63 protein-coding genes, 2 tRNA genes and 1 other RNA gene (1 of these 66 running past the window's edge) are annotated in these 54,095 nt (G+C 68.4%); 28 read left to right on the top strand and 38 right to left on the bottom strand.

The window, feature by feature from the left end:
- Both A5680_RS07050 and ffs read right to left on the bottom strand, forming a co-directional pair.
- Positions 1 to 405, bottom strand: partial view of an aminotransferase class I/II-fold pyridoxal phosphate-dependent enzyme gene (locus tag A5680_RS07050; RefSeq protein WP_156675021.1) — the 5' portion only. Its footprint begins 888 nt before the window's first position; only the first 405 of its 1,293 coding nucleotides appear in the window; its start codon is at positions 403 to 405; its stop codon lies beyond the left edge, outside the window.
- A 132-nt stretch (positions 406 to 537) separates the two neighbouring features.
- An RNA gene (ffs, locus tag A5680_RS07045) (signal recognition particle sRNA small type) lies at positions 538 to 632 on the bottom strand.
- A gap of 65 nt (positions 633 to 697) precedes the next feature.
- Here ffs and A5680_RS07040 point away from each other — a divergent pair.
- Positions 698 to 783, top strand: a tRNA-Ser gene (locus A5680_RS07040).
- Positions 784 to 875: 92 nt separating this feature from the next.
- Positions 876 to 1,715, top strand: a complete 840-nt coding sequence (locus A5680_RS07035) for a hypothetical protein (protein ID WP_067817597.1) — start codon at positions 876 to 878, stop codon at positions 1,713 to 1,715.
- Between the two features lie 10 nt (positions 1,716 to 1,725).
- Here the strand turns inward: A5680_RS07035 and A5680_RS07030 are convergent, their stop codons facing one another.
- Together A5680_RS07030 and A5680_RS07025 are read right to left on the bottom strand one after the other, a co-directional pair.
- Complete coding sequence (locus tag A5680_RS07030; RefSeq protein WP_067817627.1) at positions 1,726 to 2,469, bottom strand: enoyl-CoA hydratase/isomerase family protein; 744 nt, start codon at positions 2,467 to 2,469, stop codon at positions 1,726 to 1,728.
- Between the two features lie 14 nt (positions 2,470 to 2,483).
- Positions 2,484 to 2,864, bottom strand: coding sequence for a hypothetical protein (locus A5680_RS07025; protein WP_055403158.1), 381 nt, complete (start codon positions 2,862 to 2,864; stop codon positions 2,484 to 2,486).
- A 143-nt stretch (positions 2,865 to 3,007) separates the two neighbouring features.
- Between A5680_RS07025 and A5680_RS07020 the strand changes: the two genes are divergently transcribed.
- From A5680_RS07020 to A5680_RS07010, 3 genes are all read left to right on the top strand, one after another.
- Positions 3,008 to 3,496 carry a lipoprotein LpqH gene (locus A5680_RS07020; protein WP_067817594.1) on the top strand — a complete coding sequence of 163 codons (489 nt, stop codon included), beginning with the start codon at positions 3,008 to 3,010 and terminating at the stop codon, positions 3,494 to 3,496.
- 94 nt (positions 3,497 to 3,590) lie between these two features.
- On the top strand, positions 3,591 to 5,285 hold the full coding sequence (locus tag A5680_RS07015; RefSeq protein ID WP_067817591.1) for a hypothetical protein: 1,695 nt from the start codon (positions 3,591 to 3,593) through the stop codon (positions 5,283 to 5,285).
- Positions 5,282 to 6,628, top strand: a complete 1,347-nt coding sequence (locus A5680_RS07010; protein ID WP_067817588.1) for a CHAT domain-containing protein — start codon at positions 5,282 to 5,284, stop codon at positions 6,626 to 6,628. The genes A5680_RS07015 and A5680_RS07010 overlap by 4 nt, the downstream gene beginning before the upstream one ends.
- A 3-nt stretch (positions 6,629 to 6,631) precedes the next feature.
- On the opposite strand, the gene A5680_RS07005 is transcribed toward A5680_RS07010, so the two are convergent.
- On the bottom strand, positions 6,632 to 6,970 hold the full coding sequence (locus A5680_RS07005) for a hypothetical protein (RefSeq protein ID WP_055403162.1): 339 nt from the start codon (positions 6,968 to 6,970) through the stop codon (positions 6,632 to 6,634).
- Between the two features lie 43 nt (positions 6,971 to 7,013).
- Between A5680_RS07005 and A5680_RS07000 the strand changes: the two genes are divergently transcribed.
- From A5680_RS07000 to A5680_RS06990, 3 genes are read left to right on the top strand one after another with little or no spacing between them, the layout of a single operon-like run.
- Positions 7,014 to 8,327 (top strand): hypothetical protein, encoded by a 1,314-nt coding sequence (locus tag A5680_RS07000; RefSeq protein WP_067817585.1) that lies wholly within the window; start codon positions 7,014 to 7,016, stop codon positions 8,325 to 8,327.
- The gene (locus tag A5680_RS06995; protein WP_067817582.1) at positions 8,324 to 9,460 is read left to right on the top strand and encodes a hypothetical protein; all 1,137 of its coding nucleotides are present in this window, start codon (positions 8,324 to 8,326) and stop codon (positions 9,458 to 9,460) included. Before A5680_RS07000 ends, A5680_RS06995 begins: the two co-directional genes overlap by 4 nt.
- A gap of 29 nt (positions 9,461 to 9,489) precedes the next feature.
- The gene (locus A5680_RS06990) at positions 9,490 to 10,560 is read left to right on the top strand and encodes a dihydrodipicolinate reductase (RefSeq protein WP_055403164.1); all 1,071 of its coding nucleotides are present in this window, start codon (positions 9,490 to 9,492) and stop codon (positions 10,558 to 10,560) included.
- Here the strand turns inward: A5680_RS06990 and A5680_RS06985 are convergent.
- Positions 10,555 to 11,829 carry a serine hydrolase domain-containing protein gene (locus A5680_RS06985; RefSeq protein ID WP_067817579.1) on the bottom strand — a complete coding sequence of 425 codons (1,275 nt, stop codon included), beginning with the start codon at positions 11,827 to 11,829 and terminating at the stop codon, positions 10,555 to 10,557. The genes A5680_RS06990 and A5680_RS06985 overlap by 6 nt on opposite strands.
- A gap of 79 nt (positions 11,830 to 11,908) precedes the next feature.
- Positions 11,909 to 12,070, bottom strand: a complete 162-nt coding sequence (locus tag A5680_RS25980; protein WP_197499737.1) for a hypothetical protein — start codon at positions 12,068 to 12,070, stop codon at positions 11,909 to 11,911.
- Between the two features lie 51 nt (positions 12,071 to 12,121).
- Between A5680_RS25980 and A5680_RS06980 the strand changes: the two genes are divergently transcribed.
- Genes A5680_RS06980 through A5680_RS06965 form a run of 4 tightly spaced genes read left to right on the top strand, consistent with a single transcriptional unit; the run spans position 12,122 to position 15,206 of the window.
- Entirely contained in the window at positions 12,122 to 12,295 is a 174-nt protein-coding gene (locus tag A5680_RS06980; protein WP_055403166.1) for a CsbD family protein, read from the top strand.
- Entirely contained in the window at positions 12,292 to 12,999 is a 708-nt protein-coding gene (locus A5680_RS06975; protein ID WP_082970288.1) for a cutinase family protein, read from the top strand. The genes A5680_RS06980 and A5680_RS06975 overlap by 4 nt, the downstream gene beginning before the upstream one ends.
- Before the next feature lie 27 nt (positions 13,000 to 13,026).
- Entirely contained in the window at positions 13,027 to 14,013 is a 987-nt protein-coding gene (locus A5680_RS06970; RefSeq protein WP_055403167.1) for an SDR family NAD(P)-dependent oxidoreductase, read from the top strand.
- A gap of 29 nt (positions 14,014 to 14,042) precedes the next feature.
- Complete coding sequence (locus A5680_RS06965; protein ID WP_067817576.1) at positions 14,043 to 15,206, top strand: zinc-binding dehydrogenase; 1,164 nt, start codon at positions 14,043 to 14,045, stop codon at positions 15,204 to 15,206.
- On the opposite strand, the gene A5680_RS06960 is transcribed toward A5680_RS06965, so the two are convergent.
- A complete protein-coding gene (locus A5680_RS06960; RefSeq protein ID WP_055403177.1) occupies positions 15,190 to 15,576 on the bottom strand; it encodes a PPOX class F420-dependent oxidoreductase in 387 nt (128 codons plus the stop codon). The two genes, A5680_RS06965 and A5680_RS06960, sit on opposite strands and share 17 nt — an antisense overlap.
- A gap of 110 nt (positions 15,577 to 15,686) precedes the next feature.
- Between A5680_RS06960 and A5680_RS06955 the strand changes: the two genes are divergently transcribed.
- Positions 15,687 to 16,250: a TetR/AcrR family transcriptional regulator gene (locus tag A5680_RS06955; RefSeq protein ID WP_369808533.1), complete on the top strand. Its 564-nt coding sequence runs from the start codon at positions 15,687 to 15,689 to the stop codon at positions 16,248 to 16,250.
- A gap of 6 nt (positions 16,251 to 16,256) precedes the next feature.
- Here A5680_RS06955 and A5680_RS06950 read toward each other — a convergent pair whose 3' ends face one another.
- Complete coding sequence (locus A5680_RS06950) at positions 16,257 to 17,459, bottom strand: cytochrome P450 (RefSeq protein ID WP_067817573.1); 1,203 nt, start codon at positions 17,457 to 17,459, stop codon at positions 16,257 to 16,259.
- Positions 17,460 to 17,467: 8 nt separating this feature from the next.
- Positions 17,468 to 18,301 carry a mycofactocin-coupled SDR family oxidoreductase gene (locus tag A5680_RS06945; protein WP_055403179.1) on the bottom strand — a complete coding sequence of 278 codons (834 nt, stop codon included), beginning with the start codon at positions 18,299 to 18,301 and terminating at the stop codon, positions 17,468 to 17,470.
- Positions 18,302 to 18,508: 207 nt separating this feature from the next.
- Here A5680_RS06945 and A5680_RS06940 point away from each other — a divergent pair, with 207 nt between their 5' ends.
- On the top strand, positions 18,509 to 19,825 hold the full coding sequence (locus A5680_RS06940) for a diaminopimelate decarboxylase (protein ID WP_055403170.1): 1,317 nt from the start codon (positions 18,509 to 18,511) through the stop codon (positions 19,823 to 19,825).
- Complete coding sequence (locus A5680_RS06935; protein WP_055403180.1) at positions 19,825 to 20,583, top strand: rhomboid-like protein; 759 nt, start codon at positions 19,825 to 19,827, stop codon at positions 20,581 to 20,583. The genes A5680_RS06940 and A5680_RS06935 overlap by 1 nt, the downstream gene beginning before the upstream one ends.
- On the opposite strand, the gene A5680_RS06930 is transcribed toward A5680_RS06935, so the two are convergent.
- Together A5680_RS06930 and ligD are read right to left on the bottom strand one after the other, a co-directional pair.
- Positions 20,570 to 22,564, bottom strand: a complete 1,995-nt coding sequence (locus A5680_RS06930) for a glycoside hydrolase family 172 protein (RefSeq protein ID WP_067817621.1) — start codon at positions 22,562 to 22,564, stop codon at positions 20,570 to 20,572. The two genes, A5680_RS06935 and A5680_RS06930, sit on opposite strands and share 14 nt — an antisense overlap.
- A gap of 918 nt (positions 22,565 to 23,482) precedes the next feature.
- Positions 23,483 to 24,517, bottom strand: a complete 1,035-nt coding sequence (gene ligD / locus A5680_RS06925) for a non-homologous end-joining DNA ligase (RefSeq protein WP_067817570.1) — start codon at positions 24,515 to 24,517, stop codon at positions 23,483 to 23,485.
- A gap of 26 nt (positions 24,518 to 24,543) precedes the next feature.
- Between ligD and A5680_RS06920 the strand changes: the two genes are divergently transcribed.
- Complete coding sequence (locus tag A5680_RS06920; protein ID WP_055403515.1) at positions 24,544 to 25,614, top strand: ATP-dependent DNA ligase; 1,071 nt, start codon at positions 24,544 to 24,546, stop codon at positions 25,612 to 25,614.
- 61 nt (positions 25,615 to 25,675) lie between these two features.
- A complete protein-coding gene (locus A5680_RS06915; protein ID WP_055403516.1) occupies positions 25,676 to 26,455 on the top strand; it encodes an alpha/beta hydrolase in 780 nt (259 codons plus the stop codon).
- Here A5680_RS06915 and A5680_RS06910 read toward each other — a convergent pair.
- Together A5680_RS06910 and A5680_RS06905 are read right to left on the bottom strand one after the other, a co-directional pair.
- The gene (locus tag A5680_RS06910; protein WP_055403517.1) at positions 26,452 to 26,742 is read right to left on the bottom strand and encodes a hypothetical protein; all 291 of its coding nucleotides are present in this window, start codon (positions 26,740 to 26,742) and stop codon (positions 26,452 to 26,454) included. The two genes, A5680_RS06915 and A5680_RS06910, sit on opposite strands and share 4 nt — an antisense overlap.
- 107 nt (positions 26,743 to 26,849) lie before the next feature.
- Complete coding sequence (locus tag A5680_RS06905; RefSeq protein ID WP_197499736.1) at positions 26,850 to 27,383, bottom strand: DinB family protein; 534 nt, start codon at positions 27,381 to 27,383, stop codon at positions 26,850 to 26,852.
- Positions 27,384 to 27,498: 115 nt separating this feature from the next.
- Here A5680_RS06905 and A5680_RS06900 point away from each other — a divergent pair, with 115 nt between their 5' ends.
- Positions 27,499 to 27,867 carry a hypothetical protein gene (locus tag A5680_RS06900; protein ID WP_067817567.1) on the top strand — a complete coding sequence of 123 codons (369 nt, stop codon included), beginning with the start codon at positions 27,499 to 27,501 and terminating at the stop codon, positions 27,865 to 27,867.
- Position 27,868: 1 nt separating this feature from the next.
- Here the strand turns inward: A5680_RS06900 and A5680_RS06895 are convergent, their stop codons facing one another.
- The 5 genes from A5680_RS06895 to A5680_RS06875 are packed head-to-tail and all read right to left on the bottom strand — an operon-like array spanning position 27,869 to position 32,312.
- Entirely contained in the window at positions 27,869 to 29,128 is a 1,260-nt protein-coding gene (locus A5680_RS06895; RefSeq protein ID WP_067817564.1) for a cytochrome P450, read from the bottom strand.
- Between the two features lie 42 nt (positions 29,129 to 29,170).
- The gene (locus A5680_RS06890; protein ID WP_067817561.1) at positions 29,171 to 29,656 is read right to left on the bottom strand and encodes an NUDIX domain-containing protein; all 486 of its coding nucleotides are present in this window, start codon (positions 29,654 to 29,656) and stop codon (positions 29,171 to 29,173) included.
- Positions 29,657 to 29,660: 4 nt separating this feature from the next.
- Positions 29,661 to 31,016 carry a wax ester/triacylglycerol synthase family O-acyltransferase gene (locus tag A5680_RS06885; protein WP_055403521.1) on the bottom strand — a complete coding sequence of 452 codons (1,356 nt, stop codon included), beginning with the start codon at positions 31,014 to 31,016 and terminating at the stop codon, positions 29,661 to 29,663.
- 43 nt (positions 31,017 to 31,059) lie between these two features.
- Positions 31,060 to 31,446, bottom strand: a complete 387-nt coding sequence (locus A5680_RS06880; RefSeq protein ID WP_067817558.1) for a DUF1330 domain-containing protein — start codon at positions 31,444 to 31,446, stop codon at positions 31,060 to 31,062.
- 8 nt (positions 31,447 to 31,454) lie between these two features.
- On the bottom strand, positions 31,455 to 32,312 hold the full coding sequence (locus A5680_RS06875; RefSeq protein WP_055403523.1) for an SDR family NAD(P)-dependent oxidoreductase: 858 nt from the start codon (positions 32,310 to 32,312) through the stop codon (positions 31,455 to 31,457).
- A 106-nt stretch (positions 32,313 to 32,418) separates the two neighbouring features.
- Here A5680_RS06875 and A5680_RS06870 point away from each other — a divergent pair, with 106 nt between their 5' ends.
- From A5680_RS06870 to A5680_RS06855, 4 genes are read left to right on the top strand one after another with little or no spacing between them, the layout of a single operon-like run.
- The gene (locus tag A5680_RS06870; RefSeq protein WP_067817615.1) at positions 32,419 to 33,498 is read left to right on the top strand and encodes a dihydrodipicolinate reductase; all 1,080 of its coding nucleotides are present in this window, start codon (positions 32,419 to 32,421) and stop codon (positions 33,496 to 33,498) included.
- Positions 33,495 to 33,995 carry a VOC family protein gene (locus A5680_RS06865; RefSeq protein ID WP_067817555.1) on the top strand — a complete coding sequence of 167 codons (501 nt, stop codon included), beginning with the start codon at positions 33,495 to 33,497 and terminating at the stop codon, positions 33,993 to 33,995. The genes A5680_RS06870 and A5680_RS06865 overlap by 4 nt, the downstream gene beginning before the upstream one ends.
- Entirely contained in the window at positions 33,992 to 34,765 is a 774-nt protein-coding gene (locus A5680_RS06860) for an SDR family NAD(P)-dependent oxidoreductase (protein ID WP_067817553.1), read from the top strand. The genes A5680_RS06865 and A5680_RS06860 overlap by 4 nt, the downstream gene beginning before the upstream one ends.
- On the top strand, positions 34,762 to 35,376 hold the full coding sequence (locus A5680_RS06855; RefSeq protein ID WP_067817550.1) for a TetR family transcriptional regulator: 615 nt from the start codon (positions 34,762 to 34,764) through the stop codon (positions 35,374 to 35,376). Before A5680_RS06860 ends, A5680_RS06855 begins: the two co-directional genes overlap by 4 nt.
- Here the strand turns inward: A5680_RS06855 and A5680_RS06850 are convergent.
- The 8 genes from A5680_RS06850 to A5680_RS06815 all read right to left on the bottom strand — a co-directional run bounded on the left by A5680_RS06850 (position 35,352) and on the right by A5680_RS06815 (position 42,098).
- Positions 35,352 to 36,356 carry a D-2-hydroxyacid dehydrogenase family protein gene (locus tag A5680_RS06850; protein ID WP_067817612.1) on the bottom strand — a complete coding sequence of 335 codons (1,005 nt, stop codon included), beginning with the start codon at positions 36,354 to 36,356 and terminating at the stop codon, positions 35,352 to 35,354. The two genes, A5680_RS06855 and A5680_RS06850, sit on opposite strands and share 25 nt — an antisense overlap.
- Before the next feature lie 119 nt (positions 36,357 to 36,475).
- A complete protein-coding gene (locus tag A5680_RS06845) occupies positions 36,476 to 37,441 on the bottom strand; it encodes an LLM class flavin-dependent oxidoreductase (protein WP_067817547.1) in 966 nt (321 codons plus the stop codon).
- Between the two features lies 1 nt (position 37,442).
- Complete coding sequence (locus tag A5680_RS06840) at positions 37,443 to 37,922, bottom strand: VOC family protein (RefSeq protein WP_067817544.1); 480 nt, start codon at positions 37,920 to 37,922, stop codon at positions 37,443 to 37,445.
- Between the two features lie 15 nt (positions 37,923 to 37,937).
- Positions 37,938 to 38,687 carry an SDR family NAD(P)-dependent oxidoreductase gene (locus A5680_RS06835; protein WP_067817543.1) on the bottom strand — a complete coding sequence of 250 codons (750 nt, stop codon included), beginning with the start codon at positions 38,685 to 38,687 and terminating at the stop codon, positions 37,938 to 37,940.
- Positions 38,684 to 39,925 carry an MBL fold metallo-hydrolase gene (locus tag A5680_RS06830; protein WP_067817537.1) on the bottom strand — a complete coding sequence of 414 codons (1,242 nt, stop codon included), beginning with the start codon at positions 39,923 to 39,925 and terminating at the stop codon, positions 38,684 to 38,686. The genes A5680_RS06835 and A5680_RS06830 overlap by 4 nt, the downstream gene beginning before the upstream one ends.
- Positions 39,926 to 39,943: 18 nt before the next feature.
- Complete coding sequence (locus A5680_RS06825; protein WP_067817534.1) at positions 39,944 to 41,206, bottom strand: sulfotransferase; 1,263 nt, start codon at positions 41,204 to 41,206, stop codon at positions 39,944 to 39,946.
- 71 nt (positions 41,207 to 41,277) lie between these two features.
- Positions 41,278 to 41,664 (bottom strand): DUF2237 family protein, encoded by a 387-nt coding sequence (locus A5680_RS06820; RefSeq protein ID WP_055403532.1) that lies wholly within the window; start codon positions 41,662 to 41,664, stop codon positions 41,278 to 41,280.
- 86 nt (positions 41,665 to 41,750) lie between these two features.
- Entirely contained in the window at positions 41,751 to 42,098 is a 348-nt protein-coding gene (locus A5680_RS06815) for a PE domain-containing protein (protein WP_369827619.1), read from the bottom strand.
- Positions 42,099 to 42,212: 114 nt separating this feature from the next.
- On the opposite strand from A5680_RS06815, the gene A5680_RS06810 reads away from it, so the two are divergent.
- Complete coding sequence (locus tag A5680_RS06810; protein WP_067817528.1) at positions 42,213 to 42,638, top strand: TM2 domain-containing protein; 426 nt, start codon at positions 42,213 to 42,215, stop codon at positions 42,636 to 42,638.
- A gap of 116 nt (positions 42,639 to 42,754) precedes the next feature.
- A complete protein-coding gene (locus A5680_RS06805; protein ID WP_067817525.1) occupies positions 42,755 to 43,888 on the top strand; it encodes a cellulase family glycosylhydrolase in 1,134 nt (377 codons plus the stop codon).
- 27 nt (positions 43,889 to 43,915) lie between these two features.
- Here A5680_RS06805 and A5680_RS06800 read toward each other — a convergent pair whose 3' ends face one another.
- Positions 43,916 to 44,395 (bottom strand): CAP domain-containing protein, encoded by a 480-nt coding sequence (locus A5680_RS06800; protein ID WP_197499735.1) that lies wholly within the window; start codon positions 44,393 to 44,395, stop codon positions 43,916 to 43,918.
- Between the two features lie 158 nt (positions 44,396 to 44,553).
- Between A5680_RS06800 and mtf2 the strand changes: the two genes are divergently transcribed.
- Complete coding sequence (gene mtf2, locus A5680_RS06795) at positions 44,554 to 45,393, top strand: fatty-acid O-methyltransferase Mtf2 (protein WP_082459868.1); 840 nt, start codon at positions 44,554 to 44,556, stop codon at positions 45,391 to 45,393.
- Positions 45,394 to 45,432: 39 nt separating this feature from the next.
- Here mtf2 and A5680_RS06790 read toward each other — a convergent pair.
- The 3 genes from A5680_RS06790 to A5680_RS06780 all read right to left on the bottom strand — a co-directional run bounded on the left by A5680_RS06790 (position 45,433) and on the right by A5680_RS06780 (position 46,534).
- Positions 45,433 to 45,522, bottom strand: a tRNA-Ser gene (locus tag A5680_RS06790).
- Between the two features lie 29 nt (positions 45,523 to 45,551).
- On the bottom strand, positions 45,552 to 46,010 hold the full coding sequence (locus tag A5680_RS06785; RefSeq protein WP_055403552.1) for a nucleoside deaminase: 459 nt from the start codon (positions 46,008 to 46,010) through the stop codon (positions 45,552 to 45,554).
- Positions 46,010 to 46,534 (bottom strand): tRNA adenosine deaminase-associated protein, encoded by a 525-nt coding sequence (locus A5680_RS06780; RefSeq protein WP_055403535.1) that lies wholly within the window; start codon positions 46,532 to 46,534, stop codon positions 46,010 to 46,012. The genes A5680_RS06785 and A5680_RS06780 overlap by 1 nt, the downstream gene beginning before the upstream one ends.
- 142 nt (positions 46,535 to 46,676) lie before the next feature.
- On the opposite strand from A5680_RS06780, the gene A5680_RS06775 reads away from it, so the two are divergent.
- The gene (locus A5680_RS06775; RefSeq protein ID WP_197499739.1) at positions 46,677 to 47,621 is read left to right on the top strand and encodes a prephenate dehydrogenase; all 945 of its coding nucleotides are present in this window, start codon (positions 46,677 to 46,679) and stop codon (positions 47,619 to 47,621) included.
- Here A5680_RS06775 and A5680_RS06770 read toward each other — a convergent pair.
- From A5680_RS06770 to A5680_RS06750, 5 genes are read right to left on the bottom strand one after another with little or no spacing between them, the layout of a single operon-like run.
- Positions 47,584 to 48,138 carry a putative glycolipid-binding domain-containing protein gene (locus A5680_RS06770; protein ID WP_082459870.1) on the bottom strand — a complete coding sequence of 185 codons (555 nt, stop codon included), beginning with the start codon at positions 48,136 to 48,138 and terminating at the stop codon, positions 47,584 to 47,586. The two genes, A5680_RS06775 and A5680_RS06770, sit on opposite strands and share 38 nt — an antisense overlap.
- A gap of 45 nt (positions 48,139 to 48,183) precedes the next feature.
- Positions 48,184 to 48,897 carry an ABC transporter permease gene (locus A5680_RS06765; RefSeq protein ID WP_067817519.1) on the bottom strand — a complete coding sequence of 238 codons (714 nt, stop codon included), beginning with the start codon at positions 48,895 to 48,897 and terminating at the stop codon, positions 48,184 to 48,186.
- Entirely contained in the window at positions 48,894 to 49,580 is a 687-nt protein-coding gene (locus A5680_RS06760; protein WP_067817516.1) for an ABC transporter permease, read from the bottom strand. The genes A5680_RS06765 and A5680_RS06760 overlap by 4 nt, the downstream gene beginning before the upstream one ends.
- A 3-nt stretch (positions 49,581 to 49,583) precedes the next feature.
- A complete protein-coding gene (locus tag A5680_RS06755) occupies positions 49,584 to 50,672 on the bottom strand; it encodes an ABC transporter ATP-binding protein (RefSeq protein WP_067817513.1) in 1,089 nt (362 codons plus the stop codon).
- Positions 50,669 to 51,616 (bottom strand): ABC transporter substrate-binding protein, encoded by a 948-nt coding sequence (locus tag A5680_RS06750; RefSeq protein ID WP_055403541.1) that lies wholly within the window; start codon positions 51,614 to 51,616, stop codon positions 50,669 to 50,671. Before A5680_RS06750 ends, A5680_RS06755 begins: the two co-directional genes overlap by 4 nt.
- A 100-nt stretch (positions 51,617 to 51,716) precedes the next feature.
- Here A5680_RS06750 and A5680_RS06745 point away from each other — a divergent pair, with 100 nt between their 5' ends.
- Positions 51,717 to 52,073, top strand: a complete 357-nt coding sequence (locus A5680_RS06745) for a lipopolysaccharide assembly LapA domain-containing protein (RefSeq protein ID WP_067817511.1) — start codon at positions 51,717 to 51,719, stop codon at positions 52,071 to 52,073.
- On the opposite strand, the gene A5680_RS06740 is transcribed toward A5680_RS06745, so the two are convergent.
- Positions 52,070 to 53,116, bottom strand: a complete 1,047-nt coding sequence (locus A5680_RS06740; protein ID WP_067817510.1) for a phosphotransferase family protein — start codon at positions 53,114 to 53,116, stop codon at positions 52,070 to 52,072. The two genes, A5680_RS06745 and A5680_RS06740, sit on opposite strands and share 4 nt — an antisense overlap.
- 9 nt (positions 53,117 to 53,125) lie before the next feature.
- Complete coding sequence (locus tag A5680_RS06735) at positions 53,126 to 53,734, bottom strand: histidine phosphatase family protein (protein ID WP_055403544.1); 609 nt, start codon at positions 53,732 to 53,734, stop codon at positions 53,126 to 53,128.
- 81 nt (positions 53,735 to 53,815) lie between these two features.
- Here A5680_RS06735 and A5680_RS06730 point away from each other — a divergent pair.
- Positions 53,816 to 54,095: class I SAM-dependent methyltransferase (locus tag A5680_RS06730; protein WP_156675020.1), on the top strand; the 280-nt coding region annotated here is incomplete at its 3' end.

Below are 54,095 nucleotides of genomic sequence, written 5' to 3'. Positions count from 1 at the left end.
GACAGGGCACAGGAACTTGACGCTCGGTTCGTCCTTCCAGGGCCGCTGCGAGTCGACGCCGCCGTACAGCATCGAGAAGGCGACGAGGTCGTGCATCAGCTCCAGGCTGGAGTTGTTGCCGGCGATCAGGTTGGGCACCGGGATGCCGAGCAGCTCGCCGAAGATGGCCCGCAGCTCGGGCAGACCGTGCAGGCCCCCGTAGTTGCGGGTGTCGGTGCCCTCGCTGTCGCGGTAGTCGTCGCCGGGCAGGCTCAGCAGGTGGTTGGACAGGTCGAGCTGCTGCGGCGCCGGTTTGCCACGGGTCAGATCGAGGGACAACCTCTTGGCCTGCAGATCCGCGTAATCCTGCTGGTTGCGCGCGTGGGCGGCGGCAAGCTCTTCCGGGCTGAGGGAATCCAGCGACACGATGGACCCTTTCGCTGCTCCTGGTGGTGATCGCAAGCGCGGCGAAGCCGGGCGCAGCGGGTCACCACTCATCAAACCCAGTGGCGATCGCAAGCGCGGCGGAGCCGGGCAAAGCGGGTCGCCACTGGTGGATATAGGGGACCCCGCGCACCCGACAGAGCCCATTGACCCTTGCTGCCTTCCGGCCCTGGGGGAGTTCACAGGATAGACGCCGCGCGGGGTCCACCGCGAGTGTAATACCTGGCGCGGACTGACTCGCGGTCGCTATGGCGGCCTCGGTTACCATGGCCACGGAGGATTCGCCTAGTGGCCTATGGCGCTCGCCTGGAACGCGGGTTGGGTTAACAGCCCTCGCGGGTTCAAATCCCGCATCCTCCGCAATTGGTCCGCCATGCGGACCGGCACGAATTGATATGGATTCGGGTTGGCCGCCTTTAGGCTGGCGTGAACTCACCAGCACGAGGAGGGGTATGGGGCGCAAGATTGCCGTGCCGTGGCACCTGCTGTTCTCCCTCCTTGCCGGCGTCCTCAATTTCTTTTTCGTGTTGCCCCGTTGGCCGGAGCTGATGGGCGACACCTCCCATTCGTTGGGGACGGCGTTGCGGATCACGACGGGCGCGCTGTTCGCCCTGGCCGCGCTGCCGGTGGTGTTCAACCTGTTGCGGGTGCGCAGGCCGGAGCTGGGGACCCCGCAGCTGGCCCTGAACCTCAGGGTCGCCTCGATCGTGGCCCACGTGCTGGCGGGCGTGCTGATCATCGGGACCGCGATCAGTGAGATCTGGCTGAGCCTGGACACCGCGGGGCAGTATCTGTTCGCCATTTACGGGGCGGCCGCCGCGATCGCGCTGATCGGATTCTTCGCGTTCTACCTGTCCTTCGTCGCCGAGTTGCCGCCGCCACCGCCCAAACCGATCAAGGCGAAGGAACCCAAGAAGCGCCGACTGCGCCGCAAGAAGGGCGAGGAGGCCGACGGCGAGGACGCCGAAGCCGAGGAGGACGACGCCGAAGCCGAGGAGGACGACGCCGAGGCCGAGGAGGCCGAGGCGGAGGAGGCCGAGGCGGAGGACGCCGAGACCACCGAGGCGGAGGAGACCGAGGCCGTCAAGGCCGAGACCGAGACTCCAGAGCCCGAGGCACCCGAGCCCGCCAAGGCGTCCGCCCCGGCGGATGAGGCCACCCCGGAGCCCGAGGAGACCTCGGAGACCGAGGAAGCCCAGGCCCGGCTGCGCAATCGCCGCCCGACGGGCAAGGGGTCGCACCGGATGCGGCGCCGGCGCACCCGCGGTGGGGTGGCTCTCGATGAGGAATAGCCGGCGCTGATCAGTCGCGCCGCCGCAGGCGCTCCACGTAGTCGGCGATGCGTTGCAGGGTCTCGTCCGCGCCCCACATCCGGCGGACCTCGTCGTCGATGGCGCCGCCGTCGCGAATCCGCGCCAGCGTCGGCGCCCGCAGTTGGGACTTGGTCTGGCGATAGGCGCCGGCCGGGATGCCGCCGAGATCGGTCGCCTCGGCCACCGCCGCCTCCAGCAGGTCGTCGTCGACCAAGCGATGGGCAAGCCCGCGCGCCACGGCGTCGTCGCCCCGGTAGTTAAGACCGCCCAGCAGCACTTCCTCGGCGCGATCCCCGCAGGCGTAGCGCATGACCTCCAGCGCGGCGACCGGGAACGGCACGCCGACGCGCACCTCGGCCGCCCCGATCTGCGCCCGCGGGCCGATGAGGCGGCGGTCGCAGGCGCAGGCGAGCACGCAGCCACCCGCGATGGCGGCGCCGTTGATCGCGGCGACGGTCGGACCGGGATAGCAGAACACCGCCTCGAAGGCCGCGGACAGCGCCGGGACCAGCCGATCGGTATAGCCCGCGCCGCCCTCCACCACGCGGTTGAGGTCGACCCCCGCGCTGAACGCCCGGCCGGCGCCGGTGATAACCAAGGCACCGGCATCCGCGCGGCCCAAATCGCGAACCGCCGAGGTCAGCGCCTCGAGCAGCTCGATGTCCTGCGCGTTGACGGGACCCGACGACAGGGTCAGCACCCGCACGTCCCGGACCGTCTTGACGTCGATCATGGCCACCTCCTCGGTCAACGGCTGACGGCCGCGATCACGACCGGGATATCGGTGTTCTCGTCGGTGTGATAGCTCGCGCACACGCGGTGGTAGCCATCGGCGATCTGCAGCGGGGCGCCGGTCGGGAAGTCGCCGCGCACCAGCAGGATGGGCGACAACGGTTGGCCCTTCTCGATTTTCGTCAGGTCCGCGGCGACGTGCGGGTTGTCGACCGGCAGCAGACCCAGACGCGCAGCACGCAGGATGTCTTTGGCCTTCCGATGCGTCACGGTGCCGGCCTTCAGCTTCTTGATCACCTTTTTCACGGTTGCCGAGTCCGCGAGCATGGTGAGGTAGTCCGCCGCCGCCGGAAAGTCATGGGCCTCAGGCTTTTCCAGCCACTTCACGCTCAGCATCGCGGGCCTTCCCTTCGTCAGCCGACCTCGACGCAGCCTACCGGCTCGGCACCGCGAAATTTGGGATCGGTAGCGATTCGGACGTTCTGTACTTGCGCCATGGCGACGCCATCGGGGCGGCGCATGAGGGAAGGAAACCGCAAGTGAAACGTCTTCTCGCGGCTGCGATTGGGACACTTGGCGCCGCATCGGTGCTGGTGGGGTGCTCCAGCGGCGGCCACTCAGCCAGCCCGGCGTCGAGCACGGCTCCCAGCGTCTCTACCGGTACCGGCACGAACGCGCAGGTCAAGGTGGGCGGCGCCGACCTGGCGGGCGTGAACCCCGCCTCGGTGACCTGCGTCAGGACCGGCGGCAAGATCGACATCGGCAGCGGCTCCACGGGCGGCCCCCAGCAGGCGCTGGCCGTGGTGATGACCGACGCGAACCCCCCGACGGTCGAGTCGCTAGCGCTCTTCGTCGACGGCAACGCGCTGTCGGTGAGCAACGGCATGGGTGCGAAGGTCGGCTTGGCCAACGTGGCGGTGGACGGCAAGACCTACACCATCACCGGGCAGGCCCAGGGCGCCGACATGAAGAACCCGATGGCCGGAATGATCACCAAGGACTTCAGCATCAAGGTGACCTGCGGCTGATCGGCTGCGACCGAGCGGCGGACGCGCTCACTCACGCGTCCGCCGCTCACCGCTTTCCCTGCCCACGCGACACTTTCGGACTTATGATGCAGCCGTGTTGATCCCCGACGAGCTGGACAACGCGCGCCGCCTGGCCTTCGCGGGCGACGAGGCCGGGGCCCGCGACCTGTTGCTGTCCCTGATACCGCACATCGAGCGGGAAGATCGGGACGATCTCATGCTGGAGGTCCTCGCACAGCTCGGCGAGATCTACCTTGACCGCGGCGTGAATGACGGGGTGCGCGAATCCATCCGGCGCATCCAAGACTGCGTGGCGATCTACGCGGGGATGCCCGCCGACGCCCACAGCACACACCTGGTCCGCCGGTACTCGCGCCGGGCCCAGTTCCTGCAAGCCGGTTTGGCCGCCGCGATCGGCGATCACGACGGCGCGGCGACGGCGTTGGCGGCGTTGGAGGACCGCGGCGCCGATCTCCCCCGCCTGGCCGAAGAACACGCCCGGCTGCGCATCCATGCCCGGGTCTTGTGTGCCATCGCGCTGTGCGATGACGACCTGCACACGCAATCAGTCCCGTTGTGGGAGAAGGTCGTTAGCGACTTGAATGACTATCGCGACACCGGCGAGGACGCGGACCACGCCCGGGTTGTCGCCGGCATCGGGTACGGCAAATTCTGCGTTGACACCGGGCGGCTGGCGGAAGCCGATCCCTGGCTGCGGCGCGCGGAAGCGCGGGCCCGGGCCAACGGTTGGGAACTGGCCATGGCCCGAGCGCAATTGGAGCGCGCGGCGGCGCGCTGGGCGGCGAACGACCACGCCGGCACCGAGCAACTGGTTTCCGAGGCTTATCCCGTCATCGCGCGGCACGCCCGCACCCACGACATCGCCCGCTGCTGGCTGTACCTGGGACTCACCCGGCTGGGTTCCGGCGCGCTGGAGGCCGCCGACGAGTGCTGGGAACACGCCGAACGGCACTGGCGCGAACTGGGCAAGCCCCTGTATCTGCACCGAATCTTGTTGCAACGCAGCTGGATAGCGATCTTCTGGAGCCGCTTCGCCGACGCCGTGGAGTTGATCGCGCAGGCGCGCGAACTGCTCGACTCGTCGCCGCGCAGCAGCTGGTTGCAGTACGCGCTGCTCGACAGCCATCTCGGTACGGTGTGGCGCGCGGACGCGCTGGCGGACCTGGGCTTCGACAGCTCGGGCGACCCCGACGAGACGCTGCAGGAGACCGAGGCGCGGCAGGCGGAGGGACTGGGCATCCTGCACGGCGAGATCGGGACCGACGAATACTGGCGCGGCATGACCAAGCTCCAGCAGGCCGCCGAGCTCAAGGTCCCGGCCGCGCTGGCGGTCGACTCGGTGCGGTACTCGATCGCCGACGCGGACGCGAGGGCACGCTGGGCCGCCACCGTTTCGGGCCCCGTCCTGGCCGGCGCCTTCGCGGTCGCCTGGGAATGGGAGAACACCGAGCTGATCAGCGAGCTCGTCGAATACCACAGCGCGCGCGGCACTTTCGATACGGGTCCACAGCGTCCGCAAACCGGTGAATGGGCGTCGACGGCCACCGCGCCGGTGCCCGTGGAGACCGACCTCGAGCCGGTCCCGGCGCTGGCCGCGTCCGGCCCCTCGGCACCCGGCGGCGCATCCCTGACCCGGCTGGGACCCTTGCCACCGCTGCGGATGCAGCCCGACGCCGAGCCGATCCTGAGCCACTATCGCGAGCTGGCTGCCCAGCGCTACGGCCGCGACGTCACCGCGGCCGAGCCCGCCTGGTCGACCTGGCGATGAGCGACGCCGACCGGGCCACCCTGATCCTGCGGTACGCCGACGTCGGGATCGCAACATACGCCAGCTTGCGCGTCGTCGGACAGCCGTCGAGAACCGTCACCTGGCTGGTCGAAGAGCCGCTGTTGCTGGCCGCGCTGGAAGAGCTGGCGGGTGCCCTGCCCGAGCCGCACGGCTCCGAGGGCAGCCGGGACGCCATCGAGCGCGCGCTGACCACCGGGGCATTCGCGGCTCAGGAGGGCGAGCTGACGCTCGCCTACATCCTCGGGGTGTTGTTGATCGGATCCCCGGGCTGGCAGCTGTTGGCCGAGTGCGTGGCCACGCCGCGCGCGGTGCTGCTCGTCTCGCCCAGCGCGCGACTGGCGCGCGTGCCCTGGGGGCTGCTGGCCGTGCCGAAATCGGGCCCCAGCAAGGAGGAATTGGTGCGGGCCCGGCAGGAGGCCATCACCGCCAGCGGCCGGGCCGCGGCCCGGATCCCCTGGCAGCTGGCCGATATCCGGCAACACACCGACGGCCACCGGCTGATGGAACTGGTCGACGTCTTGATGGCGGTCCCGCCGAACATCGTGCACTCACCGCGGCTGCCGGCCGGGTGGGACGCCAGGAAGGACGGCCCCCCGGTGCTGGTCCTCGACCCCCGGGTGCCGGGCCAGCGCCCCGACTCCGCGCTGGGGTCGGTGCTCGGCAGGCCGGGGCCGGAAACGCCGCTGGCGCGGCACTTCACCGACGTGATGGGACAGCGGCCGGTGCTGCCCGCCGTCGAGACGGCGGTCGAGCTGTTCCGCCGGCAGGACGCGGACCGCACCTGGCTGGCCAAGCTGCTCGCTCAAGCCCCGAGCCGGCTGCTTTACGTGGGGCACGCGAGTTCGGCGGAAGGCCAAGCCGATCGGGCCGCGCTGCACCTGGCCGATACGGCCGACATCCCCGGCGACGCCGACCCCATCGGTGACCACCGCCCGCTCACCGCGTCGGACCTCATCGCCCTGCAACTGCCGATGCCGCCCCGGGTGGCGATGCTGGCGTGCGGCTCGGGCGGGGACTATCAATTCGACGAGGCCACCGGACTGGTCGCGGCGATGATTCTGGGTGGCGCGCAGTTGGTGACCGCCACCCTGTGGTCCCTGCCCACCACGGCGGCGTATCGGCAATTCGCCACGGGGGCGGCCGATCCGATGGCCGAGGCCGTGGCGGCCGTGGATCGGGCCCACGAGGCCGAGGCCGACGCCGGGTGTGCGGTGAACCGTTGGCAACGGGCACAAATGCGCCGCTGGCGCGACGGCGACGCGACGGCCAGCCCGCTGTATTGGGGCGCCGTGGTCACCTTCGCGGTCGACGGTGCACGGTAGCGCTCACAGCGAGGCCACCCATGCCGCATGGACGGCCAACACGTCGTCGGGGAGCGAAAGCTCCTCGCGCGCAGCGGGATCGAAGGCGACCAGGACGACCAGGCCGGGCCGCAACATTGACAAGTCGAGGTCGTCGCCGCAACGGGCCAGCTTCCCGATGAACGTCTCCCCGGAAACCGCGACGACTTCGATGAAAATTTGACGCTCGACCGCGCGCACGGTGCCGACGCCGACGGCACGGTCGGCGGCGCTCCGGCGCCGGGCGGACCTGATCCGGTCGACCAGCAGCCACAGCTTGTTCATGCGACCAGCGTGAAGCCGCCAGCCGGCTACCGAACCCAACTTTTCGGCTGCCGCATTCGCGCGCTGCCCCTATTCTGTGCAGATGAGCGCGGATTCGCAGCTGGCCGTCGCGGTCGGCCACCCACGCCGCTCGGTGATCGACGCGGCATGGCGGGCGATCGGTGCCGGCGTGGAGGTGCTCAGCAGCGACGACGGCGGCCCCCTGAGCCGCACCGTCAAACGCATCATCGATCCGCTGGTGCTCCGGTTGCGGTCGAATCCCCAGTACTCGGCGCCCGTCGTCAACCCGGAGACGGCCGCCGCGATGCGTGACCTGATCGTCGGCAGCGGCCCCGAATTGCGCGCGGCCGCAGCGTGGTTCGAGGTCCTCAAAATGGAGCGGCGCAGGCAGCGCATCCGCGCCGGAAACGCCCAGGAACTGTACTTCCCGGTGTGCTTCGAGCTCGCGGTGACGAAAGGCCTACCGGCAGCGGAGGATCGCGAGACCGCGGCCGCGGTGCTGGCCGACATTCACCAGGGTCGCGACCGCACCGCGATAGAGGTGCTGCATCAGTACATGGCCGATGGTGAAACGGTCGCCAAGCTGGCCGATCAGCTCGATCGGAGCTGGCGCGACGTGCGGGCGGCCGACACGGTCACCGGCCCGTTCCTGGCCGAACTCGCGACCGTCCTCGGCCCGGCCAACAGCCACCGCACCGCGACGGCGCGGCAGCGCGTCTGGCAGGCGATGATCGCCGACACCACGCCGTACAACCTGGGGGCGCTGGCCCGTGTCGAGTCGGCGGAACTACCCTGGTCGATCGTCGATCTGGGCCTGAGTTCGGTTGCCCCGCAACGGCCCCCGCGCGTCGCCGGCGGCGCCGACAGCGACCGGCCGTTGGACCGCAGCGTGGTGGACCGGGTGCGCGCCACGCTGCGGCGCGCGCTGGACCGCGATGCGTTGCCCGATATCCCGCTGCTATGCGAGGAGGAGGTGGACCGGGCCTGCGCGCCCTGGGGGCTGCTGGCCGAGGACAAACAGGCAACGCTCGTCGCGGGCATCGAGATCGCGGTGGAACTGGCCCCACTGGATCCGTCCGTCGCCAGCCGCTACGCCCTGGCGGCGCAGATTCAGGCGCGGCTGCGCAAGGAGGCCTACGTGCTGCACGCCCGGCGCTACCTCGCCGAGGGCGGCCCTATCCATCCGCGGCAGCGACAGGTGGTCGACGACCTCGCCGCGTACGCCCAGCCCTACCTGAGCCGCCTGTGGGCGCGGCTGCACGGGCGCGACGTGTGGCAGGAACCGTGCGACGACGTCGATGATGTGCGCTCGCTGCTCGAGGGGGTCGCGCGGTCGGTGAGCCTGGACCACCGGCAGCGCATCAAGGCGATGCTGGAATTGCAGGTGGCCGGATGAGATTGGTTGCCGACTCGGGTTTGTGGAGCACCGGCCCCGCCAGCGAGGCGTCGCCGCTGGCGGCGGTGCTGGAGGTCAGCGGGGCCGTGTTGTCGTGGACCCTGGACGAGCCCGACGACCACGATGCGGCAACCCACATCACGTTCACCGATTTGGGCCGCGCGGACTGGCTTTGGCGGATCCTCGGCGAATCCGGCCATGTCGCCCTGGTTTCCGCTCTGGAATCGGCGGACCAGCCGCACGGCATCGACCTCGCGGGCGTGGACATCGTGCCCGGCTCGCTGCGCCGGTTACGCAGGCTGGCCGTGGGCCACTGGCTGCGGCGCTGGTGGCCCGCCAGCCGGCAGGACGGCATCGCCGGGCTCGACCGCGCGCTGCTGGACCTCGAGGTCGCGCTGCTCACCGCAGGCGCGCAGGGCTACTTCGCCGACGACACCCTGGATTCGGACGTCGCAGGCTTGCTGGCGCCGCACGCCGCGGCCCTGGCCGCGCACCTGGCGGACGGCGACCCGCGCGCGTCCGATTTGGTGCGGGCGGGCGCCGACCTGGCCGACGAAGTGGGGGTGGACGGCCCTGGATGGCCCGAACTCTTTGCCGCCCTTTATGATTCGGGCCTGACCCTGGCCGTCCCGAGCGGGCGCCAAGACGACTACGCGCTGGCGGCCGGCGCGGCCGCGGGCCCGCGCGCGGCGGCGCCGATCGCCCGCGGTGTCGCGTCCGTGAGCTGGGGCGGCGTCCCGCCCGCGATCTTCGATGCCGGTGAGGACACGGTCGACTGGACGGTAGAGGCGGCCGGACCGGCGGTGGTCGCCCGGGTGCGTGCGGCCGTCATCGGGCCGGACGCGCCGACCGGCGTGGCGGTGCGACTGCGCTCCGGGGCCTTTTCCGGCGCCGGCGCCCTGGACGCCGCCGGCCGCGCGACCCTGCAACTCATCGACGCCGAACAACGCCCCCTCACCGAATCGGCGGCCTGGGACCACGACTGGTCGGTCACGTCGGTGCTCGTCGGGGCCGAGACGACGGAGTCGGCCGACACCCGGGAGCGGGTGCGCCGGTGGGCGCGGGCGCGGCTGGACCGGCCGGCCGACGACGCCTTCCTCGCCGAAATACTGGCGGCCGAATCCGCCTATTAACGTGGCCCGCGATTCCCTATGCTGAGCGAGTGCCAAACAACTATCGCGTGGTTCAGTGGAACACCGGCAACGTCGGCAAGAGTTCGCTGAAATCGATCGTCGCCAACCCCACGTATGAACTGGTGGGCTGCTACGCCTGGTCGGCGGAGAAGGTCGGCCGCGACGCCGGCGAGCTCGTCGGGATCGCACCCGTTGGCGTGGCGGCCACCAACGACGTCGACGCGCTACTGGCGCTGAAACCCGACTGCGTGGTCTACAACCCGATGTGGATCGACGTCGACGAGCTGGTCCGCATCCTGTCGGCCGGCGTCAACGTGGTCACCACCGCGTCGTTCATCACCGGGGGCAACCTGGGCAACGGCCGCGATAAGTTGGCGCAGGCCGCCGAGTTGGGCGGGTCCACGATCTTCGGTTCCGGCGTCAGCCCGGGATTCGCCGAACTGCTGGCCATCGTCTCGGCGATGGTGTGCAACCGGATCGACAAGGTCACCGTCAACGAGGCCGCCGACACCACGTTCTACGACTCACCGGAGACCGAGAAACCGGTGGGTTTCGGCCAGCCGATCGACCACCCCGAGCTACCGGCGATGGCCGCGAAGGGAACGGCGATCTTCGGCGAGGCGGTCCGGTTGGTGGGCGACGCGCTCGGCGTGGAGCTCGACGAGGTGCGCTGCGTGGCCGAGTTCGCCCAGACCACGGCGGATCTCGAGATGGCGTCCTGGACCATCCCCGCCGGATGCGTGGCCGGCGTCTACATCAGCTGGCAGGGAATCGTCGGCGACACCACCCTGATCGACCTGAACGTGCGGTGGCGCAAGGGCCAAACGCTCGAGCCGGACTGGAAGATCGAGCAGGACGGCTGGGTCATCCAGATCGACGGGCAACCGACCGTGACCACCAAGGTCGGCTTCTTGCCGCCGCCGTACTTCGAGGCCACCACGATCGAGGAGTTCATGGACCTCGGCCACATCATGACCGCGATGCCCGCGATCAACGCGATCCCCGCCGTCGTGGCCGCCGCGCCGGGCATCGTCACCTACGCCGACCTGCCGTTGACGCTGCCGCGCGGGAACGCCCACGTCGGCGTCAAACACTCATAGGGCCGCTTTGCGCCGGCCGGCCTTGGCGTAGGTGGCACCGAGCTGCGGAACCGGCAGCGGACCCTGTTCGCGGGCGGCCAGGATGGCGTTGCGCAGCGGACGGGCAAGTCCCGCAAAGGATCCCATGTCGAAGAGCAGGGGCGTGAGCAACCGGTTATGCACGAATCCGAACGAGCTGCCGGTTTCCGGGTCGGACCAGCCCAGCGTTCCACCGAGACCGACGTGGCCGAAACCGCGGAGCAAGCCGGGCACCGGTGATTCGTGGTAGCCCAGGTGAAACGGCATGGGCACCACCATGTTTGCGTCCGGCCACTTCCGCCGGGCGCTGCCCGCCAGGCCACGCGCGAGGTCCTCGGACAGATACTTCTTGCCGTCGATGCGGCCGTCGTTGGCCAGCACGGCATACATCTTCGCCAGCCCCCGGCCGGTGACCACGCCGTTGGCGGCGGGCACCTCCCCGTCGAGGAAGGGGGTGTCCCCCTTGAGCAGCGAGATGATGCCGGGGAAGTACATCGCGCCCAACGCGCCCGAGAACGGCAGGCCGGCCATCTTGGGGGCGATGAAGTTGAACACCGGGGCCCGCAGCCTGCCCTGCGGGATGAGGATCTCCGCCGGCTTGGTGGGCGAGCCCTCCGGGGGGCGGCCGAGGTGTAGGCCGTCGGTGTCGAGGGGGCGCGCGACTTCCTGGCGAATCAGTTCGCGCATGCCCTTGCCCGTCACCGCCCGGGCCAGACCGGACAGCAGCCAGCCGTAGGTCAGCGCGTGATAGGCCTGCACGCCACGCAGATGGTCGACCGACGCGGCGGCGAGGCGCTCTTCCATCAGGACGTGGTCCATCAACTGCTCCTTGGTCACACCCCGCAGGTGTGACAGCCCGGAGCGGTGCCGCAGTACGTCGCGAACGGTGATCTCCGCCTTGCCGTTGGCGGCGAACTCGGGCCAGTATTCGGCGACGGGCTCGTCATAGGACAGCAGGCCGCGGTCGGCCAGCCGATGGATCACCGTCGACGCGACCCCCTTGGTCGCCGAGAACACCATGGCGCCGGTGTCGGCGGTCCAGGGCTGGGTACCGGCCCGATCCGACCATCCGGTCCAGACATCGACGACGGGCACGCCGTCGATGTACACGCTCAGCGCCCCGCCGCCGAATCGGCGGCCGGGAAACAGCTGCCCGAACAGCCTGACGACGTTCGCGAAACGGGGGTCGGCCGCGCCGGAGACTCCGCGCGGCAGGCCATCGTCGGCGACCAGAAGGGCCGACGGTTTCACGGCGCCCCGACGCCCCGCTACCACGAGACGAAGCTATCAGTCCGCCCTCTGGCACTGCGGACGTTTTGGCATCGCGGCGCTACGCGGGCGGGGCCGGGGGGTCGGGAGGCTCGGGCGGCGGCGTGGGCGAATCCCCGAGATAATTGCGCAACCGGAGCAGTTGATTGACCACGATGCCGATGCCGAGCAGCATCAGCACCACCACTATTGCCACCACGATCGCGGTGCTCACGAAGTCCATGATGGCAGGGTGGGGTTTCAATAGCTCCCCTAGCGGGGTAGCCAGAGCGGCATGAGTAACGAGGACAAGCTGAAGAACAAGATCGAGGACCTTGGTGGCCGGGCCAAGGAGGCCATCGGCAAGGCGACCGGCGACCACGAGACCAGGGACGAGGGTCGGGCGGATCAGGCCAAGTCGAGCCTGAAGGACGCCGGCGAAAAGGTGAAGGACGCGTTCAAGAAGTGAGTGGTCACCCCGCGCGGCGCCGGCTGCCGGTGCTCGCCGGGTTGGCGGCCCTGGTGGCCGGTGCGCTGGTGTCGAGCGCTCCCTCCCCGTCGGCGTCGGCGGAACCCTGCCCTGATGTCGAGGTCGTCTTCGCCCGGGGGTCGGGCGAGCCGCCCGGCGTCGGCGGGATCGGCGGGTCGTTCGTGGACGCGCTGCGTTCGCAGCTCGGGTCCCGCTCGCTCGGCGTGTACGCGGTCAATTACCCTGCCAGCACGGACTTTTCGAATCCGAGCTTCCCGGCGACCGTCGTCGACGGCATTCGCGATGCCAGCTCGCACATCGAAGCGACGGCCAAGAATTGCCCCAACACCCGCGAGGTCCTCGGCGGATACTCGCAGGGCGCGGCCCTGGCCGGCTACGTCACGTCGGCGGCGGTCCCGCCCGGCGTGCCGGCGTCGGCGGTGCCCGCGCCCATGCCTCCGGACGTAGCGAACCACGTCGCCGCCGTCACCCTTTTCGGGACGCCGTCGGGCGACTTCCTGCAGAAGTATCACGCACCGCCGCTGTCCATCGGCCCGCTCTATCAGCCCAAGACCTTGGAGCTGTGCGCCCAGGGCGACCCCGTGTGCGGCAGCGGCAACGGTAACGATTTCGCCGCGCACGTTTCCTACGGGGCCAACGGGATGACCAACCAGGCCGCCAACTTCGCCTCCAGTCATCTGTAGGCCGGACGGCCCTGCAAAGATCGCACCATGCGCGTTTTGATCACAGGCGGCACGGGGTTCGTCGGCGGCTGGACGGCCAAGGCCGTGGCCGATGCGGGGCACGACATCCGGTTTCTGGTGCGCACCCCCGCCAAGCTGGAGACATCCGTGGCGAAGCTGGGCGTGGACGTGTCCGACTTCGCCGTCGCCGATATCACCGACCGCATGGCGGTGCGCAAGGCGCTGGATGGCTGCGATGCCGTCGTGCACAGCGCCGCGTTGGTGGCCACCGACCCGCGCCAGACGACGCAGATGCTCACCACCAACATGCAGGGCGCCCAGAACGTCCTCGGCCAGTCGGTCGAGCTGGGACTGGATCCGATCGTTCACGTGTCCAGCTTCACGGCGCTGTTCCACCCGAACCTGGAAACGCTGACGGCGGATCTGCCGGTGGTCGGCGGGGCCGACGGCTACGGAACTTCCAAGGCGCAGGTCGAGATCTACGCCCGCGGGCTGCAGGACGCCGGCGCGCCGGTGAACATCACCTATCCCGGCATGGTCCTCGGCCCGCCCGTCGGCGACCAGTTCGGTGAGGCCGGCGAGGGCGTCAAGGCGGCCGTGCAGATGCACGCGATCCCGGGGCGAAGCGCCGCCTGGTTGATCGTCGACGTCCGCGATTTGGCCGCGCTGCACGCGGCGCTGCTGGAGCCCGGCCGCGGGCCGCGCCGCTACACCGCCGGCGGCCACCGGGTCCCGGCGGCCGAGTTGGCGACGCTGCTCGGCGAGGTCGCCGGCACGCCCATGCTGTCGGTGCCCATCCCCGACACCGCGCTGCGCGTCGCCGGCGCGGTGCTGGACCGCGCCAATCGCTTCCTGCCGTTCGAGACGCCCTTCACCTGGGCCGGGATGCAGTACTACACGCAAATGCCGGCGTCCGATGATTCGCCCAGCGAACGCGAGCTCGGCATCAAGTACCGGGATCCGCAGGAAACCGTCGCGGACACCCTGGCGGCCTACCGCGCGGCCGCGACGTAGGGCGCGCTCCGCGTGAGGAGGTCCGACCGATGAAGAGCGTGACTTGCACCAACGCGCGGCTGGACGTCGCCGACCTCCCAGCCCCGATTCCGGCCAAGGGCCAGCTGCTGCTCGAGGTCCTGCGGTGTGGCATCTGCGGATCGGACCTGCACGCCCGCCGCCACTGCGACGAGCTCGCCGACGTGATGGCCGAGTCCGGTTACGACGCGTTCATGCGGTCGGACCAGCAGGTCGTGTTCGGCCACGAATTCTGCGGCGAGGTGCTCGATTACGGCCCCGGCACCCGCAAGGCCCCGCGTCCCGGCACGCCCGTGGTCGCCCTGCCGCTGCTGCGCCGCGGCAAGGAGGTGCACGGGATCGGGCTCTCGACGATGGCGCCCGGCGCCTACGCCGAGCAGTTGCTCGTCGAGCGGTCGCTGACCTTCGCCATGCCCAACGGGTTGTCGCCGGCGATCGCCGCGCTGACCGAACCGATGGCCGTCGGGTGGCACGCCGTCCGGCGCGGCGAGGTGAGCAAACGCGACGTCGCGATCGTCATCGGTTGCGGGCCAATCGGTCTCGCGGTGATCTGCATGCTCAAGTCGCACGGTGTGCGCGCAGTCATCGCCAGTGACTTCTCACCCGGCCGCCGCGCCCTGGCCACCGCGTGCGGGGCCGATATCGTCGTCGACCCCGCGCAGGACTCGCCCTATGCGACGGAGGCGGGACGCAAACACCTGCACGGCATCCTGGAGGCGTTCGACCTCGCGGTCGGGACGATCGAGAAGCTGCAGCGCCTGCGCCTGCCGTGGTGGCACCTGTGGCGCGCCGCCGACGCTGCGGGCGCCGCGACGCCCAAGCACCCCGTCGTCTTCGAATGCGTCGGCGTGCCCGGCATCATCGACGACATCATCGCCCGCGCGCCGCTGTTCTCGCGCGTGGTCGTCGTCGGTGTTTGCATGGGCGCCGACCACATCCGGCCGGCCATGGCGATCAACAAAGAAATCGACCTGCGGTTCGTGCTCGGCTACACGCCGCTCGAGTTCCGCGACACCCTGCACATGCTGGCCGACGGCAAGGTCGACGTGGCGCCGCTGATCACGGGCACGGTCGGGTTGGACGGCGTCGCCGCCGCGTTCGATGCGCTCGCCGACCCCGAGGCGCACGCCAAGATTTTGATCGACCCGAAGAGCGACGCTAAGCGGCCGGGCTGATCTCCAGCCCGACGTGCACCTTGTCGATGCCACCACGAACGATCGAGTGCGCGTAGAACCACCAGGCGTGATACCAGTACCGCTTGAGCACGGCGTTGTAGACCCGCCGGGTCTCCGACTTCGGCAGCACCCGGGCGATGCCCTCGACCGGCTCGCTCTTCGGTTTGCCCAGTGATCCGCTCCTGGCGATCGTCACCCGCGGCGTGTTGTTGATCCGTTTGACCTTCCACGAGCCGTCGTCGGTGATGACCAGAAGCTTGTCGCCTTCTGGCACACCCCAGATCGCGGTCGGTTTTGGGCGGCCGTCTTTGGTGAACGTCGTCAGGAGCAGGTACTTGGACTGGATGATGTCCCGGAAGCTGGCGGCCACGCTGTGATCCTTCACTTTCTGAAATGTTCGGTCAAACTGTTCCCCGGCGCTGCATCTTCTAATCATGGGCGTTGTTGATTCCCGGTGACCGGCCAATTTAGGGTCCGGTGGTGGCCAGGGACTCGACGACCCGCGACTTGCTCATCGACGCAACGATCCAGATCATGGTCGACGAGGGCTATGCGGCGGCGACTTCGCGCCGGGTGGCGGCAAAGGCCGGCGTGAAACCGGCCCTGGTGCATTACTACTTCCCCACCATGGACGAGCTGTACCTCGACGTGTTCCGGCGCGGCGCCGCCGCGTACTTGGACCGCCAACAACGGGCGCTGGATTCGGACCACCCCCTGCACGCCTTCTGGGGCACGCTCATCGAGCCGAAGGACACCCGCCTGCTGCTGGAATTCATGGGACTGGCCAATCATCGCAAGGAGATCAGGGCCGAGATCGCGGCGTGGTTCCAGCGGTGGCGCGAGATGCAGACCGCCGCGCTCGATTCCATCGTCCGCGAACAGGATCTGGACACGGCCGATTTCCCGCCTGCCGGCATCGCGGTCATCATCGCCGCCGTCGGTCGCATGCTGATCCTGGAGCAGGCGCTGGGCGCCACGACCGGCCACCTCGAGGCCGTCGCGCTGGTGAACCGGGTCATCGACCGATTCGAAAGGCCGGGTTAACCCGTTTCAGGGCAACACGACTCGCAGCCGTTCCCAGCCCCGCACGGTTGAGGTCGACGCCAATTGCGCCGTGTCGTAGTCGATCCCCCACTCGGGCCAGCGGTTGAGGATCTCATCCAGCGCCACACGGCCCTCCAGGCGAGCGAGGTTGGCGCCGAGGCAGTAGTGCACGCCCTTGCCGAAGGTGATGTGCGAGATGTTGTCGCGACGGATGTCGTAGGTGTCGGGATCGGTGTAGCGGCGGTGATCGCGATTGGCGGCGCCGAACAGCAGCAGCATGGCGCTGCCGGCCGGAACCGTCGTGCCGTAGCACTCGAAATCCTTTGCCATCCAACGGGCGACATGCGGACCCGTCGGTTCGAATCGCAGCGTCTCGTCGACGGTCCGGGTCAACAGCGACCTGTCCTCGTAGACGGCTCGGCGCTGGTCGGGATGCTCGGCGAGCACCTTGGCCAACCAGCCGATCAGCCGGCCGGTCGTCTCGTTACCCGCCCCGGCCACCACCTGCGTGTAGTGCAGCACCTCCTTGCGGGTCAGCTTTCGGTGCACCCCGTTCTCGTCGTCGAACTCGACGTTGAGCAGTGTGGTCATCAAGTCGTCGGAGGGGTTCTTGGACCGCCACTCGACATAGTCGGCGTAGATCCGGCCGTCGGCGATCGCGTCGGCGTCGGCGACCTTCATCGGTGCCCCCGGCTTGGTGCGCAGGTTGGCGTCGTTGGCGTCGCGCACCGAGACCTGTTCGGACTCCGGGATTCCCAACAGCATGCCGATCACCCGCATCGGCATCATGGAGGCGAGCTCGGCGATGATGTCGAATGACTCGGACCCGACGAGCGGATCCAGGCACCGCACGCAGTACCGCCGGATCTGGTCTTCCAGTTCGGCCATGCGGCGCGGGGTGAACACGCGAGACATCAGGCCGCGCAGCCTGGTGTGCTCGGGCGGATCCTGGAACATCATCACCCCGCCGGGCATGTCGAACTTCGACTGGATGAGCTCGAGGATGTCGCTGCGCCTGTTGGAGAACGTCTCCCAGTTGGCCAGCGCCCGATCGACATCGGAATGCCTTGACAGCGCCCAGAAGTCGTAGCGCTCGTTGTAGTAGATGGGCGCCTCTTCGCGCAGCCGCGCGTAGGTCGGGTACGGGTCGGCGATGATGCCGGTGTCATAGGGGTCGTAGTAGACATCGGTATCGTTGGCGACGGTCATGGTTTCCTCTATTTCAGGCAGCTGCCGGCGTCCACCGGGAGCGCGACGCCGGTGATGTAGCGGGCTTCGTCGGAGGCCAGGAACAGCACGGCGTTACTGATGTCCTCGGGCGTCACCCAGGGAATGGGCAGGTAGTGGAAGCTCTGGCACACCGGCGCGAGGTCTTCGGGTCCGGGGTTTTCCAATTCCGGCCTGAACGCGCGGTACGTGGCCTCGTTCATCAGCAGCGGCGAGTTCACGTGGGTCGGGAGGACGGCGTTGACCCTGATCATTCGTGGGCCCAATTCGACTGCGAAGGAACGCATCAGGCCGATCACGCCGTGCTTGGCCGCGACGTAGTGGCCGACGTGCGGATAGGCCTTGAACCCGGCCACCGACGACGTCAGGATTACCGAGCCGCCGCGGTCACCGCTGAGGATGTGTGGGACGCCGGCCTTTACCGTCTTCCACACGCCGCTGAGGTTGACGTCGATCATCTCCTGCCACAGCGCCTCATCGGTCTTGTGCAGCTTTCCCGCGGTCGTCCCGATGCCGGCGTTGGCGACGATGACATCCAGTCGCCCCAACTGTTCGACGCCGCCGTCGACGGCGGCCCGCAATGCGTCGAAATCGCGCACGTCCACTTCGGCGGTGACGACGCGGCCGCCGGCGTCCTTGACCAAGCCGGCGGTCTCGTCGAGGTCTTCGGGTGTGGCGCCGTCCGCGGGTGACGCCTCGAACTTGCGGCAGATGTCGACGGCGATGATGTCGGCGCCCTCCCGCGCCAGGCGAACGGCGTGACTCCTGCCCTGCCCGCGCGCGGCACCGGTCACGAATGCGACCTTGCCATCCATCCGGCCCATCGCCACCTCCATGCGCAGCCAATTTGGGCGATCGCCCAATTTCCCGGCGCACCCATGTCTAGCAGCGCGGAGAGGAGCTAGTCAAGACGCCGCCGCGAAGCGCCTCGATCGCGCCCCGTGTTCCAAACCTGTGAAGATTTGCGGCCCGGGTGTGAAAGCTTCGTTAAGAACGCGGCACGCCCGCGATCGGCCCGGCACCGTGGAGGCATGACGCTCTTCGAGCTGCTGCCATCGCTGAGGCACGGGCAGAACCCGCACCTCGATCGTGCGATCTGGCCGCTGAGCGCCTACGTCGACGACCTGGGCCGGCTCTGTGTGGGCGACGTGGCCGCCGACGACATCGCCGCCGAGTTCGGCACCCCCACCTACGTGGTGGACGAGGAGGATTTCCGGGCCCGCATCCGCTGCTATCGCGCCACGCTCCCCGACGCCGAGCTGATCTACGCCGCCAAGGCCTTGTTGAGCGTGGACGTGGCCCGGTGGGCCGCGGACGAAGGGGCCGGCGTGAACGTCTGCTCGGCCGGCGAGCTGGCCACCGCGCTGGCCGCCGACGTCCCGCCGTCGCGCATCGTCCTGGACGGCGTGATCACGGCGGCCGAGTTGTACGACGCGGTCGCGGCCGGCGTCGGGCGGATCGTCATCGACACACCGAGCGAGGTCTCGCTGCTCGCCTGCCGGGTGCGTCATCCGCAGCGCGTCCTGTTGGGGGTCATCCCCGACGTCGGGGCCATGGACCAGAAATTCGGCTTCGCGCTATCGGGGGGCCAGGCGGCCGGTGCGCTTCGGCGTGTGCTGGATCAGCCGTGGCTGGACCTGGTGGGGCTCCAATTCCGGCTCGGCTCGCAGCTCACCGACCCCGCGGTCTATGGCGACGCAATCCGGCAGACGATCGGCCTGATGGCCGAGGTCCGCGACCGTCATCGCGTGGTGCTCAGCGAACTCAACCTCGGTGGCGGGCACGCGATCCCCTACCTGTCCGGCGACGCGGAGCTAAACCTGCGGTCGCTCGGGTCCACCATCGACGAGGCGCTTGATTCCGCCTGCGCGGAGCACGACTTTCCGCGCCCGAAGATCGTGATCGAGCCGGGCCGGGCGATCGCCGCGCGCGCCGGAATCACCCTGTGCCGGGTCATCGCCGTCAAGCGCCAGCCCGGCGGGCACACGTTCGTCGCGGTGGACGGCGGCACGGGCGACATGCCCCAAGCGGCAAGCCGAGGTGTGAAATACACGGTGGCGCTGGCAAATCGCCACCGCCCGACCGCGACCGCACCGGTCACCGTGGTGGGCCGGCATGGTGTCGGCGACGAGATCGCCCGCGGCATCGAGTTGCCCGCCGACATCCGGCCGGGAGACCTGCTGGCGGTCGCCTGCACCGGCGCCTATCAACATTCGACGGAATCCAGCCGCAGTCTGCTCGGCCGCCCGCCGCTGGTCGCGGTCTCCGGTGGCTCGCCTCGCGAACTGGTCCGCCGGGAAACGGTGGCCGACCTGCTGGCCCGCGATCGCGGCTGGACCGGTCAATGATGCTGTCCGGCACGGAGGTTCGTCCCCGCGCCGACCGATTGCGGGTGACGGCGGCGTACACCGTGCTGCTGCTGGCGGTCTCGGTCACCCTGACGGCACTGGGTGCCCACACGCGCGCCGCTGTGGTCCGGGAAATGAGCACCAACCTGCATAACCTGGCGCACGGCCACTTGGGTTCCTTGGTGGGTAGCGCGTTCGTCAGCGACGGCGGCGACGTATACCTATGGCTTCCGGGGCTGGTGTGCTTGCTGGCGCTGGGCGAACTCATCTGGCGCGGAAGGGGTTTGCTGATCACGTTCGCGGTCGGGCACATCGGCGCCACCGCGATCGTCGCGGTGGGTCTGGTCGCCGCGGTGGAGACGGGATGGCTGCCGTTCTCGGTGGCGCGCGCCACCGACGTCGGGATCAGCTACGGCGCGGTATGCGTGCTCGGCGCCCTGACCACGTCGATTCCGTTGCGCTGGCGGCCGGCCTGGATCGGTTGGTGGCTCGGCATCGCATTGGTGGCAACGGCCGACGCGGACTTCACGGCGTTCGGTCACGTGCTGGCGCTTCTCCTCGGCATGGGCTTGTCGCTCCGCTTGCCCTCGATCGCGCGCTGGACGCCCGTGCATGCGGCGTTGCTCGTCGTTGGCGCCGCCTTCGGCTATTTCGTTCTGTCGGGCTGGTCGTCGTCGGTGGCGCCCGCCGCCGGGCTGACCGGGGTGCTGATCGCCACGCTCCTGGCCAGTCGGGTGATGCGTTCTACCGCTGCGTGATCGTCTCGACCTGGTAGCGGCTCGCCGTCCAGGGCGGAGAGCCGGGCACCGGCGTCAAAGTGATTGTCAGCTGCGCTTTCCCCGCGGTCACCGATTGCGGCAAGAGGTACGTGTCGTCGAGCCAGCGGTGAAAGTTGTTGGCGCGCGGCTGTAACCAGTTGCCGACGGGGACGCCGTCGATGGCGACGTCCGCCGATTGGAAACCATCGGCTTGATCCGAGGTGCGACGCAGCAGGACACCTCGGTTGTCCGGGTCGGTTTCCAGGTGGAACGTGATCGGCGCGTTGGTGGCGCGGACCGACCCGACGATCGGATGCGTGTCGTCGGCGCCCTCGTAGTCGCTGACCAAAAGCTGGTCCGTGTCGTCGGCGTCGGTGTAGCCGTGCAGAAGTCGACTGACCGCGTCACCGGGACGGACGTCGTCGCCCTGAGCGAGAGTGTCGTTGGGTTGCGTATAGAGGAAAGCGGTTGAGCTGTAGTCCGGTTGCACCATGTTGCGCTTGCCGTGCTCGATGCCGAAACGGATCGCAGAACGGTAATCGACGGCGTCGGCAAGCATCAGCCGGTAGACGGCAACGCAGTAATCCGCGCAGCCGTCGGTCGCCGTGCGCCGATCGGGCTGGCCGGTGAGCGGGTCGCTGAAGCGGGTGCCGTCCTTGAAATACCAGCCGCCCTCGTAGAGGTCTTCGGTGCCGGTGCCATACCACTGGGGCGACGCGGCGCCGTCGGTGTACACCCGCTCGGCGCCTTCGAGAAAGTAAGGGGCACCGTCGCTGAACGCGGTCTTGATCCGGGATCCCCGGATGGTGTGGCTGACGCCGACGAACTTGCCGTGGCCCGGTTCGTCGGCGAACAGCCAATCCTGGCCCGGCATTGTCGGCGCGGCGTGCGAGCGGGCGGTGAAATACCCCGCCCGCCCGCTCGCCAGCGCGGACGCCCACTGGGCGTCGGGAGTGGACGTCACCGCGGTGTCGATGCCCGCCACGGGTTCGCCGGTGGTGTTCACCAGCGAGATGCGGGCGTCATGAGCGAACGGCATGGGCCACCACGCGGACAACAACAACGGTCCGCCGGTTTGCGGGATCGCGGCGAACATCAGCGCCCGCACGGTGTCGGTGCCCAATCCGGCGCCGAAGAACTCCCCGAGGGGGGAGTCGACCATGGTCCGCCCGTCGAAATCCAGCTGCAGCCGCAGGCCGCCGAGGAGTTGATCCGCCGGTTGGGGCAGTCGCACGCGTAGCTCCGAGATGCTGCCCGGGCCGGTCGGTTCCGCGATACTCACCCCGCCCCCGGCGGGAATCTCGACGGCGCGATCGTCGTGAACCGCCGCGGGCGCCGCCGGTTTGGGGTCAGCGGTGCCCGCGGCGCGCAGTGTGGCTAGGACGTCCAGCGCGGGGTCGGCGAGGGAGAAGGTGGAGATGCCCTCGGCCGAGGAGAATTGGCGATAGTCGACGTGGTAGTACTCCAGATGCGCTGCCACGCTGATCCGCATCGAAAGCCGGTAGGGCATCGGAACCTTGATGTACACCCCGCCCGGCGACTGCGCCGCGTTGGCCACCAGCGGCCATTCGAACGGTGCGCCCAGCGCCCCGTCGACCACGGACTGCAAGGGGGCGTCGATCACCGTCCGTCCATCCAATTCGATGCGGATGTTCCCGATTCGGGTCACGTCGCCGCCGTCGCGGGTGAACCAGATCGAATCCACCTCGCCCGCACCGTGATCCTCCGCGACGACACAGCCGGCGCCGCCGGACGCCAGGCACCCCCCGGTCCCGTTGCGATTTCCCGTGGAGAGGTCGAAATCACCGCCGCTGCGATCGAAGCTGGACAGCTGGAGGGCCTGGGTGTCGGTGCGCAGATACGGTAGCCGGTCCAGCCGGCGGTAGGTGTCCCAGCCGATCAGCCTTCCCTCCGGACCGTCGCCGGGCGGCTCAGCGGGAGTGGCCGCCGCGGTGGCGACGCCCGCCACCGTCAGCAGCATGACGACGGCGGCCGCGAGCCATGCACGAGGAGCCACCGACATGACAACGAAGCTTACTTTCTAGGCCGGGTTGACCAGGTTTGGAACCCGATAATCACGCGTGCAGAATGGCCCGGCGGTCCGAAATGCATTCAAGGTGTTGGCAGTTCGCGCATCGCGGTTCGGAGCTGGCACGAGCGGATCCCGCGGCGCGTTCGAGTTGCTCCTCAGCAAAGGCTACGCGCCCAGCAGACGGGCTCGCAATGGCCATGACAAAATCGGGAGAGGCGAGTATCAGCCGCTTTCTAAGCGGCTGGCCCGAATATCGTTTCCCCCGAGCACATTTCGCATCGCCCTGCATTGTCAGAAATGCAGGTCCGTTCGTGCGCCGTTCCATACTATCGCGCCCAACGCGCGCGCGGAAGATATTCCGGGATGAATGCAAATCGCGCTTAGGGCGGCCTTCTGTGCGGCTCGGCGGAGCCAGCCGGCTACGGCCAAGGCGATAACGTAAACCGGCGCAATTTTGCTGAATCACATGGTATTCCGCATTGCACTCACGTAACATAACGCTCCTCGGGCGAAACATTTCTTCTCGACGAACGGAGTGGGCATGTCTCGTTTGAAGTACAAAGTTGTCCTCGGACTAGTCCTGGCCGCCACCGCTTTGGGGGCGTCGGGCTGCACTTTCCCCGTCACCATCGAATGCCTACCGCCTGCTGTCTGCGTGCCGTAGGAGCGCCTCCGGTTTTCGGGGTTGCGCTACTGGCACGTCCTACTCGGTACGGCTCACGATTTGGCCTGCTGATTGCAACGCGGTTGCATGACGTGCCAGTAGCGTACGGCTCTCTCGGCTAGGGGGCCGCCCAGAACGCCTGTGCCACAACGGTTTCTGTGGCCCCATAACGCCGGGTCATCGGCGGCCGGACAGCGACGATCTCACGTGGCCTTGTCTCCCTTGAGGTCCGTATCCCGGCTGGGCTGAACGCGTTTGGGTTCACCCGGCATCTTCGGGTAGTTCGGTGGATAGGGCAGGTCGCCAAGGCCGCGCTCTTCGTCCGCCTGGGCCATCTCCAGCAACGGCGCGATCGACTGCGCCACGTCATCCATTGCCGCCCAAGGATCCTCGCGGCCCTTCACCAGGTCGGGAACCGTCGCCATGGTGTAGTCGTCCGGTTCGGCCCCGGCCAGCTCGTCCCACGTCAGCGGCGTCGATACCGTCGCGATCGGGGTGCGCCGCACCGAGTATGCCGACGCCATCGTGCGGTCCCGGGCGTTCTGATTGAAGTCGATGAAGATGCGCTCGCCACGCTCTTCTTTCCACCACGACGTGGTGACGGCCTCGGGCGCGCGCCGCTCTACCTCGCGGGCCAGGGCGATGCCGGCGCGGCGCACCTCGATGAAATCCCAGTCGGTCGCGATCCGCAGAAAGACATGGATGCCGCGGCCGCCCGATGTCTTGGCGTACCCCACCAGGCCGAGCTCGTCGAGCAGCGGTCGCAACACGTCCACCGCGACCGTGCGCGCCTGCTCGAAGCCGACGCCGGGTTGCGGATCCAGATCGATGCGCAATTCGTCGGGATGGTCGGTGTCCGGGCAGCGAACCTGCCACGGGTGCAACGTGACGGTGCCCATTTGTGCCGCCCACACGATGGCCGACGGGTGCGTCACCTTCAGCGCGTCGGCGGTGCGTCCCGAGGGGAAGGTGACCCGGCAGGTCTGTAGATAGTCGGGATGATGCTGCGGAATCCGCTTCTGGTAGATCTCCTCGCCGTCGACGCCGTCGGGGAAGCGCTGCAAATGGGTCGGCCGGTCGCGCAGCGCGTCCAGCATCGGGCCGCCCGCGACCGCGAGGTAGTACTCGACTAGCCGTCGCTTGGTCCCTTTTGCGCCCAACTTGGGGAAATAGACCTTGTCCGGGTTGGTCAGGCGCACCGCAACACCGTCGACGTCGAGCTCCTCTGCAGCTGCCATACCAACGATTCCAGCACAATCGGGCTATGGACTTACCTGTCATGCCCCCGGTGTCGCCAATGCTGGCCAAGTCGGTGCGGTCGATCCCGCCGGAAGCGTCGTACGAACCCAAATGGGACGGATTCAGGTCCATCTGTTTCCGTGATCGCGACGAAGTGGAGCTGGGCAGTCGCAACGAGCGGCCGATGACGCGCTATTTCCCCGAGCTGGTTGCCGCGGCGCGGGCTGAGCTGCCCCAGCGCTGCGTCATCGACGGGGAGATCGTCATCGCCACCGACCACGGCCTGGATTTCGAGGCCCTACAACAGCGGATCCACCCGGCGGATTCGCGGGTGCGCATGCTCGCCGAGGCGACGCCCGCGTCGTTCATCGCGTTCGACTTACTCGCCCTGGGGGACGACGATTACACGCGGCGACCGTTCACCGAGCGGCGCGCCGCACTCGTCGATGCGTTGGCGGGCTCGGGCCCGTCGATCCATGTCACGCCGGCCACCACCGACATCGAGCTCGCGCAGCGTTGGTTCGACGAATTCGAGGGCGCCGGCCTCGACGGTGTCGTCGCCAAGCCGCTGACGGTGACCTACCAGCCCGACAAGCGGGTCATGTTCAAGATCAAGCACGAGCGCACCGCCGACTGCGTGGTCGCCGGTTATCGCGTGCACAAGTCAGGCGGCGACGCGATCGGCTCGCTGCTGCTCGGGCTCTACCAAGACGACGGCCAGCTCGCCTCCGTCGGGGTGATCGGCGCCTTCCCGATGGCCGAGCGAAGGCGCCTGTTCACCGAATTGCAGCCGCTGGTCACCGATTTCGACGGGCATCCGTGGAATTGGGCCGCCCACGAAGCGGGTGAACGAACGCCGCGCAAGAACGAATTCTCCCGCTGGAACGCCGGGAAGGACCTTTCGTTCGTGCCGCTGCGACCCGAGCGCGTGGTCGAGGTTCGCTACGACCACATGGAAGGCCGGCGCTTTCGGCATACCGCGCAGTTCAACCGGTGGCGCCCCGACCGCGAGCCCCGCTCCTGCACATACGAACAGCTCGAACAGCCGGTCACCTTCAGCCTCGGCGACATCGTGCCCGGCCTGGGAGCGGGCTAGCGGGCTCACTCGTCGCGCCAATGCGCCACCGTCGGGCGGTTCGACTGTCATTCTTGGCTTCATGCCCGGCACGAAGCACGTCGTTCTCATCCACGGCGCGTGGAGCAGGGGTGAGCAGCTGACCCCTGCCCGCACCGCGTTCGAAGAATTAGGCTACCGGGCCCACACACCGACCCTGCGCCATCACGAGCTGCCCTTGCACGAGGGCGCCGAACAGATCGCGTCGCTGAGCCTTCGCGACTACACCGACGACTTGGTGTCCTTCGTCAATTCGCTGGACTCCCCACCGCTTCTCATCGGTCATTCGATGGGCGGCCTACTGGCGCAGGTGGTAGCGGCGCGCACGCGCCACGCCGGGCTGGTGGCGGCATGTCCCGCCTCGGTTGCGGGAATCCTTGGCACGACTCCGACGAACGTGCGCATGTCGCTGCCGTCGTTGTTGCGGGCGCGCCCCTGGTCCAAGCCGATATATCCCCCGCCACTGGAGCGGTGTCGGCAATGGATCGCCAACACCCAGACCGACGTCGTCGCCCGCGAGATATATGACGGCTTGGTTTGCGAATCCGGGCGAGCGTTTTGCGAGATGGCCGTGGCGGTGACAAAGCGTTCCAAGGCCACCGTCGTCGATTTCGCGACGGTCACCGGTCCGGTGATGGTGATAGGGGGCGAGTGCGATCGCATCGTGCCAGCCGGAGTCGTGCGCCGGACCGCGGCCCGGTATCAACGCGGTTCGTCGGTCGAGATACCCGCTTCCGACCACATGGTGTTTTCGGGCGCGGCGCTGCCCGCCACCATGGGGGTGATCGATGACTGGATTGCCAGGAACCAGGTGTTCGCTTAGCCGTCGATGTGATTCGGCGGGTCGGCGAAGGCCAGATCCGCGGGGCGCTGGTCGGGACCCATTACATCGCAACGCTTATCGGGCACCAGGTACGAGCTGGCGCCGTTGGGAACCAAGCGGGTAACCGCGACGCACCGTTGCCAGCTGCCGTCCGGCTGAACGGGTCCATCGCACTTGCTCAGAACGGGCCCCCCGTACAGGCAGCCGGCGCTCGCCGGCGGCGCCGAGGTGATCGACCCGGCGGCCACCAGCAGGGCGGCCAATCCTCCGACGACGCCACGCTTCATGGTTGTCTCCCGTCACGAATACCGTCGACACCCAGCCTGCACCAACGACGCTACCGCTTCTTCGACGTCGTTTACTACCGGAAATTCGGGACGGTGCCGCCCCGGCTCTAGACCAGTTTCGTCAGCGTCAGCTGCCGCCGATGATGGTCATAGTGATGACCGGGGTAGCGGTATACGTCCGCCAGCGTCATGTAGTCGTGAAAGTAGGGATCCCATTTGCCGGGAAAGTGCATGCCGCGCCGCAGGGCGTCCTCCGGTGCCCGATGTAACGAACGTTGCAGCGAATCGATCACCCGGTCCAACTTGGCGGCCATCCGCTTTCGGTTGTAGACGCGGGCAGCAAAACGCGATCCGTAGAAGTTGATCTTGTCGAACGCGGGCGTCACCGAATTCAGGAGGCGTGCGTAACCGCGGCTAAGCGAATCGGGGAGCCGGCCGAACACGCGGACCAGCAGGAGCAGGCGCTGCACCACCATGTATCCGAACACCATATGAAACAGCAGCTCCTCATTGCTCCACCTGGTGCCCTTTGTTGCTTTGGTCCAATCCTGGTCGTCGGCAAGCTGGATCAGGTGCCGGAAATCGACGCGCACCCGCTCGAGTTCGGCGGCGATGGCCGCGCGATCGATCGGTTGTGGCATACCTTGCCCCGGCGAGTAGTGACGCGAACACCTCCATCATCGGCCATCCGTCGCACCGGGATGCGAACACGACCCGCACGTTTAACACCCGCCGTCGGCGGGCACGCGAACGTACATGTCCGTGACAGCTTTCCAGGACCTGCCGTTGGCCGATCGCGACCGCAAGTGGGACGGTGACGCCGCCGAAAAGCGGGTCCGCAAGTGGGCCGGGGCCGAGGACGCGCCGAATCAGAAGTACCGCGACGCCCACGTCTGGTTCGACGGCGAAAAGAAGGGCAACTTCACCGCGTACAAGCTGTTGATCGCCGATGTCATCGGTGGCGACCTCAAGGCGGTGCCGCGCGGGGTGATGGCGGCGGGCGCCATCATGGATGGTGCGCGCGGCGGCGTCGACCTGCCGAAGACGGACGTCGACCGGGTCAAGAGCCACCTCGCCAAGTACTACACGAAGATGGGCGAGCGCCCACCCTGGGAACGCGACTGAACTAGACCGCGACACAAAGTTGCGACAACCCGCGCAGCGTGACGTTGGTCTTGTAGTGCGGGTCCCCGTCCAGCCGCGCGGCCGGGAAGCGGGCCGTGATCGCCGACAGGGCGACGCCGGCTTCCAGTCGGGCCAGCGGTGCGCCCAGGCAGTAGTGGGCTCCCCGGCCAAACCCCAAGTGCCGCAGCGCCGGTCGGTCGGGGTCGAAGACGTCGGGCCGGTCGAACTCGGCCGGATCGCGCTGGGCGGCGGCCGTCAACAGCATCATGATGTCGCCCGCGGGAACTTCCGTCCCGCCAATTGTCATGTCGGCGGCGGCCGTCCGGGCGATCATCTGCACCGGCGGGTCGAAGCGCAGCGTCTCCTCGATCACGGCCGCGGCGCGGGCGGGCTCGGCGCCGAGGGCGGCCCACTGGGCCGGTTCGCGCAGCATGGCCAGAATGGCGTTGCCGATCAGGTTCACCGTGGTCTCGTGGCCTGCGACCAGCAGCAGCACACAGGTGGAGACGATCTCCTCCTCCGTCAGCTGGTCGCCGGATTCCTCCACCGCGATCAGCCCGGACATCAGGTCGTCACCCGGCCGCGACCGTCGCCGCTCGATCAGACCGTGCAGATATGCGCGCAACCAGATTCCGGCGTCCATCCGTTCTTTCAGGTTGTCCGACGGCGCTCCGGTGAAGGCGACGAACGGATCGAGTGATTGCGCCAGCAGCGCGGACACCCGGCCGAACTGCGGCTCGTCCTCGAGCGGAACGCCGAGCAGGCGGCAAATGACCGCCACGGGAAGCGGATAGGCGAAGTCCTGCACCACCTCGAACCGTCCTCGCTCGGCGATGCGCTCGAGCAATCCGTCTACGAGAGAGGCGATTTCGGGGCGCAGCGCGCTGATCACCTTGGGTGCGAACGCCTTGCTGACCAGCTTGCGCAACCGGGTGTGATCCGGCGGATCGAGGAACAGAAAACCCGGCGGGATCGGCGCGGGCACCCGCGCCCCGGCCTTGATCAGTTCCCGCGTCTGCGCCTCGATTTGGCGGCGGGCGGCCGTCGACTTGAGCCGATCGCTGCTCGACGACGGGTGCCGCAGCGCCTCGTCGCAGTCGCGGTAGCTCGACAAGACGGCCAGGTTGCCGTCGGCCAGCTGGACGGCGCCGCGCTCGCGGAAACGGGCGAACAGCGGGTACGGGTCGACCCGGACGGCTGGGTCCAGCAGCTGCAGCAGCAGCCCCTGGGATTCGGCCTGCTCGGGAGGGGCGGTCGTCATGGGGCCATTCTGCCCGTCCCGGCGGCGGACCGGGGGAGAGCGCTACGCGCCGTCCGCCAGTCCCGCCAACGCCGGATCCGCCATCAGGCGATCCAGGAATCCGAGTTGACCCTTCAGCAGCTTGACCCGCGCCTGGGTCACCGAAAACCAGCCCACCCGATCGACTTCCGGATACTCCCGCAACCTGCCCGAACCCTTCGGCCACTCCAGTTCGAAGGTGTTGCTGCGCGCGTCGGTGACGTCGAGGTCAGCGCCGACGGCGAAGGCGGAAACCACTTTGCCGCCAGACTGTTTCAGCTCACCGAGATCCAGCCGGGCGCCGGGTGGTACCGAAAGCCCGAGCTCCTCGGCGAATTCGCGTTGCGCCGCGGCCCAGGGGTCCTCCCCCTCCGCGTATTCCCCCTTGGGAATCGACCAGGCCCCGTCGTCCTTCCGCGCCCAGAACGGGCCGCCCGGATGCGCGATCAGCACTTCGACGACGCCGTCACGGACGCGGTACAACAGCACACCGGCACTGCGCTTCGGCATTCGGTCAGGACCCGACCGAACGTTCCAGGTCCTTGAGCGACGACTCCAGGTGCGCGAGCAGGCGCTGCAGGTGCGGCACGCTGCGCCGGCAGCCGACCAGTCCGAAGTCCAGATTGCCGGCGTTGTTGGCCAGGGTGATGTTCAGCGCCTGCCCGTCCAGCGCGATCGACAGAGGGTAGTTGCCGTCGAGCCGGGCGCCCCCGTAGTAGATCGGCTGGGTGGGCCCGGGCACGTTCGAGATGATGATGTTGAACGGCGGCGACGTCGACGCCACCCAGCCCGGCACCGCCGCCAGCGCCAGGGCGGACGTGTTGGCCGCGGACAGCGCCAGCGCCTGGAACCGGGGCAACTGCGAGAACACCTGCTTGTTGCTGCGCATGGAATCGCTGATGGTCTGCAGTCGCTGGGCGGGATCGTCGGTGTCGGTGGCGAGGTTGCACAGGATGGCGCCCACCAGGTTGCCGCCCGCGTCGGCCTCGTCCTCGGTGCGCAGGCTCACCGGGACCATCGCGATCAGCGGCGTGTCCGGCAGCGCGTTCTGCTCGAGCAGGTAGTAGCGCAGCGCGCCCGAACACATCGCCAGGACCACATCGTTGACGGTCACGCCGGCGGCCTTCTTGACACCCTTGATGCGGTCCAGCGACCAGGACTGCGCGGCGCAGCGGCGCGCGCCGCCGATCTTGACGTTCAACATGGTGCGCGGGGCGCCGAAGGGCAGCGTCAGCTGCTGCTCGAACAGCGCCGCCCGCGCCAGCGATATCGACGAAGGGGCCAGCGCCGCAACGGATCCCGCCGCCTGCAGCGCCGAACGCAGGGGGCTGGCCGGGCTGGCCTTGCGCTTGCTCTTGGGCAGGGTCCAGGGCGCGCGCATCTCGGTGTCTTCGGGATCCGTCGACAGCGCGCGCTGCATCAGTTTCTGCGCGGAGACGCCGTCGATCAGTGCGTGGTGGATCTTGGTGTAGATGGCGAACCGGCCGTCCTTGAGGCCCTCGATGATGTGCGTCTCCCACAGCGGACGGTGGCGATCCAGCAGGCTGCTGTGCCACCGCGACGTCAGCTCGAGCAGTTCCCGGATCCGTCCGGGCGAGGGCACGGCCGAGCGCCGGACGTGGTAGTCCACGTCCACGTCTTTGTCGTAGGACCAGCCCAGGTTGGCGATGCCACCGACGAACGTCGCCGGATGCTTGCGAAACGTCGGCTGGAAGTCATCCTGCGCCACCAGTCGGTCGTAAAGCTCCCGGACGAAGCCGCGGCCGGCGCCGCTCGGCAGCTCGAACAACTGCAAGCCGCCGACGTGCATGGGGTGTTCGCGCGATTCCCCCAGCAGAAAGATCGCGTCGGTGGGCATCATCAATTCCATCCACCAATTAGACCCCGGCCGGGGACCCACCGCTAGAACTCGCTCAATCGAGGGTCATGGACCACGCCGACGTCGCGATCAGGCCGCCACGTTCGAGCGCCTCGACGCGATGCTCGTGGGCCTTGGCATAGCCCGGATCGCTCACCATGTCGATGAATGCCTGCGGGGTGGGGTACTCGACGATGAGAATGGCGTCCCACCAAGGCTTTTCACCGTCACCGATCAGGACGGTCGGTGCGATGCCGGCGTAGCGGACGATAGCGCCCGCGTGCTCGAGGTGCGGTATCACCGCCACGCCGTAGCGGCGGTAGGCCTCCAGGCCGCCGGGGGTCTTGAACTTCAGCAGGTTGACCATGATCACCGGTTCGTCAGCCGGGCGTGCGGCCAGAGCGGCGAATTGCTCCGCGGTGGGTTCGAGGGGACTGCTCATGGTGACGATTACAGCAGATCGGTGATGGTCTTCAGGCCCGCGTCGTACAGCACGCCGGGCAGCATCCCGCCGTCGTGTTCGATCGTGGTGCCGTTGACGAAGTCGGCCTCCCCGCCGGCCAGGAACACGCAGACCCTGCCCACCTCGGCGGGCTCGCCCGCCCGCCGGAGCGGGACGGCCGCGAAATACGTTGCGCCAGAGGGGTCGTCCTTCGGCAGCACGAACGACCGGAAGTTCTCGGTCATCGTCGGCCCCAGGGCGATGCAGTTGACCCGCACCTGGGGCCCCCACTCCTGCGCCAGCGAGCGGGTGAGATGGTTCAGCCCGCTTTTGGCCGCGCCGTAGGAAACCAACGTCGGTGAGCCGGCGGGATGGCCGGCGCCGCTGGAGATGTTGATGATGCAGCCGACGCCGTCCTGCGTGCGCATCTGCCGGTAGACGCGGATCGCGAACCAGAGCGGGCTGATGAGGTTCATCTGCACCGCGAACGCGTGAAACAGCGCCGTGCGCTCGTACTCGTCGTCGCTGGCGGGCGCCCCCTGAATCCGTTGCACCAGTTCGGGAATGCTTTCGACGTGGGGCGCCGGCACGGTGCCGCCGGCGTTGTTCACCAGGATGTCGATGCGGCCGTGCTCGGCGACGACGCCGGCGACGAAGGAGTCGATCGCGCGGTAGTCCCCTTGGTCGCAGACCCGTTGGGAGGCCCGGGCGGCCCACTCGGGTTCGATACCGGGAATGGCGTCCAGCGGCGAGCGCGAACAGCCGACCACGGTCGCGCCGGCGCGCAGCAGCTCGTGCGCGATCCCGACGCCCACCCCGCGGCTGGTTCCGGTGACGATCGCGACTTTGCCGTCCAGGACGCTCATGCCAGGCCTTCCTACCCGAAGCCAATGTTGACAGTCACTGTCAGCGGGTCATACTGTGCCATTCCGGTCGTTGGCCTGTAAAGGCATGGAAATCGGAGGTCAGCTGATGAGTGGTCCGTCCAAGCTCCGCGTCATCCAGTGGGCGACCGGGGGCGTCGGCAAGGCGGCCATCGAGTGCGTCCTGAATCATCCGCAGCTGGAGCTGGCCGGGTGCTGGGTGCACAGCGCCGGCAAGAACGGCATGGACGTCGGACGGATCCTCGGAACACAGGACCTCGGGGTCACCGCGACCTCGAGCATCGACGAGATCCTGGCGCTGGACGCCGACTGTGTCGTGTACAGCCCCCTGGTACCCAACGATGACGAGGTCATCGCGATCCTGCGATCCGGTAAGAACGTCGTCACCCCCGTCGGCTGGGTGTACCCCGACCCGGGCAATGCGCGGCACCAAGCCGTCGCCGACGCCGCGGCCGAAGCCGGGGTGACCCTGCACGGCTCGGGGATCCACCCCGGGGGCATCACCGAACGATTCCCACTCATGCTGTCCTCGCTCTCCTCGGCCGTCACCCACATTCGCGCCGAGGAATTCTCCGACATCCGCACCTACAACGCCCCGGACGTCGTGCGCCACATCATGGGCTTCGGCGGTACCCCCGAGGAAGCCATGCAGGGGCCCATGGCCAGCCTGTTGGAGGCGGGCTTCAAACAATCGGTCCGAATGATCGCCGATCACATGGGATTCCGCATCGATCCGAACATCAGGACTATTCAGGACGTCGCGGTGGCGACAGCCGACATCGACTATGCCCCCTTCCCGATCACCACGGGGACGGTCGCCGCGCGCCGGTTCCGCTGGCAGGCCCTGGTGGACGGCGAGCCCGTCATCACCGCGGCGGTGAACTGGTTGATGGGCGAGGAAAACCTGGAGCCCGCCTGGAATTTCGGCGGTCGGGGCGAGCGCTTCGAGGTCGAGATCACCGGTGACCCCACCGTGAGCCTCACCTTCAAGGGTCTGCAGCCGGAAACCATCGCCGAAGGCCTGGTGAAAAACCCGGGCGTGGTGGCCACGGCCAACCATTGCGTCAACGCCATCCCCGACGTCTGCGCCGCCGGACCCGGAATCAAGACCTACCTCGATCTCCCCCTGTTCGCCGGGCGCCCGGCGCCCGGCCTCGCGTCGTCATGACCGGCGCCCTGGGCGACGTCTCGTTCTGTCACCTCGTCGTCGGGGTGACCGACATGGACCGCGCCATGGCGTTCTACCGGGACCTGCTGGGCATGGAAGTCGTGTTCGAAACCCTGGTCTCCGGCGAGCCTTTCGACGCGGTCCTGCACGCCACCCGCAAGCAGGAGGGCCGGGTGGTGGGGGGCCTGCTGGGCGGGCTGATGGTCGAGCTGCTGTCGCTGGGCGCGGATCCCCCGAATCACCGGCCCCCGCCTCGAGGCATCACCGGAATCCACAACGTGTCCCTGTCGGTGCGCGACCTCGATGACACACACCGCCGTGTCATCGCGGCCGGCTACACACCCGACCAGCCGCCATTCGAAATCGGAGGGGTTCGAATGTTTTTCGTCAAGGACCCGGACGGCACCCCCGTCGAATTCATCGAGCTGCCCGAGGGTGCGCGCAGCACCTACGAGATGCACCGCGGGGTGCCGCTTCGCATGGGGCCGTCCGAATGACCTACAGCCACCCCGCCTCGATGCGTGACCACGTCGCGATCGTCACCGGCGCCGCCCAAGGCGTTGGCAAGGGCGTCGCCGGGGCGCTGCTGGAACGCGGCGCGGCGGTGCTGCTGGTCGACATTCAGGACGAGCTGCTGGGCACGACGGCCGCCGAACTGTCCTCGATGGGGCATGTCGAGAAGCTGACCGCGGACCTGCGCGACCCGGACAGCGCCGCACGCATCGTGGCGGCCGCGGTCGACGCGTTCGGCACGGTCCACGGCCTGGTCAACAACGCCATCGCCACCAACGAGCCCAAGGCGTTCGTCGACATCACCGCCGAGGATTTCGCGCTCGGGCACGACGTCGGCCCGCGTGCGACGTTTCTGCTCATGCAGGCCGTGCACCCGGTGATGGTCGGGGCGGGCGGGGGGTCGATCGTCAACCTGGGTTCGGGCACGGGCACCGGCGGCGAGCCCCGGTGGGGCGGCTACGCCGCCGCGAAGGAGGCCATCCGCGGCCTGTCGAAGGTCGCCGCGCTCGAGTGGGGCAGGGACAACATCCGGGTCAACGTAATCTGCCCGTTCGCCGAGTCGGACGGTGTAAAGCTGTGGAAACAGTTCGCGCCCAACGATTATGCGAAGGCGGTTGGGCGCGTTCCGATGAAACGCATCGGCGACGTCCGCACCGATGTGGGCGCGCTGGTGGCGTTCCTCCTGGGCGGCGACTCTTCGTTCATCACCGGACAGACCATCCACGTCGACGGCGGGATCGGCTGCTTCCGGTGACGCCACCCACCAGAGGCGAGTCGCTGCGCGATCGGCAGCGCGCACAGATCCGGGCCGACATCCGGCGCGCGGCGTTCCGGTTGTTCGTCGAACGCGGATACGACGCCGTGACAACGGAGGAAATCGCCGCTGCCGCGGGCGTTTCCCCGCGAACCTTCTTCCGTTACGTGCCGACGAAGGAAGAGTTGCTGCTCGCGCCCGTCCGGCACGGCGGCGCCGCCATCGTCAACCTGCTCGAGCAGCGGCCGGCCAACGAGCCGCCGGACGTCGCGTTGATCAACGCCATCGTCACCCGCACGCGGTCCTTCGAGCAGGCCGACACCGACGAGTGGCGACAAGCGCTGCTGGTTGCCCCGGATCGGCTGCGCAAGGTGACGGTGCACACACCCGCCGACAAGGAGCGCGCGGCCAAGCTGATCGCCGAGCGGATGGGCGTGAATCCCGACACCGACATTCGCCCCGGCCTGCTGGTCCAACTCGCCTTCGCCGCAGCGGATTTCGGCTTCCAACAATGGGTGCGCCCGTCCGGCCGCCAATGGCCGCTGGACCGCTATGTCACCGAAGCGCTCGAAGCGGTCAAGAGTCCTCACTGGCGACGCAAGCGCGCCTGATCAGACGCCTCGGGGTTGGCGATTCGGGTCGGGGTCCCGTCCAGCCAGGCGCTTACCGCCTCCACCGTGTCGGCGTAGAAGGCGCTGAGCATTTCTCGGGTGACGTATCCCAGGTGCGGCGACAGGGTCACATTCGGGAGCAGTCGCAAGGGGTGATCCGGTGGCAGCGGTTCGACGTCGTAGACGTCGAGGCCGGCGCCGGCGATGCGCCCGGAACGCAGGGCGTTCAGCAGCGCGGCCTCGTCGACGATCGGCCCCCGCGAGGTGTTGATCAGGTACGCGTGCGACTTCATCGACGCCAACTCGGGTTCGCCCACCAGCCCTCGGGTGCGTTCCGAGAGCACCACATGTATGGAGACGACATCGGCCTGCTCGAACAGCGTCGCCTTCTCGACCCGGCGCACGCCGACCGCCGCCGCGGCGTCCGCGGTGAGGTTCTGGCTCCACGCAATGACGTCCATACCAAACACTTTCGCGTATTCGGCCATCCTCCTGCCCACCCGTCCGAGGCCGAGCAGCCCGAGCGTCTTGCCGGACAGCGTGAGACCCGTCGTGGACTGCCAGCCGCCTTCTCGCATGCGGCGGTGTTCCTCGGCCAGGTTACGCACCGTGGCGATCAGCAATCCCCAGGCGAACTCGGGGGTGGCGTCGTGCACGGATCGGAATCGGGGATGCGCGAAGTCGGTGTGGGCGACCAAAATTCCCAGTTCCGTTGCCGCGGCCATGTCCAGGTTGGGCAGGTTCCTGCCCACGATGGTGATCAGCTTCAGGTTCGGTAACCGCTCGAGCAACGTCCGCGGCAGCGCCATTCGCTCGCGCAGGGTGCAGATCACGTCGAACGGCCGCAGAGCGTCGGCGGCCTCCTCCTCGGCGAGGTGCCGGTCGAAAACGGTTACGCGGGAGCGCGTTTGCACCGGTGCCCAGTCCGCGAGCCGCAGGGCCACGCCGGCGTAGTCGTCGAGTATCGCCACCTGGGGCATGTGGTCCGCCATCACCCACTGAACCCTATGCGGGCAGCTTCGGGTCGATCAAGGCGGCCCGCGCCAGGGTCTGCTCCGCCGACTTGACGTGCGCGGCGTCGATTGGATTCGGTGCGCAGTCAGCCCAGCGCGGGCAGCACCTTGTCGGTGAGTAACTGGACCGACCTCCACGCTTCATCGACGGGCATGCCACCGACGAGCGGATGCATCACCAGGGGGCCGTAGTTCTCGGCGTCGCGCACTTCGGCGATCAACTCGTCGGGCGTCAGGAAGCGGTACCTGCCGGACGCCCGGACCTCGTCCAGCGACTGCACGCCGGGCAAATGCATCAGCGACCGTTGGTCGGTGGACCAGCCGCCGTAAGTGACCGCCTCCCAAAGGATGTGCTCACCGAGTTCCGCCCACGCCCGGTCCGGGTCCTCGTGCAGGTAGATCATCCCGCGGTTGACCGGCCCCGGCATCAGAATGAACGGGGTCATGCCCGCCTCGGCGCAGAGCTCGCGATAGTAGGCGGCGATGTCGGGCAGGTGATCGGCCAGGCTGAGCGGCAGCCGGAATCGCGCCGCCCGCCGCGCCGTGGCGCGCGCCCCGCCGCCGACATAGAGCGGTGGATGGGGCCGGGTCCAGGTGCCGGTGCAGATTCCCGCGTCGGCGCCGGACCACACCGACAGCATGCGCTCGAGCAGGGCGTCCATCAGGGCGCCGCGCCGCGCGAAATCGGCTCCCATGGCGTCGTATTCGACCGTGCGGTAGCCCAGGCCCACCGTGGTGTGCAGCCGGCCGCGGCTCATGTTGTCGACCAGGGCGATGTCCTCGGCGAGCCGCACCGGATTCCACAGCGGCCCGAGCGCGCAGTCCACGCTGGCGATCAGCGTCGAGGTGCGGGCGAGAAACATCGCCGCCGCCATGATCGGATTGCAACTCCAGCCGTGGCCGGTGGCGTGGTGCTCGTCGACGCTGACGGAGGTGATGCCGTGTGACTCGCCCCATTGCGCCAACTCCAACGCCGCGGAGAGCAACGCGCTCTGGGTGCGCGGGTCACCGTGCGGGGAGGCGAAGTTGAAACGCAGCACCGTCAGCAGCACGTCACGCCTCCTCCGGCGCCGTCATCGACTGCAGGAACGCGGGAAAGTCGGGAAACAGCGAGCGGTCGACGATCTCGATGCGGGCGCCCGAATCGTCCGTGTAGTACGCGAATAGGCCGAGATCGGCGCCGGGCACCTCCGCGGTCATCTCGAGGGTGAACCCGTTGGCCTCGAGCGCCCGGCCGCTCTCGGCCAGGTTGTCGCTGAAGTAGCCGAGGTGGTGCACGGCGTTGCCCGGGGCGGCCGTCCACGGGCTGCCCGGCACTTCCTGCACCAACTCGAGGTGCGGGCTTTGCAAGGAGTAGACGATGGTCGACGTCAGTTCCCGGACGCCTTCCGCGGTGCGGAAGGGCAGCGTGTAACTCATCGGGCTGATCCACCGGTAGCCGGCCAGCGTGCTCAGGCGTTCAATCGCCGCGCCGAGGTCGGGCACGACGATGCCGGTGTGGTAGAGGTCCTCGGGTCGAAGCGCTAATGTCATGGCGTTCCTCGTATTTCAGACGCAGTCCGATGCGGCGTCGACAACGAACACCGCGCCGCTGGTGTAGCTACTCTGCTCGGTGCACAAGAAGGCGATCGTCGGTGCGACCTCGCCGACGGTGCCGAAGCGGCGCAGCGGGATGTGTGCCAGCTCCGACTCCATCAACTCGTCCGAGCCGCGCATGGGCGCGGTCATCGGGGTGTCGACGGCGCCCGGCGCCACCGCGTTCACCCGGATCCCCTTGGCCGCCCATTTGACGGCGAGATTTCTGGTGATGCAGACGATCCCGGCCTTCGCGGCGCCGTATCCGGGCACCAGGGGGACGGCCCGCAGCGCCGACATCGACGCCAGGTTCACCACACTGGCGCCACCGGCCGCGGTCGAGGCCCGCAGGGCACGGTAGAGGCCCATCGTGAGCCGATAGGGCCCGGTGAGGTTCAGCGCGACCGACGCCTCGAACCCGTCGGGCTTCGACTCGTCAAGGCCGCCAGGGAAATTGGCACCGGCGTTGTTGACGAGCACGTCCAGGGCGGTGAACCTTCCGGCCAGCGCGTCCACCGAACCGGGCTCGGTGATCTGTAGCTGGTGGTATTCCATGCCGGACAGGTCGGCCGGATAATCGGCCGCCGCCGGCTTGGTCCCGGTGACGGCGACACGAGCCCCGGCATCGCGGAACAGGACCGCGGTGGCGTGCCCGATACCGCTGGTGCCGCCGGTGATCAGGGCCGTGGTCCCGGTGAAGTCGAAGCTGACGCTCGCCGTCATGAGTTCCTCGCTATCTGGTTGGTGAGCCAGGCGCTTTCCCAGAAATTGGTGCTCGCGGCCAGCAGGTCTTCGTGGGCCTCCCGCAGCACGGCGCGCGCCCCCGCGTGGTCGGACCCCACGAGCTCGGCGAGGTGAATGGCCTGCAGCGGCCGGCCGCCGGCCAGGTGTTCGCGGGCCCGGACCAGCAGGGCGTCGGCCCCGGCCAGCTCGACAACGTCGGCGGCCACGGCGTCGAACCCGACCGGATACAGCTCGGTCGTGGACTCATGGTGAAACCAGCCGGAGTAGTTCTCCCAGATGGCCCGCACATCCCAGGACACCTTCCCATAGCCTTGCCCCACTGCGTATTCCGCGGGCAAGGTGATCTCGCGCATCAGGGTGCGCACGTCCTTGCCGGCGTTCATCCCCTCGACCGTCCGGTCGTGGACGTACCGGATCGCGTCGCTCAGCCGGGTCAGTTCCGCATGGATGCGCTCGGCGCCCGCGATGGGTCCGAAATGACCGGTGACCAGGAGTTCCGGCCGCAGGTCGCGCACGCGCTCCACCGACGCGATGGCGGTAAGAGCGTCGCGGTACCGGTCGCCGCGCATGGTGACCAGATTCGGAATGTGGCCGAACAAGGGGCCGAAGGTGTTGCCGCACAGGCAGATCCGCTCATCCGGTAACCAGATCACCAGGGAGTCGGTCGTCTCACCGCCGGGTACCGAGATCAGTTCCATCCGCCGGCCGCCGACCGACAGGGTCATGCTGTCCTCGAAGTCGAGGTCGACGACGGGAACGCTTTGGCCGGCCAACCGGGTGACGCCCAGGCGCCGCTGGATCGCCTGGATGCCGGCCGCCAGGGTGTCCTTGAACGCGAAGGCGCTACGGCTGGCGCGATACGGGATGAGACGTTCGTTGTCGTCGCGCCACAACGTCCAGTTGGCTTGCGCGACGACGATCGTCTCCGGGTCGCGCACGCTGTCCAAACCGCCGACGTGGTCGACATGACCCTGGGTGAAGATGATGTAGCGCACCGGCGAAGGGTCGACGGCGTCGAAGTTCGCGCGGTGCACCGGCCCCTCGAAACCCATGCCGGTGTTGACGATCACCCGGCCCTCGTTGGTGGTGAGCAGGTAGGAATTCGAGAGCCCCGGCGAGCACCACAGCCCGGGCGCGATCTCCTCCGCCCGTTCGGCAGCGGCGGGCCGCATGGCGTCGGCGCCGGGCCGCCCGCGGTAGACCGGTTCGAAAGTCATCGCTGGGTGGCCCTCCGGTCAGGTCTCGGCATGGACGTCGAACTTGTCGAAGTAGAAGTCGAATCGCGCCCGCAGCTCGTCGGCCGTGATGCCGAAGTGCCGGTGCAGGTCGTAGCGGATGCGGCCGTGCTTGCCGCGGGGGTTGCCGTCGAGGTATTTCTCGAACCGTTTGCGCGCCTTCGGGGTCAACTCGACACCGCCGCACGCGTAAAGCCGTTCGAGGATTGCCATTTCGTTTCCGTTGAGGTGGTGGAAGCCGATGTCGATGCTGCGTTCGGCCGGCACCAGCTCGCGGTCGCGCACGCATGCGCCGAGCAGCCGGCGCACCCGGTCGCTCCAGTAGTTCAGCAACCAGTCCGGGTCGATGCTGGTTCGGCGGAGCCGATCGGAGTAGGCCATCATGGTGATCGCCGATTGGATCACCGCCACGGGGTCACGGTGGGTGAAAGCCACCGTCGCATCGGGAAACGTCGCCATGAGCGGGCCGAGTTGTTCGCAGTGCTGAGGGCTCTTCAGCACCCAGGTTCGCGGCCCCCGCAGAAACGTCAACGCCTGCAGCACTTTCCGCAGGTATGCGTAGTGCCGGGTCTGATCCAGGCTCAGATAGTAGTCGCGCCAGTCCGGCACGCGCGCATGCCATTCCAGGACGTAGCCGGCCAGATCGAGGTCGAGGAGCTCGACTTCCTCTTCGATCGCCTCCGGGAACCGGTCGTGCATGGCGGCCACCACCGGGGCGCTGACCATGAGCGCGTCGTGCTCGGATTTGGCTCGCGCGTAACGGGGGTCGATCCCGTCGATGTCGGGCCCCTGCCCGCGGGCGGGGATGGGCTCCTGGCTCTCCCAGTACGGCAGCGCCCGGCGGCGGGGATCGGCGGCAATGAGATTCACCAGGTGGGTGGTGCCGGATCGGGGCATCCCCACGACGATGAACGGCTTCTCGATCGCGATGCTTTCGATTTCGGGATACCGCTTGAGGAGCTCGGTCAGCGACAACCGGTTGCGCAGCAAGCGCACGACGCGTTGCCGCAGGGTGGATCGGGTGAGCTGGCGCAGGCCCTCGTCGCCTTCTATTGCGGCGACGTGCGCGGTGAGCCGATCACCGAAGCCGTCGACGTCGTCGAGGTCATTGACTCCCGCCTGTTCGACGGCCTCGCCGAACATCCGGTCGACGTCGAAGTCGACGGCTTTGGCCTCGGTGAATTCCAGGATTTGGCGTTGAACGTCGGTGAGCTTGGGCGCGGTCAGATCGTCGAAGTCGATGTCGTCCACGGCAGAGCCCACCGGATCCTCTTTTCGACGCGTCGTCGAAGAGAAATATGACACAGGCGCCAGGCGTGGATCCGCCGTGGTCCCTACAGGTTCGCCAAGTCGTCGGGCACGTCGACCTTGTGTTCCTGCAACGCCTCTAGGGGCACCACCTCGAGGGTGCGCTCGTGTGTCGAGGCCAGGACCACCGGTGCGGCACAGCCATCCTGGTGCGCCCTAAGCCAGTTCAGCGCCGTGACGCACCAACGATCGCCGGGCAGCAATCCGGGGAAGCGGTATTCGGGCACCGGCGTCAGCAAGTCGTTGCCGATCGAGCGCTGGTGCTCCAGGAATTCGGCCGTCATCACCGCGCAGATCGTGTGCCGGCCCAGATCCTCGGTGCCCGTGGAGCAACAGCCGTCGCGGTAGTAGCCGGTCAGTGGCTCTGTGCCGCACGGTTCCAGGGGACCGCCTAACACGTTTCGCTCGGGCACCCCTTCAGTATCGCGCTCCCAGGGGTGAAGTTTGAAGTAACTTTGCCGTCTCCGCGGGCGCGAATTTGTCCCGCCCGGGCGGCCGCCTATCCGGCCATCCGGTAGGTGCCCGGCGGGCGGATGCCGAGCACGCCGCCGGCCGCCGCGGCGTCGACCTCCGAGTACATCCGGGCGATGTCGACCACCGCCGTGCCCGTTCGGACCAGCTCTTCCTGGGCGGCCGTGTGCAGCGCCAAGAAGGCGGTGGCCTCGGCGGCGAAAGCGAGAGCCGCCTGCGCCGACACCTCGTCGGCCCCGGCGGGCACCAACGCGGTGGTCGAGGGTGACGCCGTCACACCGGCCTGCAGGCCTTGCATGGCGCCGCGGACAACGTCGGACCCGATGCTGGCGGCGGCCGGGTCGAACGACAATGCCTGCACGGGTCCCTCCTCCACACATCCGATGATGTCGTGTGGTGATAGTAGCACTAGGCAACTATATCTGTACCAAACTTTTGCTGAGAAACCGCTAAGTAGACGCGGCGCCGGCACGAGAGTTAACTCGGCCCAATGTCGACGCCGAACCCGCCCGGAGACCCGGCCGGCGAACCGCCCGGAGGCTGGCGGCCGCCGCCTCCGGGGTTTTCGCCGCAGCAGCCCTACCCCGGCTATCCGTATGGCTACCCGGGATACGGCGATCCCCATGCGCCGTACGGGCGGGATCCCGTCACCGGCCAGCCGCTGTCGGATAAGTCGGCCTCGACGGCCGGCCTGCTGCAGCTGTTCTTCGGCGTGTTCGGCGTCGGCCGCTTCTACCTCGACTCGACTCAAATCGCCGTCGCGCAGCTGTGTCTGGGCCTGTTCGGGTTTCTGTTCACGCTGTTTTGCTTCGTGGGTTTCCCGGTGCTGCTCGCCGGCATGATTTGGGGCATCGTCGACGCCATCATGATGTTCACCGGCAGCGTCACCGACAAGTACGGCCGCAAATTGCGCTAGCGGGGAACCGCTCCGATGGGCGCCGGGTGACGAGGCGATAACAATTCCCACGTCAAGCTGGCGCGACGCGCTGAGCAAATCCCGGGGAAATCGCCGGGAAAATTTATCGTCACATCGTGCAACGACGAACGGCCCTCAAGCTGCCACTTTTCCTGGCGGCTGGCACCGCGCTGGCGCGAGCGCCCCGCGCCTCCGCCGAGGAAGCGGGCCGGTGGCCCGCCGACCGCGCCAACCGCTGGTATCAGGCGCAAGGTTTCCTCGTCGGATCGAACTACATCACCTCCAACGCCATCAACCAACTCGAGATGTTCCAGGCCGACACCTACGACCCCCGGCGCATCGACGCCGAGCTGGGCTGGGCCAGGTTCTACGGGCACAACACCGCACGGGTGTTCCTGCACGATCAGCTGTGGGCCCAGGATCAGCGCGGATTCCAGACGCGGCTGGCGCAGTTCGTCGACATCGCCGCGCGCCACCGCATCAAGCCGCTGTTCGTCTTCTTCGACTCGTGCTGGGACCCCGCACCCAAGGCGGGCCGGCAGCGGGCCCCGACGCCCGGGGTGCACAACTCCGGCTGGGTGCAGAGCCCCGGGGCCGAACGGCTGGGCGATCCCCGCTACGCCGGCGTCATGCGCGACTACGTCACCGCGGTGCTGACCCAGTTCCGCAGTGACGACCGCGTTCTCGGTTGGGACTTGTGGAACGAGCCCGACAACCCGGCGCGCCAGTATCGCAACGTCGAGCGCAGCGACAAGGATCAGTTGGTCGCCAACCTGCTCCCCCAGGTGTTCCGTTGGGCGCGCGCGGTGGATCCGAGTCAGCCGCTCACCAGCGGTGTGTGGCGTGGTGACTGGGGACAACCTCAGGGCCGCAGCGCAATTAGCGACATTCAGCTGGCCAACGCCGACGTGATCACCTTCCATTCCTACGCAGATCCCGCGGGCTTCGAGAACCGGATCGGCGAGCTTGTCCCGCTGGGGAGGCCGATCCTGTGCACCGAGTACATGGCCCGGCCTAGGGGCAGCACGGTGGAGGGAATCCTGCCGGTGGCCAAGCGGCACAACGTCGGTGCCATCAACTGGGGCCTGGTCGCGGGCAAGACGCAGACCTACTTTCCGTGGGAATCGTGGGACCACCCGTACACGGCGATCCCGAAGGTCTGGTTCCACGACCTGCTGCGGCCCGACGGCCGGCCGTTCCAGGACACCGAGGCGCTGACGACCCGGAAGCTGGCCGGCACCCAGGCCTGAGAGCGAAAAAGCTTGACCGCCAAGGGCTTAAACAGCCGCGAAGTCGCCCACCGCGGTCATCTTGTTGCCATCGGATGCGGTGGCGAAGCCGCTCGCGGTGAAGGCGCAATTCACGATGAGCCCTCGGTGTGGCGGGCTCTGCATCCACGAGTCTAGGGCCTGGGCGGGATTGGCGGCCGACCCGGTGCCCCAATAGACGATCTCCCCCGTGGCGTGGGATCCGACATAGCCGGCATCGGCGATGCGCATCTGCGGCGAGGAGCCATCCGAACCGATATGGCCGCTCAACCCGGTGTGCAGCATGTCGTCGGCATGCCGCTGCGCGGCCGCCCGCAACCGTGGGTCGTCGCGCAGTGGGCCGCATGGCTGGCGAAGGCCGTTGACGCCGGTGTACAGCGACGTACCGAAATCGTCTGCGCGCGCGACATATTCGGCCAGAGGGCCGGCCGGCGCAATCAGGGCACAACAGAGCCAGGAGATGGCGACGATCTCGACTTTCTTCGTCATCTGGGCCTCTTGCTGCGCGCTCTGCAATTGTGTGTGAGTAGATGCTATCCACCTTCGGCCAACGATGGCCGAGAATCCGCGAGAGAACCCGAGATCCGGGTCATCCCACATTGCGCGATTTGCTCCCCGCGGTGGCCGTCCACAGCTACGCTTCACCCATGGCGCTCAAGAGCCACGAGCGCGGCTTTTCGGGGGTTCTCGTCGGCAAGGCCAACGAGACGTACGAGACGTGTGCTCGCGCGTTCTACAAGAAGATCCTGTACCGGTATTTGACCCACCGGCTCGCCCCGGACGACGTCGTCTTCCTGAACTATGGGTACGAAGAGGATCCGCCGATGGGCGTTCCCCTTTCGCCGTCCGACGAGCACAACCGGTTTTTCATCCAGCTCTATCACCGCACGGCAACCCAGGTTGATCTCAACGGTAAGCACGTCCTGGAGGTCGGTTGCGGCCACGGCGGCGGGGCGTCCTACCTCACCCGCGCATTGCGCCCCGCCGCATACACCGGACTGGATCTGAACTCAGCGGGCATCGCGTTCTGCCGAGAACGGCACCAAGTGGCCGGCCTGAACTTCGTCGAAGGCGACGCCGAGCAGTTGCCCTTCCCCGACGAATCCTTCGACGCGGTGATCAACATCGAATCCTCACACCTCTACGCCCAATTCCCTCAGTTCCTCGCGGAGGTGGCGCGCGTGCTGCGCCCGGGCGGACACCTGCTGTACGCCGACTTTCGATTCGCCGGGGGCATCGCCACCTGGGAGGCGCAGTTGGCTGACGCGCCGATGCGGATGCTGTCGCAGAGGCTGATCAATGCGGAGGTCGCGCGCGGGATGGAGAACAACTCGCACTGGTGGGTGGCCGTGATGAACGCCGTCGTGCCGGCATTCGCGCACAGCTTTGCGTTGGTGCCCAGCTACCAGCGGGTTTGGAAGACACATCAAAGCCTGCAAGATGGCGGCCCCACCGAATACCGGCTGTACTGCTTCCAAAAGGCGTGAGGCGGCCTCACTTTCCGCGGGAGACCGCTGAAACTCTGTTGGCGGTGGCGGAGGGATTTGAACCCTCGGACGGTGTTAGCCGTCACACGCTTTCGAGGCGTGCTCCTTAGGCCGCTCGGACACGCCACCGCCGAGCAGCTTACCGAACCGTTGGCCGCTTACCCCAATCGCTGGCGAGCGAAGAAGGCCTCCAGCGGTGCGGCGCACTCGTCGGCGAGCACCCCGCCGCGCACTTGCGGCCGATGATTGAGCCGCCGATCGCGCACCACGTCCCACAGCGACCCGACCGCGCCCGTCTTGGGCTCCCACGCCCCGAACACCAGTCGGCCGACGCGGGCCAGGACCAGCGCGCCGGCGCACATGGTGCACGGTTCGACGGTGACGGCCAGCGTGGCGCCCTCCAGCCGCCAGCCGTCGCCGAGGGCGGCCGCCGCCGCGCGCAGGGCCAGGATCTCGGCGTGTGCGGTGGGATCGCCCAGGGCTTCGCGGGCGTTGACCGCGCGGGCCAGCTCGGTGCCGTCGGCGCCGACCACCACCGCGCCGATGGGCACATCGCGGGGACCCGCCGTCGCGGCGACCGCCAACGCGGCGCGGATCAGATCCTCGTCGCTTGCGATCACCGACCGATGCGGTCGATCACGGCCGACAGCTGGTCGGCGAAACCCATCTCCCGCGCGATGCGGCCCAGTTGCTCGTCCGCGTACAGATCGTCGGACTCGTCGAGGATGACGCCCAGCACCGCCTCGGGGAGGCCGATGTCGGACAGCAAGCCGAGGTCGCCCTCCTCGAAGGGGTCGGAATCCTCCAGGTCCTCGGGGTCGATGTCGGCGTCCAGCTTCTCCAGCACCTCGGCGGCGATGTCGTAATCCAATGCGGCGGTGGCGTCCGACAGCAGCAGCCGCGTTCCGGACGGCGCGGGGCGCACGATCACGAAAAATTCGTCGTCCACGTCGAGCAGCCCGAACACGGCGCCGGCGCTGCGCAATTCCCGCAGCTCGGTCTCGGCGGCCTTGAGGCTCAGCAGCGATTTACGGGCCATTGGAGAACACCGCCACTGGCCCTCTTCGCGCACGACCGCGACGCCGAAACCGTCCGGCGTATCGGCGGACAGCCCTTGGGCTGGGGCTCGTTGTGCTCCCATGGCCGCTTACGGTAGTCGCAGAACAGGCCCCCTGACCAGACGGCGCGAGGCGAACCGGGCGGCGCGGCAACATCTGGGCGCACCGCCGCCACGGGTTTGTGCCAACCTTAGGTCTGTGGCTAGCCCTGCTTCTCAAACACCGGTGTGCGTGCTCGGGTTGGGCCTGATCGGAGGGTCGATCATGCGCGCCGCCACCGCGGCGGGCCGGGAAGTGTTCGGCTACAACCGGTCGGTGGAGGGCGCACAGGGAGCCGCCGCGGACGGTTTCGACGCGACCACCGACCTGACCGCGACGCTGAGCCGCGCCGCCGACACCGGTGCGCTAATCGTCCTCGCGGTGCCCATGCCGGCGATGGCCGGCATGCTCGCCCACATCGCCGAACTCGCGCCGGCCTGCCCGCTGACCGATGTCACCAGCGTCAAAAAAGCGGTGCTCGACGAGGTGGCCGCGGCCGGTCTGCAGGAACGCTTCGTCGGCGGCCACCCGATGGCGGGCACCGCGCATTCCGGCTGGGCCGCCGGCCACCCCGGGCTGTTCACCCGGGCGCCGTGGGTGCTCAGCGTGGACGACCACGTCGATCCGGCGGTGTGGTCGATGGTGATGGCGTTGGCGCTGGACTGCGGCGCGGTGGTGGTGCCGGCCAAGTCGGACGACCACGACGCCGCGGCGGCCGCCATCTCGCACCTGCCGCACCTGCTCGCCGAGGCGCTGGCGGTCATCGCCGGGGAGGTCCCGCTGGCGTTCGCGCTGGCCGCCGGGTCCTTCCGCGACGGGACGCGGGTGGCGGCCACCGCCCCGGACCTGGTTCGGGCGATGTCCGAGGGCAATGCGGATCACCTGGTACCGGCCGTGGACCGGGTCATCGAGCTGTTGAGCCGGGCCCGCGATTCGCTGGTGGAGAACAACTCGGTGGCCGAACTCGTCGAGGCGGGCCACGCCGCCCGGACGCGCTACGACAGCTTCCCGCGATCCGAAATCTTCCACGTCGTCATCGGCGCCGAAAACTGGCGTGAGGAGCTGGCCGCGGCCGGCCGGGCCGGCGGGGTGATCAGATCCGCTCTGCCAACCCTGGATAGTCGACGATGAACCCCTCTTCGTCGACGCTGACCGTGGTGTCGGCGACCGGGGAGCGCAGCTTGATGCCCTCGAGACCGCCCGAGCTGGTGTAGCTCACGACGTCCGGAGTGATCGACATGTCGGGCAGGTTGACGTACACCACCGGCAGCGTCACCGACTCCGCCTGCTCGTGCAGGCCGCGCCGCCGGATGGGCAGCGCGTTGAAGAACGGGCTGAACACCACGTCGCAATCGAGCGCGCCGTTGTACCCGGCGCGGTGCTCGCCCTGGTGGTCGGTGACCAGCCACATGTTCTCTTCGTCACGCGCGATGGACAGCACGCGTTCCCGTTCGGCGAGCGTGACGGTCATGCCGAGCCGCTTGGTGGCACCAGTCTCGTCGGTCTGCAGGTCGTAGTACGCGCCGAACGCCGGGTTGGTGGCGGTGGCCGCGGCGACGATGCGGCCGTTGGCCTTGATTCTCTTGCCGGACACCTGGATTCGTACCGATTCCATCCGCGATACGTCCTGTGCACGCCAGGTGAGCATCGCCTGCCACACGCGCCGAGTCGAATCAGGGGAATCTGCGTTCACTCATCTACCGTAAATCGTGCCCGCGAAGCGTGCGGGAAGTGTCCGATAAGTGTGGCGCAGTCGACCGGTGCCCGGCGCCGACGCCCACACCGCCAATGCCAGCAGCCCGTCGAGCGCCAGCGCCAACACGGCCACCATCAACGCGCCGACCAGGGCCAGATGGAACTCGCGCTCCTTGATCCCGTCGATCAGGTACCTGCCCAGCCCGCCCAGACTCCCGTAGGCCGCGACCGTCGCGGTGGCGACCACCTGCAGCGTGGCGCTGCGCAACCCGCCCAGGATCAACGGCAGCGCGTTGCGCGCCTCCACCCGCAGCACCTGGACCTCGGTCATGCCCATCGCGCGGGCGGCGTCGACCACGGTCGGGTCGACGTTGGCGATTCCCGCATAGGTGCCGGCCAGCAGCGCCGGGACACCCAGCAGCATCAGGGCGACCAGTGGCGGCCCCATCCCGAGCCCGAACAGCAGCGTCCCGAGCAGCAGCACGCCCAGCGTCGGCAGGGCGCGTAACCCGTTGACCGCGCCGACGACCAGCAGCGTGCCGCGCCCGGTGTGCCCGATGACGAGCCCGGCGGGGACGGCGATCAGCGCCGAGGCGCCCACCGCGATGGTCGTGTACTCCAGGTGCTCCAAGACGCGCGCGGCGAGCCCGACCGGTCCGGTCCAGTTGCCGGCGGTCAACAGGTAGGAAATGGCGTGCTGCACGAAGTTCATCGCGCGCCGCCCACGATCGGGGCCACCACCGAGCGCCGACGCGGGGCGCGCGCGGCGCGTTCCCATGGCGTGACCAGTTTCCCGGCGACCACGAGCAGCGCGTCGATGACGACCGCGAGCACGAACAGCGCGATGATGCCGGCGAGGATCTGATCGCTCTTGTTGGTCTGGTAGCCCTCGGTGAACCAGGTGCCCAGGCCGCCGATGCCGATCACCGAGCCCACCGACACCATCGCGATGTTGGTGACCACCACCACCCGCAGCCCGGCCACCAGCACCGGAATCGACAGCGGCAGTTCGACTTTCAGCATCCGCGTGATCGGCGGGTAGCCGACCGCGGTGGCGGCGTCGCGCACCTGCGCCGGCACCGCGTCCAGCGCCTCGAGGACCGCCCGCACCAGCAGCGCCGCGGTGTAGGCCGTCAACGCCACCATGACGTTGGCCTCGTCGAGGATGCGGGTGCCGATGATCATCGGCAGGACGACGAACAGCGCCAGCGACGGGATGGTGAACACGACGCTCGCGGTTGCCGTCGTCAGCCGGCGGGCGACGGGCGCCCGCCGCACCGCCGCACCCAGCGGGACGGCGATCGCCAAGCCGATCAGCACTGGCACCAGCGACAGCCGCAGGTGGACGACGAGCAGCGCCCAGGCGTCGTCGAGGTGGGTGAGCAGGTAACGCATCGCTTACCCCCGCCGCTGGGCTTCCACCGCGGCCAGCACGTCGCCGGCCAGCACCCCGCCGATGACCCGGCCGCCGTCATCAACGGCGACGCCCACCCCGGACGGCGACGACAGCGCCGCGTCCAGCGCGTGGCTGAGATTGCCGCCGGGCCGAAACAGCGACCCGATGCCGCTCATGCTGTCCGACAACGGCGCACCGCCGCGGTGCCGGCGCAGGCCGTCGGTGTCGATCCAACCGATCGGCATGCCGGCGGCGTCCACCACGACCGCCCACCCGCCCGGGAGTGCGTCGGGGAGGTCGTCCGCCGGGACGCGCGTGACGTCGTGCCGCGGCAAGCCGGCCGCGTCGATGAGTTGCAGCCATCGATAGCCGCGGCCGAGACCGATGAACCTGGCCACGAAATCGTTGGCCGGCCGCGACAACACCTCGGCGGGCTCGTCGTACTGCTGCAACGAACCGGACCGGAACACCGCGACCTGGTCGGCCAGTTTGAGCGCTTCGTCGATGTCGTGGGTGACGAACACGATCGTCTTGTGCAATTCGCTTTGCAGACGCAGGATTTCGTTCTGCAGCTCGACGCGCACCACCGGGTCCACGGCCGAGAAGGGTTCGTCCATCAACATGATGGGCGGGTCCGCGGCCAGCGCGCGCGCCACCCCGACGCGTTGTTGCTCACCGCCGGACAACTGGGCGGGGTAGCGGGTGGCCAGCTTGGTGTCCAGGCCCACCCGTTCGAGCACCTCGTAGGCGGCGGCGCGGGCCGCCCGGCGCGACTGCCCCTTCAACACGGGAACCGTTGCGACGTTGTCGATTACCCGCAGGTGCGGCATCAGGCCGGCATGCTGGATGACGTAGCCGATGCCCAGGCGCAGCCGCACCGGGTCCAGGGTGGACACGTCCACCCCGTCGACGGTGATGGTGCCCGACGTCGGTTCGATCATGCGGTTGACCATCCGCAGCGCGGTGGTCTTGCCGCTGCCGGACGAGCCGACGAATACCGTCAGCTTCCCGTTGGGGACCACCAGGCTGAGCTGGTCCACCGCGGTGGTGCCGTCAGGGAAGGCCTTGGTGACGTTGTCGAAGACGATCATCGGCCAGCCGGGTGGTTGAAGCCGTTGTCCCGCAGCCAGTTCCGTGCCGCCTCGTCGGGGTCGATGCCAGAGTTACCGGCCACGGCGGCGTTGAGTCCGGCCACCCCGGGGGTGGTCAGCTTCGCCGACACGGCGTCCAGCACCTCCTTGAGGCGGTCCGACTTCTTCTGCGAATTGACCAGCGGCACAATGTTGCCGGCCAGGAAGTTGTGCTCGGGATCGTCGAGCACCACCAGTTGGTTCTGCGGGATCGCGGGGGACGTCGTGAAGATGTTCGCGGCGTTTACCCTTCCCTCCACCAGCGCGCGCACCGTGACGGCGCCGCCGCCGTCGTTGATGGCGACGAAGTTACCCGGCCGGATGTCGAGTCCGTACTTCTGCCGCAGCCCCGGCAGGCCGGCCGGCCGGGTCGCGAACGCCGAGGGCGCCCCGAACCGCACGTCGTCCGAATGAGCCGCCAGGTCGGCGATTGTCTTCAGCTTCCACGCATTAGCGGTTGCGGAGCTCACGGTCACGGTGTCGGTGTCGGTGGCCGGCGACGGGGTCAGGATCGACAGGTCGCCGGGCAGCCTGCGGTCGAGCTCCAGCTCGACGGCGTCGAGCATGGTCGCCGTCGACTGGGGTGCGAAGTAGAGCAGCAGGTTGCCGATGTACTCCGGCACCAGGTCGATCGAGTGGTCTTTGAGCGCGGGGATATAGGTTTCCCGGCTGCCGATGCCCATCCGCCGGCCCACCTCGAACCCGTTGGCCTGCAACGCTTGTGCGTAGATCTCGGCGATGATTTGCGACTCCGGGAAGTCGCCGGACCCCACCACGATGGATTTGGGGCTGCCGACCTCGGCGCCCAGCGGGTCGGAGTTGCTGCACGCCGCGAGCACGCAGATCGCCGTCAGCCATACCGCCGCCTGGATGATCGCGCGGTGCGCGCGCGACGTCATCCCCATACCGCCGACAGTAACGCCAGAATCGCGGCGGTGCGGGGGCGCGCCGGGCCGGTTGCGCGGTTTGGTTTCATTCTGTGCCGGATGGGACAAAGATGGCACTATGAGCAGCCCCAGCCCTGACTCGCCCAGCCAGCCGCATCGCGAGCACGCAGCGACGCCCTCGACGGGTGCGACACCCAGGGAACCGGCCATCGGGTTCACCCGCGCCGGTGCGCTGTGGTCGGCCCTGATCGCCGGCTTCCTGATCTTGATCCTGCTGCTGATTTTCATCACCCAGAACACGACGTCGACGCCGTTCCAGTTCTTGGGCTGGCACTGGAGCCTGCCGCTGGGGGTGGCCATCCTGCTGGCGGCGGTGGTCGGCGGCCTGATCACGGTCGCCGTCGGCACGGCGCGCATCCTGCAGCTGCGCCGCGCCGCCAAGAAGCACCACGCGGCGTCGCGCCAGGGGGCCTAGCCGGGCAGCTTGGCCAGCTCCGCGAGCCCCCGGGAAATCAGCGGCGCGACGACCTCCGGCATGTGATCGGAGTCCAGTCCGCGCGCCTGGTCCGACATCCGCCGGCGGAAGTCGATGCCGGCGGCGATGATCGCGAGCTTGAAGTACGCCAGCGCCATGTAGAACTCCCAATGCGCCAATGGCAAACCGGCGACCAGTGAATACCGGTCGGCCAGCTCGTCGGCCGTCGGCAGCAGCGGCGACGTCCACGCGGCTTGTGCGTTGACGATCAGGTCCAGCGCCGGGTCGCGGTAGACGCACATCAGCGCCGCGTCGGACAGCGGGTCCCCGAGGGTGGACAGCTCCCAGTCGACGACGGCGCGGACCTTCGTCGGGTCGTCAGCGTCCAGGATGGTGTTGTCGATCCGGTAGTCGCCGTGCACGATCGACGTGCGGCTTTGCCGGGGAATCGCTTGCTGCAGACCGGAATGCAGGCGCTCGACGTCGGCGTCGCGGCGGTCGTCGGGCAGCCGCACCAACGCCCATTGCGACCCCCACCGCCGCACCTGGCGCTCCAGATAACCGCTGGGCTTGCCGAAATCGGCCAGGCCGACGGCCTCGGGGTCCACGCTGTGCAGGTCGACCAGGACCCGGATCAGCGAGTCGACGCAGCCCCCGATGACGGTGTGGCTGAAGGCTTCCAGCTGGGCGCGCCGGCGCACCACCTGCCCGGCGACGAACTCGACGATCTGGAACGGCGCCCCCAGCACCGCGTCGTCCTCGCACAGCGCGATCGCGCGCGCCACCGGGACGGGGGTGTCGCGCAGCGCCGCGACCACCCGGTACTCACGGGCCATGTCGTGCGCCGACGGGGTCAGCCCGTGCAGCGGAGGGCGGCGTACCAGCCAGCTGGTCGCGTCGTCGTAGACCCGGAAGGTCAGGTTGGAGCGGCCACCGGAGATGAAGTCCGCGCGCAGCTCGCCGGCGCGTCCGATGCCCAGCGAACGCAGATAGGAGTCCAGCGAGGCCAGGTCGAGACCCTCGAGTTGGTCAGCTGAAGTCACCGGACTTGTTTACCACCTTTGATTTCGCGGCAGCAGGTCCCACACGTGCTCGACTCCGTTCACGCCCGCCACCGTCGCCTGACCCGATCTTGAGAACAACAGCCGGGTCACCGACGCGTAGTCGACGGGAAACGACAACAGCCGGGCCGTCCCCAGGATCTGATGCAACAGCACGTTGATCACGCCGCCGTGGCTGAACACCGCGACGGTGTCTTCGGGGTCGGCGGAGGCGACGAGATCGTCGACCGCCGCGCGCACCCGGGCGAGAAACGCGTCCTCGTCGACCGCGCTGGGCAGATGCCCCTGGGCCAGGCGCGCCCACTCTTCGGGCATCTCCTGGCGGATCTGCTCGACCGGGATGTACAGCGGAAGGTCGCGATCGTATTCGGCGAACCGGTCGTCGATCTCGACGGCGAGCCCCCGCGCCGCCGCCACCGGTTCGGCGGTCTGGATCGCGCGCCGCTGCGGGCTGCTCACCACCCGGGAAATGGGAAACCGGTCCAGCGCCTTGGGCAGTCGCTCGGTCTGCGCCAATCCCTCGTCCGACAGGTCCGGGTCGGAGCCCTCGCCGTGTTCGCTGCGCAGCGGCAGCGCGTGCCGGACCAGAAGCAATTGCATGTGTTCGTTCCCGTCTGTGATTCGGCGCAAGGGGCCCCCGCAGAATAGGGCTCAGGGGAAGGCCGATCGCGAGGAGGACGAATGACCGGGCCGAGCATGGATTGGGACGCCGCATACCGGCAGGAAACCCCGCCGCCGTGGAGCATCGGCCGGCCGCAGCCCGAGCTGGCGGCACTGATCGACCAGGGCAAGATCCGCAGCGACGTGCTGGACGCGGGCTGCGGCCACGCCGCCCAGTCGCTGGCCCTCGCCGAGCGGGGCCACACCGTGGTAGGCCTGGACGCCAGCGCCACAGCCATCGAGGCCGCGGCCGCCGCGGCCGCGGAACGGGGGCTGACCACAGCGACTTTCGCCCAAGCCG

It is taken from the genome of Mycobacterium sp. E2989 (assembly GCF_001667595.1).
Classification (GTDB): Bacteria; Actinomycetota; Actinomycetes; order Mycobacteriales; family Mycobacteriaceae; genus Mycobacterium.
This window is presented reverse-complemented; position numbering and strand designations above follow the sequence as displayed.

Coding starts and splice junctions, on each gene's coding strand:
- A5680_RS07035 (WP_067817597.1), top strand. CDS start 876: ATGGGGCGCAAGATTGCCGTGCCGTGGCACCTGCTGTTCTCCCTCCTT.
- A5680_RS07030 (WP_067817627.1), bottom strand. CDS start 2,469: ATGATCGACGTCAAGACGGTCCGGGACGTGCGGGTGCTGACCCTGTCG.
- A5680_RS07025 (WP_055403158.1), bottom strand. CDS start 2,864: ATGCTGAGCGTGAAGTGGCTGGAAAAGCCTGAGGCCCATGACTTTCCG.
- A5680_RS07010 (WP_067817588.1), top strand. CDS start 5,282: ATGAGCGACGCCGACCGGGCCACCCTGATCCTGCGGTACGCCGACGTC.
- A5680_RS07000 (WP_067817585.1), top strand. CDS start 7,014: ATGAGCGCGGATTCGCAGCTGGCCGTCGCGGTCGGCCACCCACGCCGC.
- A5680_RS06995 (WP_067817582.1), top strand. CDS start 8,324: ATGAGATTGGTTGCCGACTCGGGTTTGTGGAGCACCGGCCCCGCCAGC.
- A5680_RS25980 (WP_197499737.1), bottom strand. CDS start 12,070: ATGGACTTCGTGAGCACCGCGATCGTGGTGGCAATAGTGGTGGTGCTG.
- A5680_RS06980 (WP_055403166.1), top strand. CDS start 12,122: ATGAGTAACGAGGACAAGCTGAAGAACAAGATCGAGGACCTTGGTGGC.
- A5680_RS06970 (WP_055403167.1), top strand. CDS start 13,027: ATGCGCGTTTTGATCACAGGCGGCACGGGGTTCGTCGGCGGCTGGACG.
- A5680_RS06965 (WP_067817576.1), top strand. CDS start 14,043: ATGAAGAGCGTGACTTGCACCAACGCGCGGCTGGACGTCGCCGACCTC.
- A5680_RS06950 (WP_067817573.1), bottom strand. CDS start 17,459: ATGACCGTCGCCAACGATACCGATGTCTACTACGACCCCTATGACACC.
- A5680_RS06945 (WP_055403179.1), bottom strand. CDS start 18,301: ATGGGCCGGATGGATGGCAAGGTCGCATTCGTGACCGGTGCCGCGCGC.
- A5680_RS06940 (WP_055403170.1), top strand. CDS start 18,509: ATGACGCTCTTCGAGCTGCTGCCATCGCTGAGGCACGGGCAGAACCCG.
- A5680_RS06935 (WP_055403180.1), top strand. CDS start 19,825: ATGCTGTCCGGCACGGAGGTTCGTCCCCGCGCCGACCGATTGCGGGTG.
- A5680_RS06930 (WP_067817621.1), bottom strand. CDS start 22,564: ATGCTGCTGACGGTGGCGGGCGTCGCCACCGCGGCGGCCACTCCCGCT.
- ligD (WP_067817570.1), bottom strand. CDS start 24,517: ATGGCAGCTGCAGAGGAGCTCGACGTCGACGGTGTTGCGGTGCGCCTG.
- A5680_RS06920 (WP_055403515.1), top strand. CDS start 24,544: ATGGACTTACCTGTCATGCCCCCGGTGTCGCCAATGCTGGCCAAGTCG.
- A5680_RS06915 (WP_055403516.1), top strand. CDS start 25,676: ATGCCCGGCACGAAGCACGTCGTTCTCATCCACGGCGCGTGGAGCAGG.
- A5680_RS06910 (WP_055403517.1), bottom strand. CDS start 26,742: ATGAAGCGTGGCGTCGTCGGAGGATTGGCCGCCCTGCTGGTGGCCGCC.
- A5680_RS06905 (WP_197499736.1), bottom strand. CDS start 27,383: ATGCCACAACCGATCGATCGCGCGGCCATCGCCGCCGAACTCGAGCGG.
- A5680_RS06900 (WP_067817567.1), top strand. CDS start 27,499: ATGTCCGTGACAGCTTTCCAGGACCTGCCGTTGGCCGATCGCGACCGC.
- A5680_RS06895 (WP_067817564.1), bottom strand. CDS start 29,128: ATGACGACCGCCCCTCCCGAGCAGGCCGAATCCCAGGGGCTGCTGCTG.
- A5680_RS06890 (WP_067817561.1), bottom strand. CDS start 29,656: ATGCCGAAGCGCAGTGCCGGTGTGCTGTTGTACCGCGTCCGTGACGGC.
- A5680_RS06885 (WP_055403521.1), bottom strand. CDS start 31,016: ATGGAATTGATGATGCCCACCGACGCGATCTTTCTGCTGGGGGAATCG.
- A5680_RS06880 (WP_067817558.1), bottom strand. CDS start 31,446: ATGAGCAGTCCCCTCGAACCCACCGCGGAGCAATTCGCCGCTCTGGCC.
- A5680_RS06875 (WP_055403523.1), bottom strand. CDS start 32,312: ATGAGCGTCCTGGACGGCAAAGTCGCGATCGTCACCGGAACCAGCCGC.
- A5680_RS06870 (WP_067817615.1), top strand. CDS start 32,419: ATGAGTGGTCCGTCCAAGCTCCGCGTCATCCAGTGGGCGACCGGGGGC.
- A5680_RS06865 (WP_067817555.1), top strand. CDS start 33,495: ATGACCGGCGCCCTGGGCGACGTCTCGTTCTGTCACCTCGTCGTCGGG.
- A5680_RS06860 (WP_067817553.1), top strand. CDS start 33,992: ATGACCTACAGCCACCCCGCCTCGATGCGTGACCACGTCGCGATCGTC.
- A5680_RS06850 (WP_067817612.1), bottom strand. CDS start 36,356: ATGCCCCAGGTGGCGATACTCGACGACTACGCCGGCGTGGCCCTGCGG.
- A5680_RS06840 (WP_067817544.1), bottom strand. CDS start 37,922: ATGACATTAGCGCTTCGACCCGAGGACCTCTACCACACCGGCATCGTC.
- A5680_RS06835 (WP_067817543.1), bottom strand. CDS start 38,687: ATGACGGCGAGCGTCAGCTTCGACTTCACCGGGACCACGGCCCTGATC.
- A5680_RS06830 (WP_067817537.1), bottom strand. CDS start 39,925: ATGACTTTCGAACCGGTCTACCGCGGGCGGCCCGGCGCCGACGCCATG.
- A5680_RS06810 (WP_067817528.1), top strand. CDS start 42,213: ATGTCGACGCCGAACCCGCCCGGAGACCCGGCCGGCGAACCGCCCGGA.
- A5680_RS06800 (WP_197499735.1), bottom strand. CDS start 44,395: ATGACGAAGAAAGTCGAGATCGTCGCCATCTCCTGGCTCTGTTGTGCC.
- mtf2 (WP_082459868.1), top strand. CDS start 44,554: ATGGCGCTCAAGAGCCACGAGCGCGGCTTTTCGGGGGTTCTCGTCGGC.
- A5680_RS06780 (WP_055403535.1), bottom strand. CDS start 46,534: ATGGGAGCACAACGAGCCCCAGCCCAAGGGCTGTCCGCCGATACGCCG.
- A5680_RS06770 (WP_082459870.1), bottom strand. CDS start 48,138: ATGCTCACCTGGCGTGCACAGGACGTATCGCGGATGGAATCGGTACGA.
- A5680_RS06765 (WP_067817519.1), bottom strand. CDS start 48,897: ATGAACTTCGTGCAGCACGCCATTTCCTACCTGTTGACCGCCGGCAAC.
- A5680_RS06760 (WP_067817516.1), bottom strand. CDS start 49,580: ATGCGTTACCTGCTCACCCACCTCGACGACGCCTGGGCGCTGCTCGTC.
- A5680_RS06755 (WP_067817513.1), bottom strand. CDS start 50,672: ATGATCGTCTTCGACAACGTCACCAAGGCCTTCCCTGACGGCACCACC.
- A5680_RS06750 (WP_055403541.1), bottom strand. CDS start 51,616: ATGGGGATGACGTCGCGCGCGCACCGCGCGATCATCCAGGCGGCGGTA.
- A5680_RS06745 (WP_067817511.1), top strand. CDS start 51,717: ATGAGCAGCCCCAGCCCTGACTCGCCCAGCCAGCCGCATCGCGAGCAC.
- A5680_RS06735 (WP_055403544.1), bottom strand. CDS start 53,734: ATGCAATTGCTTCTGGTCCGGCACGCGCTGCCGCTGCGCAGCGAACAC.